Consider the following 55,903-nt stretch of genomic DNA (forward strand, 5'->3'; position numbering starts at 1 on the left):
CGGCTCTCCCCACTCAACCTGTAAATTTCAATCTGTTATAACAAATAACGCGACGGAGATTGTTCCGGAGCGTCACCGCAGGAGACACCGATGTCCATGAAAAGGCGCCACTTCCTCCAGTCCACCGCAGCCGTCGGCGTGCTGGGCCTGCCCGCCGTGCGAGCGGCCCGCGCACAAGCCGGCCCGGTTCGCATCGGCGTGATGCTGCCGATGAGCGGCATCGGCGCCGAGGCCGGCGCCGCGTGGCTGGCAGGCACGAAGGTTGCTGCGGAGCAGTGGAACGCGAAGGGCGGCGTGCTCAAGCGCCCCGTCGAACTGGTCGTTCGCGACGACAAGTTCACCAGCGCAGGGGCCGTTGCGGCGGCGCGCGAGCTGGCCGGCAGCGGGGTCAACCTGCTGATCGGCGGCTCGCAGTCGCCGATGGCGCTGGCCACCGCGCCCATCCTGCCCGAGCTCAAGGCCATGATGGTCGCGCCGTGCCCGACCGTGATGTCGCTCACGCACGAGAACTTCCAGCGCAACTTCTTCCGCCTGTCCTGGAACGCCTACATCGCCTTCGCCGGCATCGGCAACATGCTCACCGACCGCTTCAAGGAAGTGCAGAGCTGGTCGTGCATCGTGCCCGACAGCGAGAACGGGCGCGACATGGCGCGCTTCTTCACCATCGGCGTGCAGCGCGCAGCCGCCAAGGCCGGACGCCAGGTCAAGGTGCTGGATCCGGTGTTCGCCAGCCTCAACAAGGCCGACTACAAGGTCGAGATCAACAGCCTCATGAACGCGCCCTCGCAGGGCCTGTTCGTCGGCCTCACCGCCGCGCCCTGCATCAGCCTGCTGCAGCAGGGCCGCGCCGTGGGCATGGACAAGAAGTTCAAGGTGATCGGCGACGCCGGCACCGAGCTGATGATCGCCAAGGCGATGCAGAAGTCCACGCCCGCCAACCTGTGGAGCATCAGCTACTGGGTGCCGGGCACCGACGCAGGACAGCGCAACCCGCTGAGCACGCCGCTCTACGAAGGCTATGTGAAGCTCACCGGCGACAAGAACCCGCCGAGCATCGTGCAGTCCAGCCACCGCTGCGCGCTCGCGCTCTTCAACGCGATCCAGAAGGCGGGCAACACCGAGACCGACGCCGTCATCGCCGCGCTCGAGGGGCTCACCTTCGACACCGCAGTCGGCAGCTACCACGTGCGCAAGGAAGACCACCAGGGCCTGGGCACCGCGTACATCGCGAAGGTGGGCGCACGCGATGCCGAGCCGGGCTACGGCATTCTCGATGCCATTGCCTACAACGAAGCCGACGTGGCCGAACCGCCTTCGCCGGGCAAGGCGATCTCGCTGTGAGTGCGAAGGACATCACCATGACACTCAAGCGCAGAACCCTCGTGCAAGCCGCCAGCGCGGCGACCCTGCTGGGCGCCGCGGGCACCCGGTTCATCCCCTCGGCACACGCCCAGGGCGCCCCCATCCGGGTCGGCGCCATGCTCCCGATGAGCGGCATCGGCGCCGAAGCCGGCGCAGCCTGGCTCAACGGCATCAAGGCCGCGCAGATGCAATGGAATGCCAATGGCGGCCTGCTCGGCCGCCAGATCGAGATCGTGGTGCGCGACGACAAGTTCACCAGCGCCGGCGCGGTCGGCGCGGTGCGCGAGCTGGCGGGCGAGGGCGTCAACCTGTCGATCGGTGCCGGCCAGTCGCCCATGGCCCTGGCCATCGCGCCCATCCTGGCCGAGCTCAAGAGCGTGGTGGTGGCGCCCGCGCCGAGCGTGATGTCGGTGACGCACGAGAACTTCAGCCGCAACTTCTTCCGCCTGTCTTCCAACGCGCTGATGCTCTACGGCGGCATCGGCAACCTGATGACGAGCAAGTTCAGCGATGTGGAGACCTGGGCCGTGATCGCGCCCGACAGCGAGAACGGCCGTGACGTCGCGCGCTACTTCAGGCACGGCGTGATGGGCGCGGCAGCCAAGGCCGGACGCAAGGTCCAGGTGCTCGAGCCGGTGTTCGCCAGCCTCAACAAGGCCGACTACAAGATCGAGATCAACAACCTGATGAACTCCGGCGCCCAGGGACTGTTCATCGGTCTCACGGCCGCGCCCTGCGTCAGCTTGCTGCAGCAGGGCCGCGCCGTGGGCATGGACAAGAAGTTCAAGGTGATCGGCGAAGCAGGCACTGAGCTGCTGATCGCCAAGGCGATGCAGAAGTCGACGCCGCAGAACCTGTGGGGCGTAACCTTCTGGGCGCCGGAGCTGGAGCCTTTCAAGAGCCAGTTCCCCGTCAGCAAGCAGCTGAGCGAGTACATCCTCAAGGTGGCCGGCACGCCCTATGTGCCGGGTATCGTGCAGGCCTCGCACCGCTCCGCGCTGGCCATCTTCCACGCGGTGAAGAAGGCCAACTCGACGGAGACGGAGCCGGTGATCCAGGCGCTCGAGGGCCTGCAATTCGACACGGCCGCAGGGCCGTACCGCATCCGCAAGGAAGACCACCAGGGCGTCGGGTCGTTCTACTTCGCCAAGATCGGCGCCCGCGACACGCCGCCGGGCTATGGCCTGGAGCAGGTCGTCCGCCTGGACGAGACCGAGATCGTCGAGCCGCCGTCGCCGGGCAAGAAGTACGAGGGCTGAGCGTGATCAATGAACTGATGTTCGCGGTGTTCAATGCCGCGGCGTTCGGCATGGCGATCTTCGTCGTCGCCGCCGGCCTCACGCTCATCTTCGGGCTGATGCGCCTGCTCAACATGGCGCAGGGCGGCTTCTTCATGATCGGCGCCTACACCGCCTACTCGGTGATGGGCCGCGACGTGCAGTCGCTCTGGATGTTCCTGCTCGCCGCGCTGGTGGGCGGGATCGTGGTAGCGCTGCTGGGCCTGGTGACCGACCGGCTCGTGCTGCGCCGGCTGCGCAACGTCGATCCGCACTACGTGCTGATCGCGACCTTCGCGCTCATGATGGTCTGCTCCGGCGTGACCAAGCTGGTGTGGGGCGTCGACTTCTTCTCCGTCAATCCGCCGCCGGGCCTGGACCAGCCGCTCAACCCCTTCGGCATGTTCTTCTCGGCTTACCAGATCTTCGTGATCGCGGCCGGGGTGCTGGTCTACATCGTGCTGGAGGTCGCCATCCACCGCATGTGGTTCGGCAAGCTGATGCAGGCACTCGCGGCCGACCCCTGGATGGCGGGCGTGCTGGGCCTGAACGTCTCCTTCGGCATCGCGCTGAGCGTGATGGCCAGCTTCTTCCTCGCCGGGCTCGCGGGCGGGCTGCTGCTGCCCAACCAGAGCTTGTCGACCGGGCTGGGCGACTCCTACCTGATGTACGCCTTCTTCGCGGTGATCATCGGCGGGCTCGGAAACATCCGCGGCGCCTTCATCGGCTCGCTGGTGCTGGGCCTGGTGCAGAGCCTCAACACCGTGCTCCTGCCCTCGGTACCCGGTCTCGCGATCTACGTGGTGCTGGCCGCCTTCCTGCTCTGGAAGCCCAACGGCCTGTTTCCCTCCGTCGGCGCGCAGGCGGAATCCGGCAGCGAGGCCCACGGCTCGGGCGCGCTGCACCGCCCGCGCATCCCGCGCGGCGTGTGGCAGGTGCTGGGCGTCGCCACGGTCGGCATGCTGGCCACCCTGCCGTTGTGGGTGAATGCGGGGCCGCTGTACGTGGTCGGGACAGTCCTGGTGCAGGTGATCTTCGCGCTCTCCTGGAACATCCTGTTCGGCTACACCGGCCTGGTGTCCTTCGGGCATGCGGGCTTCTTCGCCATCGGCGCCTACCTCGCCGCGCTGGCGCTGCGGCACATCGCGGGGGTGCCCTTCCTCGGCGTGCTGGCGGCGGCGGCCCTGTTCGGCGCTTGCGCGGCCTGGGTCATCGGCGTGCTGGCGCTGCGGCGCATGAGCGGCGTGTTCCTCGCCGTGCTTACGGTGGCGCTGGCGGAGGCGCTGCGCCTCATCATCGGCTTCTCGACCTTCCTGGGCCGCGAGGACGGCATCACCGACATCCCGCGGCCGGTCCTCGACCTCGGCCTGCTGCGAATCGACCTCACCAGCTCCAGCGCGTACTACTGGTTCCTGCTGGTGGCGACGGTGCTGATCACCGCCTTCCTCTGGTGGCTGCTTCACAGCCGCTTCGGCCGCACGCTGCAGACAGTGCGCCAGGACGCGGAGCGCGCGGCCTTCATGGGCACGCACGTCGCGCGCTACCGGCTCGCGGCCTTTGTCATCTCGGGTGCGGTCGCAGCGGTCGCCGGCGCGCTGTACGCGCCCTGGTCGCGCATCGTGACGGTGGAAGAAGTGCACTGGCTGGCGTCGGCCCAGCCGATGCTGAACACGCTGCTGGGCGGTGTCAGCTCCTTCTGGGGGCCGGTGGTGGGTGCCGGACTGTTCGCCGCCATCACCTATGCCACGCGCACGCTGGTGGGGCTGTCGGAGCTGATCGTCGGCACCGGGCTGCTCGCCATCATCCTGCTGGCGCCCAATGGCGCGGTCGGGCTCTGGCGCAGCGTGGAGGAGCGGCTGTGGGGCCGGCGGACGGGCGTGCCCGCGGGCGATGCGGCGGATGAGCCCATGGCGCACGACGCGCGCTTGCCGGCTGTCGGCAAGCTCGAGGCAGGAGGTGCCCGATGAGCGACGAGCTGCTGCGCGTGGACGGCGTGCGCAAGAACTACGGCCCGATCGAGGTACTCCATGGCGTGAGCCTGTCGGCGGCGCGCGGGGAGGTCTTCGCCATCATCGGGCCCAACGGCGCCGGCAAGACCACCATGTTCAAGGTCATGACCGGCGAAGTGCCCTGCGACGGCGGCACCATCCGCTTCGAGGGCAAGGACGTGACCCGGCTGCCGGCGCACGAGCGCGTGCGCCAGGGCTTCGGCCGCACCTTCCAGGTGGCGCGCGTGTTCCACGATTTCACCGTGCTCGACAACGTGATCGCCGCCGTCGAGGCGCGCCGCCAGTACCGGGGCGAGCCGCTCGGTGGGCGCTGGCGCTGCGCGCCCTCGTCGGACGTGCGGGCCGAAGCCATGGCGCTGCTGGAGGACGTCAAGCTCCACACGCTGGCGCAGGAGGCGGCGCGCTTCCTCTCGCACGGCGACAAGAAGCGGCTCGAGTTCGTGATCGCCCTGGCCGGCAGGCCGACCATCCTGATGCTCGACGAGCCCACCGCCGGCATGTCGCCCAGCGACCGGGCGGACATCGCGCAGCTGGTCGCGCGCACGCAGAAGGAACGCGGCATCACCGTGGTCATGACCGAGCACGACATGGACGTGGTGTTCGGGCTGGCCCACCGGATCATGGTCATGAACTACGGCGAGGTGGTGTCGACCGGCACCGCCCGGCAGGTGCGCAGCGATCCGAAAGTGCGCGAGGTCTACCTCGGCAAGGAGATGTTCGGTGCTTGAAGTCCGCGAACTCGATGCCTTCTATGGCGACAGCCACATCCTGCATGGCGCACAGGTGTCGGTGAAAGCCGGCCAGCGCGTCGCGCTGCTCGGGCGCAACGGCGCCGGCAAGTCGACCCTGCTCAAGAGCGTGATGAACGCCGGGCCGCGCGTGCGCGGCATCCTGCGCTTCGACGGCCGCGACCTGCATGGCGTGCCGACGCACCAGCGCACCCGCATGGGCCTGTCGCTGGTGCCGGAGGACCGGCGCATCTTCACGCACCTCACCGTGGCGGAGAACATCGCCATCGCGCGCTACGGCGCCTCGGCCACGCGGCCCGCGGTTCCCGTGGGGGACATCATCGCCCGCTTCCCGATGCTGGCGCCGCTGCAGCAGCGCTACGGCGGCCAGCTCAGCGGCGGCCAGCAGCAGCTGCTCGCCGTGGCGCGCGCCATGGCCGCGAACCCCACGCTGCTGCTGCTCGACGAGCCCACCGAAGGGCTGGCGCCGATCATCGTGGAGGAGATGGCGCGCGATGTCGTGCGCACCTGCACCGAGGGCAACGTGGCGCTGCTGCTGTGCGAGCAGAACATCTGGTTCGCCCGCCGCTGCACCCAGTACGTCTACGTGATCGACACCGGCCGCGTGGTCTTCGAGGGCGACTGGGACCACTTCGACCGCCACCCCGACGTCCAGCAGCGCTACCTCGCGCTCTGAACCCGACCGGACATTCCAAGCAACTTCCAGACTTCCCATGGATCTCCAGTACACCCCCGAACAGAACCAGCTGCGCGAAAGCGTCGAGCGCTTCGTGCGCGAGGAATACGACTTCGCGCACCGCCGCAAGCTGGTCGCGAGCGAGCTCGGCCACGACGAGAACTGCTGGCGCAGCTATGCCGACTTCGGCTGGCTGGCCGTGCCCTTCAGTGAAGAGGACGGCGGCATCGGCGGCGACGCGACCGATACCGGCATCGTGATGGAAGGCATCGGGCGCGGCCTGCTGCTGGAGCCCTACCTGGCCAACGTCGTGCTCGCCGGTGGCGTGCTGGCCGGCCTCGGCAGCACCGATCAGAAGGCCAGTTGGCTCCAGCCGATGATGACCGGCGCGCACAAGCTGGCGCTGGCCCATGCCGAACCCGAGTCGCGCTACGAGACGGCGCACTGCGCGACCACGGCCCGGCGCGAGGGCCAGCGGTATCGCATCGACGGGCGCAAGTCCCTGGTGCACGGCGGCGCTGCCGCGGACCACTATGTCGTGATCGCGCGGAGCTCGGGCCCGGCCTCGGACCGCGCCGGACTGACCGCGCTGGTGGTCGACGCCAAGGCACCGGGGCTCGAGGTGCGCCCCTATGCCACGCACGACGGCAGCCGGGCCGCGGACCTGGTGTTCGAGGGCGTTCGCGTCGATGCATCGCACCGGTTGGGCGAGGAGGGCACCGCCCTGCCCGTGCTCGAGCTCGTGATCGACCAGGCGATCGCCGCCATCGCCTCGGAAGCCGTCGGCGCGATGAGCACCCTGGTAGAGATGACGCTCGACTACCTGAAGACCCGCCAGCAGTTCGGCCGCCCGATCGGCACCAACCAGGCGCTCCAGCACCGCATGGTCGACATGTACATCGCGCTGGACGAGGCACGCTCGATGGCGTTGTACGGCGCGCTGATGCTGGGCGAGGCCGACGCGGGCGCGCGCCGCAAGGCGCTGTCGGCCACCAAGATCGAGATCGACCGCGCGGCGCGACGGGTGGGGCAGGAAGCGGTGCAACTTCACGGCGCGATGGGCGTGACGGAGGAGCTCGCGGTAGGCCACTACTTCAAGCGGCTCTCGATGATCGGCGTCAGCTTCGGCGACAGCAGCTGGCACCTGCAGCGCTATGCGCAGGCCTGAGAAGGTTCGACTGCATGGACCTCCATCTTTCCCCGCAGGAGCGGGCCTTCGAGGCGGAAGTGCGCGAGTTCATCGCGCGCGAGCTGCCGCAGGACATACGCGAGAAGGTGCGTCTGGACCGGCACCTCGGGCGCGACGACTTCATGCGCTGGCAGCAGATCCTCGGGCGCAAGGGCTGGTTCACCGGCGCCTGGCCGCGCGAGTTCGGCGGCCATGCTTGGAGCCCGATGCAGACCATCATCTTCAACCGGGTGGCCGGCGAGATGCACTGCCCCGAGCTGCAGGTCTTCGGGCCGGCCATGGTGGGGCCCGTCATCTACACCTTCGGCACGCCCGAGCAGAAGGCCGAGCACCTGCCGGCCATCCGCGATTCGTCGGTGTGGTGGTGCCAGGGGTACTCCGAGCCCGGTGCCGGCTCCGACCTGGCGGCGCTGCAGACGGCGGCCGAGGACGGCGGCGACCACTACATCGTGAACGGCCAGAAGATCTGGACCTCGTACGCGCACCATGCGGACTGGATGTTCTGCCTGGTCCGCACGGGCCGCCAAGCCAAGCGGCAGCAGGGCATCTCCTTCCTGCTCATCGACATGAAGACTCCGGGCGTCGAGGTGCAGCCGATCCGCATGATGGACGGGCGCCACTATCTCAATGCCGTGTTCTTCAACGACGCGCGGGTGCCCAAGCGCAACCTGATCGGCGATGAGGGCCGCGGCTGGACCTACGCGAAGTTCCTGCTGGAGCACGAGCGCGTGGAGAACGCCAACCTGCGCTTCATCACGCAGGAGCTTCAGAAGCTGCGCCGCGTGGCCTCGGAGGTGCGCAGCGACGGAAAGCGGCTGGCCGACGACCCCACCTTCATGGCCGAGGTCGGCGCCGTGGAGGTGCAGTTCAAGGCGCTCGAGATCGGCCTGTTGCGGATGCTGTCGGACATGGACGCAGGCGCGCCGGCGGGGCCGGGCAAGTCGTCCTTCATCAAGATCCGCGGCACCGAGATTGCGCAGCGCATCACCGAGCTGCTGGTGCAGGCCAGTGGCCCCGATGCCCTGCGCTACCAGCCCGGGCCGCTCTTCGGCCGGGGTGACGACGCGCCGATCGGGCCGGCGCACGCGCTCGGGCCGGTTGCCACCTACCTGTTCTGCCGTGCGATGACCATCTATGGCGGCAGCACGGAGATCCAGAAGAACATCATGGCCAAGCACGCACTGGGTCTGTAGAGAATGAACGACGACGACATCGACTACCTCCAGGGCGAGCAGCCCTTGCACGAGTACCTGCGCGGCCACGCCCGCCGCCAGCCCGACAAGGTGGCACTGCTGTGGTATGGCCGCGCCATCAGCTATGCCGAGCTCGACCGCTGGAGCGACGCCTTCGCCCAGGCGCTGCACGAGCGCGGCGTGGCCAAGGGCGACCGGGTGGCGCTCTTCATGCAGAACTGCCCGCAGTACCTGATCGCGCACTTCGGCATCCAGAAGATCGGGGCGATCGTGAGTCCCTGCAGCCCGATGTTCAAGGCGCACGAGTTCGCCTACCAGGTCGGCGACCTCGGCGCCAAGGCGATCGTGGCGGCCGATCACCTGGTGCCGATCGTCCAGTCGGTCGCCGACCGGGTGCGCGTGCCGCATGTGTTCGGCGTGCGCTACGCCGACCTCCTGCCGGACACGCCGAGCTTGCGCTTGCCCGAAGAGGTGGCGCTGCGTGCGCCGCTGCCCGAAGGCACGCTCGACTTCCACGCGATCGTGACCCGCACCGGCGACGTGAGCGCGCCGGCGGTGCAGCTGTCGATGGACGACGTGTCGCTGATGACCTACACCTCCGGCACCACCGGCATGCCGAAGGGGGCCATGCTGAGCTACCGCAACGCGCTCTACAAGACGGCGGTCGGGCAGGACATGTTCCGCATCCGCGCCGACGACGTGATGCTGGCGGTGGCACCGCTTTATCACATCGCCGGCATGATCTGCGGCGTCACCATGCTGGCCTACACCGGCGCCACGGTGGTGCTGCTCAACCGGATGGACCCGCTGGCCGTGCTCCAGGCGATCGAGCGGCACCGCGTGAGCTGGTGGTACGCGATGGCGCCGATGCTGGTGTCGACCATGAACGAGCCGGGCGCCGAGCGCTTCGACCTGTCGTCGCTGCACACCACCATGGCGACCAGCTTCGGCATCAAGCTCACCGAGGAGCTGGCGCGCCGCTGGAGCGCCTTTGCCAACGATTGCCTGGTCTACGAGGCGGGCTACGGGCTTTCGGAGACCCATACCAACGACGTGCTCATGCCGCGCGATGCCGTGCGCTGGGGCACCAACGGCGTCCCGGGCCGCGGGGTCGAGCTGAAGATCCTCGACCCCGAAGGCCGTGCGCTTCCGCCCGGCGAGAGCGGAGAGATCGCGGTGCGAAGCCGTGGCGTGTTCCACGGGTACTGGAACCGGCCCGACGCGACAGCCGAAGTGCTGCGCGACGGATGGGTCCACACCGGCGACATCGGCAAGATGGACGACCAGGGCTACCTCACCTTCATCGGCCGCGTGAAGGAGATGATCAAGGTGTCGGGCTACAGCGTCTTCCCCGAGGAGGTCGAGTCCATCCTGATCCTGCACCCCGGCGTGCGGCAGGTCGCGGTGATCGGCGTGCCTGATGCCGACAAGGGCGAGGTGATCAAGGCCTTCGTCGTGCCGCAGGCGAAGGGCGTCGACGCCGCGGAACTGCTGCGCTGGGCGCGCGACAACATGTCCCACTACAAGGTGCCGCGCCAGCTGGAGTTCCGCGCATCCCTGCCGGCCAGCGGGACGGGGAAGGTGCTGCGCAGGCTGCTGAAAGAGCCGTAGCCAACGGCGTCGAGAACAGACAAGAGCTCTCGATGACGGCGAAGATGCCTTTGGCAGGCTTCGACCTTGGCCCCCGCTATTTCCCCTTTGCGAACTGATATCCCACCCGCCTCGTGGGCGTCAGTGCGCCGAAGCTGGGCCAGGACAGCAAGACGCCCTGCTGCTCCAGGACGCGCTGGAAGTCGCCCAGCGAATGCGTGTCCGAGCGAACGGCGCGCAGCGGCTGCTTGCGTGCCAGTGCGAAGGCGGCCAGCGTGCCTGAGGCTTCGCCGATGCTCCATTCGGTCGCATGCTCGCGGCAGGCGCCATTGGTGATCCGTGTGGTGCCCAGGTTCTTGCAGGCCGGAAGCAGGTTCTCGACGCGCTCGGGTAACAAGGCGCCCAGGGGAATCTGGAAGGGATAGGAATCGATGTCGACCGTGTCGCGTCCACGTGTGCTCGGGTGCAGGTCGATGCGGTAGGCGCCGATGCCCACGCTGTCCTCGAAACGCTCGGCCGAGTTCGAACCGGGCCGGGCCGCAACGCCGATGTGCTGCTCCAGCACCGTGAACTCGGCCCTGATACGTCGGCCTTCGCGGTAGTAGGCCTGCTTGGCCAGTCCGTCTGCGGTTCCCAGCACGTCGCCGCGCAGCCGCAGCCCGGGATAGCCCTGGCCGCCGTCGTGGCGCGGAGCCTCCGTCTGCATCCAGTAGAAGAAGGCCAAGCTCAGTTCGCGCGCCTTGCGCAATGCCTGCGCCTGCGCTTCGGGCGAGACGCCCACGACGGGCATTTCCCAGTAGTCGATCTGAGGCCAGTTGACTAGGGTGATGTCGCTCGGGTAGCTGCCGGGCACAAAGTTCTGGCGGTAGGCGATGCGCCGCGCGTGCCACAGGTCGTAGAGCGATTCGGTGTCGGTGGGACCCACGAACAATGGCCGCTCGCGCGGCTCGTGGGTCACGAAGTCGCTGAGCGTCCAGCTCAATTGCGGACCTGGCCAGCAAGGCAGTTGCAGCTTGCGCAGCCGCTCGTAGTCGCTCGGCTTGTCGATGGTGTGGTCCTCGCCGGGCAGGTAGTCGGCCGCCAGGCACCAGGTCATGGCCTGCTGGTCGAAAGGGTCGGCTTCCGGCAACGCATGGAGTTCGCCGGTCTCTGCCTGCGCTTCCGCGCCGAACACATGCTCCACGTCCGCCATCTGCAGCAAGTCGCCGATTTCGGTGGCGTCGATGAACACCCTGGCGTTCAGAACCACTTCGGCGCCGGTCTGCAGGTCGAGCACCTGCGCCGCGCGAATGGAGTCGCCGCTGCGATCGACGCTCAAGGTCCGGTGCCGACGCAGCACGGTGACCCGGCCGCCCGCGATGTGAGGTGAGAGCATCTCGTCGATGACTTTCACCGCCACCCAGGGCTCATGACACAGCGAGCTGACGTTGCCCTGGCCCGGATTGAGCCGCACGCGGCGGCGCGCTTCCTCCGTGAGCGGCAGGTGGCGCCGGTAATAGGCGCGGATCGACTCGCGCAGGGTCGCGTAGCTTTGCGAACCTGTCAGGTACTCGATCCACGGATGCTCGTCGGGCGGCACGCCCTGCGCGGTGAGCTGCCCGCCCAGCCATTCCAGCTCCTCGACCAGGATCACCGTGGCACCCAGCCGCGCTGCTGCGAGCGCGGCCGACACGCCGCCCAGCCCACCGCCGATGACGACGATGTCGGCGGTCGCTTCCTTGGCGCTCATACCTCGGTCACTCCGCCTTGATGCCGAGCTTGCGAATCGCATCGCCGTAGCGCCGGGTCTCGCTCGCGATGAGCTTGCCGAAATCGGCAGGCGTTCCAGATGCCGCTTCTACGCCCAGGCCTTGCAGCCTGGCCTTGGTGTCCGCATCGGAGAGGAGCGCGTTGATTTCCTTGTTGAGGCGCCCGACGATCGGCTCGGGCGTACCAGCGGGCGCCAGGACACCGAACCAGCCGGTGACCTCGAAGTCCTTCATGCCTTGCTCTGCCACGGTGGGAACCTGCGGCAGGACGCTGGAACGCGAGCGGGTTGTCACCGCCAAGGGCACGAGCTTGCCGGATTGGATGTGCGGCAGTGCGCTGGAGGGGATGTCGAAGCCCAGGTCCACCTCGCCGGAGAGCAGCGCAGCGAGGGCAGGCCCGGAGCCCTTGTACGGCACCATGACCATGTCGATCTTCGCCTCGTTCTTCAGGAACTCGGCCGCCAGGCTGGTGGTGGTGGCACCGCCGCCGCCGGCGGCATAGTTGAGCTTTCCGGGACTCTTGCGGGCCGTGTCGATCACATCCTTGAGCTGCTTGAACGGTGAACTGGCCGGCGCCACGATGACCACGGGCGAGGCACCGACCTTGGCCACCGGCTCGAAGCTCTTGATGGTGTCGTAGCTCAGTTTCGGATACACGGCAGCGCTGCCGGCATGGCCGCTGGTCACCATCAGCAGCGTGTAGCCATCGGGTTTGGCGGACGCGACGGCTGCTGTCGCAATCGTCGCGCCGGCGCCGGCCCTGTTGTCCACCACCACGGGCTGGCCCAGCGCGTCACCGAGTTTCTGCGCAACCAGTCGAGCCAGGATGTCGGCCGAACCGCCGGGCGCGAAGCCCACCATGAGGGTCACCGGCCTGGCGGGATAGGTCTGGGCCTGGCCCGTACACAGGGTCAGCGCGGCGCCTGCAGCGAGCAGAGCCTTGAAGAGGGGACGGAGTGTCGAAAGCATGGAATGTCTCTTTCTCTTTCTATGGGGGAACCAGGAACGGATTTCAGGCAACCGAGGGCCGGGGAGCGGCGCTGTCGATGTTTGAAATGCTAGGAAGGGCGGCCCGCCCGGTCCAATACCAAGTCGAGTGCCGGCTATAACATCCTGGTCTTGCCTTGGTTTTCCCGAGCAGCATTGTTCTAGGGCCGCTTCAATTGAACCTCCGACAGATCGAGGTGTTCCGCGCCGTGATGACGACCGGCTCCACCACCAACGCTGCCAAGTTGCTCCACGTTTCGCAGCCGGGTGTAAGCCGCCTCATCCGGCATCTGGAGATCCAACTGGGGGTACCGCTTTTCGAACGGCGCAACGGCCGGCTGGTCGCGACGCCCGAGGCGCACACGCTGCAGGAGGAAGTGGACAGGGTCTACCGCGGCGTCGTGCACGTGCAAAACGTGGCCTCGCATCTGCGCTTCGGCAACCACGGAACGCTCCGGGTCCTATCGAGCGCCAACGCCGCCTTGCAACTCGTGCCGCGTGCCACGGCCAGGCTGCTGCAGCACTTCGGACATGCCAAGGTGTTCTTCGAGGCGCTGCCCACGCGCGAGATCGTGCAGTTGCTCGTGGGCGAGGAGGCCGATGTCGCGATTTCGAGCGCTCCCCTGGACCATCCCGTGCTGGATGTCCGTGAAATCGGTCGCTGGGCCCTGCTTTGCGCCGTGCCCAAGGGCCACGACCTGGTGGGCCGGAAGTTCGACCTCGCCCAGGCCCTGAGGCAGCGGCTGATCACCTACAGCCCTGAAGCGCCTCAAAGCGGTCTGATCGACGGCTGGCTGGACGACCTGCAAATTGCTCGGCAGGTGTCGGTGGAGGTCCGCTCCGGCTATGCGGCCTGCGCCATGGCGGCCGCCGGAGCGGGAGTTGCTTTTGTCGACGAACTATCGGCGCGTGCTCATCGCTCGGACGATCTGGAACTGATCAGGATTCCGAACGCGCCCAGGTTTGCGATCTACAGCGTAACCAACGTCAATCGACCGTTGTCGCAACTTGGCAAGACATTTCTGAAGGCCGTGAAACACGAGCTGCACGCGCTTGTATAGCGACCACGGACCCGCGCGCATCCGTGTTGCCGGGCGCATGGCATCAGCGATCCGTGCGGCGCGGCGGGCGGCGGGATCGGGAATTCCCCTCAAAAGTAGGGACACACACATGGGAACCAACGCACTACACTGAGCCGATGTCCACTTGGCTGACCTCGGCTCTTCAGAGCGAGCACTGGGCGGTGGGCGACCAGTCATGGTCGCGCAATCCGGCAACGGGTGTCTTCGAGCTGGCCGACTACAAAGGATGGGGCGCGCCCCCGCCGGCGTGCGACCCCCTCGACCTGGCGCCGCTGGTGGGCGCCCGCGTGAGCGTCGACGGGCCGGATCGGGCAGGCCAGTCCGTCGCGCTCTATCCCGGAGCCTTCAAGTTCTCTCCCGTGACGGGCAAGGCGCTGCCCGCGCCATCCGTCGCCCACCGGGACACCTGGCTGCCGCCCTTCGGCGGCGACAGTTCCGCCGAGGATGCGCCGCAAGGGCTGCGCCTGACGTCCGCGCCTCTCGCGCTGCGCTCGACGCTGACCATCGAGTCCCTGCCGGACCGCCAGCTGGCGGCACCTCCGGCGGGCCACTATCAATTTCTCGTCAGCGCGTGCCAGACCTGCGACGCCCGGTTGCTCGCGCTGGAGTTTTCGCGGGGTCGCATCTACCACTGGCTGCCGCACTCGGAACGCTGGCTGGAGCTCCGTCCGGCCGGCGCGCAGGCACTCGGCAGGAGCTCTCTCGGCGAGCAGGCTTGGGGCATGGCGGTGCATGATCCGCAGGGCGCCAGCAGGATCTTCATGCCGACCGACGATGGACTGGCCATCGTCTCCATCAACCTGATCGCCGGGACCTTCGAGCTGCACATCGTCGGCACACGCTGCCTGGGCGCACCCGTCCTGTGGCAGGGCAAGGTGTACGTGCCGATGCTGCAGGAAGACGGCAAGCTCGGCGTCCATGGCCTGGATCCGTCAGGCACTGCGCTTCGCCGCGTCGAGGGGCCGGTGCTCGATGCCGCGTCGGCCGCATGGGTCCGCCCGCTGGCGGATCGCCGGCAGATCGTCTGGATGTCGGCGGTGGGCCAACTGGTCGTCAAGCCCGGCGGCGGTGGCGCGTTCGAAGCATCCCTGCTGCCCTGGCCGAGCGGCATCGTGCCGAACTTCGAGCTAGGCAGCCCCTACCTGTCCCGCAGCGGCCACCTCTGGCAGCAGTGCGCGCTGCAGGACGAGGGCAACGGGAGCGAAGAGGGGCAGCGGTTCGCCTTCGTTCAACTGGGGCTCGGCGAGCCGGAGATCAGGCCGGCCAGTTCGCCTCGGCTCAGCACCGGCGCCGCGTGCTTCCAGCTCGATGCACGCCTGCGGATCGCGCCATGGTTCGATGCCGACGACTGCATGGATTCCGATGCCGGCGAAGTGATCATTCCCTTGCTGGAATCGACCTCGGCATCGACCGTGCTGTGCGCGCGCGTGGCGAGCACCGCGCCGGTCGACAGCCTCTTCGCCTCGAACGAATCGCACACCGCCACATTCGAGCTGCATGGCGAGCACGACGTGCAGTTCTGGGTCGCCCGCCTGCCGCGGCCGTGGGCGACGCAACCCTTCGTCTACTCGGGCTACCTGTATCTCTATCACCCGGACAAGCGTCGATTGCCCGGCTGGCGGATCGACCCATGAGCGGTCCTTGACCTTTCTCGAACATGGCGCACCTGGCGGAACTGGACCTGGCGTTTTCGCAGCCGTGCAAGCGTTGTGCGCAGCTGCTGTATGGGCGCGTCAAGTTCTGTCCGTACTGCGGCGGCGAGAACGATGCGCCCCGGTGGGGGGACGAGGCAGCGAACACGGCTTTCGGGCCCGGGCACGCGGCCTCTGATTCCGCCGAGCCGGCACCGTCGCCGGCGGAAGAGCTGCTCATCGTGCCGCGCCACGAAGCGCCGGAGACGACCGATCGTCCCATCCTCGAGGTCCGCAACGAAGCCCGGGAGGAGGCGGACCTCGACATCGCCCATATCGTCCCCGCTGCCTTCGAGTGGCCCGAAGAGCTGCCGGTCGCGACCACGACGGTGCAGCCGCGAGCCCTGGCGCCGCGCCGTGGCCCGATGCTGAAGTACGCCGCGATCGGGGTGGCGATGGCCGTCTCCGTGCTCGCCCTGATCCTCGGTTATGTCCGTTCCGGCCAGGAGAGCGTGGCGCAGCGGTCGAAAGCGCCGACGGCGCAGCAGCCCCAGCCGCAGAGTGCGCCGGAGCTCCCCACCCAGGCACCGCGGGGCGCAGAAGTGACGGCCGCCGTTGTCCCCGCCCCGGTCGCTGCCGTCCCGGCGCCGGTCGCGCCGGTCGCTGGCGCCGCCCCTGCACCGGCGGTGCCTGCGCAGGAGCCCGGCAAGGCCGGGTGCAACGAAGCACTCGCGGCATTGGCCCTGTGCCCCGACACCGGGAGCGCGCGTTGAAGGGCGCGAGCCGCGCCTCGCGTGGGCCATGCCCGGCGCCGCGACCCCACCAGGAATCCTCGAAGGAGCCAGCATGCCCATCCGATCACTGTTGACGGGACTGATGTGGATCGCCCTCCTGCCCGCGGCCCTCGCGGCGCCGCCCAGGGCCGAGTACAAGATCGTCACCGCGTCGAAGAGCGGCACCTACATCCAGATCGGCCGCGACCTCGCCAAGTGGGTGGCGGAGCCCGCCGGCATCGATCTCGAGGTGCTGGAATCGAAGGGTTCGGCCGAGAACGTGCATCGCATGCGCTTCGAGCAGGGGGTCAAGCTCGCGCTGGTGCAGTCCGACGTCTACCAGGCCTTCCTGGACGAGGCGAAGGCGGGCAGCGCCGACGCGGGCAACATCATCCGGCCGCTGCGGCTCATCATGCCGCTCTATGACGAGGAGATCTACTTCGTCGCCCGCGCCGACTCGCCGCTGAACTACATCCATGAGATCAGGAACCGGAAGATCAGCGTCGGTGCGCTCGGCAGCGGCACGGCGCTCACCTCGAGAACGCTCTACCAGCTGATGTTCGGGGAGCCGCTCCCGCCGGCCAACACGGAGTACCTGAGCAACGAGGAGGCGCTCGCCCGGCTCACCGTCGACAAGTCGATCGACGTCGCCATCATCGTGGCCGGACAGCCCGCCAAGCTGTTCACCGACATGAAGCCCGAGGCGCGCAACTTCATCAAGATCCTGAAGCTGGACGAGAAGGCGCCGGAGACCACGCGCGCGAAGAAGACCTACTTTCCCGCGACCATCCGCGCGGCGAGCTACGCCAACTGGCTCGCGGCCGATATTCCCACCCTGACCGTCAAGGCCTACCTGGTCACCTATGACTATGGCCTGCAGTCCACGGTCGGCAACCTGGTGCGCTTCGCGGATTCGCTCTGCACCAATTTCGACATGCTCCAGGCCAACGGACACCCCAAGTGGAAGCAGGTGAAGCTGGAACTGCCTGCACTGGGCCAGGGCTGGCGCTACTACCCGCCGATGGAAAAGCGGTTGCGCGCCTGCATTTCATCCCAGGCAGCGTCGAGGGTAGGGGCCTTTGGCAAGGCAGCCGCACCATCCCAGCCCCGACGCCCCTGCACGGAGCAGGAACTGGTGCTGGGCATCTGCAACAGGTGAGGCAACAGGGCGCGACGAGTCACCAGCCCGCTGCCTCGCCCAGCAACGCGCGCCGTGCCAGCAGAAAGGTCGCCGCATTCCAGCTCTGGCCCGCCATCCCCCTCGGCGCCAGCGTCCGCCCGTGGAACCACTCGGTAAAGCGCCAGTCGTCGAGCGCGTTCACCCATGCCAGCCGCGCGAGCTCGGACCAGGCCGGCTGGTGCAGCCCCAGGCGCGCCAGCATCATTGCCCAGAAGCCGCCGACGAATGGCCAGATGCCGCCGTTGTGGTACTGGTGCACGAGGTTCTGTTGGTGGCGTCCCATGTAGAGCCGCCACAGCGGGTGCTGCGGTGTCAGCGGATGCAGCACCACTCGCACCGGATAAGGCACGCTGGCATTCGCCGCGGTGAGGGTCTCGACGATGCGGTAGGCCAACCGGGTATCCGCCAGTCCGCTCTGGATCGCCAGGATGTTGCCGAACACGTCCCCTTCGTGGCCGACCACCGAGAGATTGACGAAGCTCAAATACAGGCCGGGGTCGCGCCGGCCGCGGCGCGCATAGTGCCGCAGCAGCCGCGCCCGGTGGTACTTGGGCAGCTCGTCCTGGAAGGGATTGAACAGGTGATTGAAGTGGTAGTGCGTCGCCTCGGTGTGGTCCAGCTCGTAGCGGCGCTTCACCTCGTACCAGAGCGCGTTGGTGTAGAGCACGTAGCCTGAGCGCGGCATGATGTCGGCCCAGTCGCTGGCCTCGTTCTGCTGCAGCAGCCGGAAGTGCTGGTGCTCCTGCGCCAGCAGCCAGCCGATCGCGCGGCCCACCTCGCCGCTCCAGTGCGAGGGGCCGACGCGGCCATGGCGGCGCACGTGGTCCACCGCGATCAGCCACCACAAGGTGGCGTCGATGCAGCCCAGGTACCAGAAGTCGGCATCGCGACCTTCGGGGTCCACGTACTTGGGGATCTGCCCGTTGGGCGCCTGCTGCGCCGCCAGCGCGTCGAGGCTGTTCACCGCGCCCTGCTCCAGCGCGGGCACGCCGCTGCCGCACATCGCCATCACGCAGATGGCGGCGTCGCGCCCGAAGATCCGCGTGTAGCGCCGCGCCTCGGCCGCTTCGGTGCGGCTGGCGGCGAGGATGCCGTGCGGGGTCAGGTTGCGCTCGAGGAGGTCGAGTGAAGCCTGGGCGCAGGTGTCGATCAATGCACGGGCGGGAGGGTCGAGATGATGGGCCATGGGTCTTGTGGTCGCAGGGGAGTCTGCCAGCGGCAATTCTCGCGGCTCGCACGACTGCGCGAGGCTGCGTGGCTAAGATGTCCGCCGACCGGGTCCAGACCCGAAGGCGAAAGGACGCCCCTGAACATGAGTGCCGACGACCCCATTCGACCGAGCCGCAGGCGTTCCGCCTGGGAACGCGCCCGCTCCCCCTCCCGCGCTCGGGCACGCGCGCGGGCGCGGAGGAGGGGATTGATGGTGTTCTCCGCCGCCGTGGCGGTCGTCATGGTGGTCATCGGCGCGACGCTGTACCACCTCGCGAGCTCAGAGCGCGAACTGTCTGCCGCCGTGGCCGCGGCGCCGCCGCAGGCAGGCCGCAAGCCGGTGGAGCGAACGGCCGCGCTCCCGCCCCTCACCCTGCCGGCCGACGATGCGCCCCATGGGTCCGCGATGGAGTGGTGGTACTACAGCGGCATCCTCGGTGCCGAGGCGGGCCAGCGCTACGCCGTCCACATGGTCGTCTTCGTGGCCAACGGGCTGGTCAAGCACACCGTCATGCATGCGGCGCTGACCGACCTCCAGACCGGCAAGCGCTATGCCAGCCAGAGCCGTACCGGCGGCACACCCGCGAGGAGCGTCGCCTACGGCTTCGACTTCCGGCAGGAGGGATGGCAGGTCACCGCGTCGCCATCGTTCCATGTGCTGCAGGCCGGCTTCGACGGCGCCTCGATCGCCGTCGACCTGGGTGTTTCCGGCCCGGTCGTCGCGCATCGCGCGCCGGGTTCCGAGACGCCCGGCCTGCTCGACTTCGGCCAGAGCGGGATCAGCTACTACTATTCGCGCCCCCGAATGCCGGCGCGCGGCAGCATCGCCATTGCAGGGAAATCCGTCCCGGTGAGTGGCGAGCTCTGGTTCGATCACCAGTGGGGCGAGTTCGATGTCCTGTCGCTGGGCTGGAACTGGTTCGCCCTGCACCTGGACGATGGATCGGACCTGATGGTCTACGAACTCTTCGACATGGAGGGCCGGAAGGTCATGACCGCGGGCACCCTGTCGAACGCCCAGGGCTCGCAACCCCTCGAACCCGGCCAGGTCGAACTGGTGCCCGGCCGGACATGGACGAGCCCGAAGACCGGCATCGGCTACGTCGTCGAATGGGGCATCAAGCTGCCATCGGGCTTCCTGAACATCAAGCCCTTCTTCGCCGACAGCGAATTCGATTCGGGCGGGACGACCGCGAACATCTATTGGGAAGGGCCCGTCAAGGTGGGCGGCAGCCGCGAAGGGCAGGGCTTTCTCGAGTTGAGCGGCTACGACCGCCTGGGCGCCAGCCAGCCGAAGCGCAGGTGATCCGGCAGGCCGGGGCTGGGCTTGCGGACTTGCACTCATCCGCTGCAGCGCCGAGTTGGATGTAATGAACGTCCGCCGGTCCTGGGTTTGTCCATCATCATCCCGTCCAGGACCGCACCGGAGAGGGAACGCTCATGCCAATGCCCGCACTGTTCGACACCGCAGTTGCCGCCTTGTATTCGGCCTTGGCCACGCCATCCGGCATCGTGGCGCTGTGCTCGGCAGGGGTCGCCGGCTTGCTGATCATCGTGAGCTCCTTCGTCAAGACCATGATCCCCCTGCGCTGCCTGGCGATCGGCGGCAACCTGGGCTTCCTCATCTACGGCGCGCTGCATCCGTCGCTGATCCTGGTGCTGCTGCACGGCGCGCTGCTGCCGATCAACGTCTTCCGCGCGGCCCAGATGGTCCGCCTCACCCGCCGCGTGCAGATCGCGGCTGCGTCGAACGACCTGTCCGGTGTCTGGCTGCGTCCCTACATGCGCCGGCGGCGTTTGAGGAAAGACGCCATCCTGTTCCGCAAGGGTGATCCCGCAAAGCGCTTGTATTTCCTCGCGGAAGGGCGGATCGAGTTCGTCGAGATCGGGCAGACCATGGAGCCCGGCCGGCTGTTCGGCGAGATCGGGTTCTTCGCGCCCGACAAGCGCCGCACGCTGACCGCCCGCTGCGCCACCCCCTGCACCGTGCTGCAGATGGACGAGATGACTTTCAAGTCGCTCTATTTCCAGAACCCCGCCTTCGGGTTCGAGGTGGTGACGCTGGTGGCCGGGCGCCTTCTGGCGGACCGGCAGCGCCTCGAGGATCGGCTGGCGACCGTCTCGCCCCCGCTCTGAGCGTGCGGCGGCCCGAGGCGAACAACCTATTGCAAATGGAAGGCTAGCCAGACCCACGACGCGGGCTGACAATGCGCAACATCATGAAACGCGCGACGACACTTCGCCGCCTGGCGCTGTGGGTCTGGTTCCTGATCCTGCCGGTCATCGCCCAGGCGCAGACACAGCTAGGGAGTGCCGCTGCCCTGCGGGCCAAATACGACGCCGTGCAGACGCAGTTGGCAAAGAACGTCTTCGGGCGGCCGCTGGTGCTCGAATCGACGGAAGCTTCCGGGCAGTTGAGCGGCGACATCTTCGCGGTGCTGAGCCACCCGTTCGACCAGGTGAGCGGTTCCTTGAGCCAGCCCGGCGTCTGGTGCGATGTGCTGATGCTGCACCTCAACACCAAGCACTGCGCAGTGCGCGGAACAGCCCCTGCCAGGATGCTCGCCGTCTCGGTCGGCCGCAAGTTCGACCAGCCGCTCTCGGAGGCCCAGCGCGTCGAGTTCATCTGGCAGCCGCCGAACGTCGCCGACGACTACCTGAGCGTGCGGCTGAGCGCCGACAAGGGGCCGCTGTCGACCCGCGACTACCGCATCGAGCTCGAGGCGACGCCGCTGGGCAACGGCAAAACCTTCATTCATCTCGGCTACGCCTACGCCTACGGCGTTGCCGCGCGCATCGCGATGCAGGGCTACCTCGCGACCCTCGGCGCGGACAAGGTGGGATTCACCGCGACGGGCAAGGACTCGGCGGGGGAGCCGGCGTACGTGGGCGGCGTGCGCGGCGTGGTGGAGCGCAACACCATGCGCTACTACCTTGCCATCGATGCCTACATGGACTCACCCAGGCAACTGGCGCCGCGCCTCGCGGCCTGGTTCGACAGCACGGAGCGCTACGCGCGGCAACTGCACGAAGTGGAGCGGGAAGACTATCTCGCCATGAAGCGCAACGAATACAAGCGTCTTGCGAGCGGCGTGGCCGAGTGAGCGCAGCCTGGCGGTGCCGATCACGCTGACGGGCACGAAATCCTTGAGAGGGCCGGATCAGTACACGCCCAGCGCCAGCCCCGCCGCCAGCGCGGCGCCGAGCTCGCGGCATTGCGCAAGGTCGTCCGCACCGATCTGCTTGGGGCGCGCGATCGCCTCGGGGGTCTGGGCGTGGGTGCAGACGATCAGTGCCGGCGCGACGCAGCGCAGCCGCCAGCCGGTGGCGATGCGGTCGATCTGCCGCGCGGCGTTCTGGCCGTCGCTGCCGGCGCAGATCAGCGTGGCGTAGGGCCGGCCGTTCACCTGGTCGAGCGCGGCGTAGTAGCAGCGGTCGAAGAAGTCCTTCATCAGCCCGGCCATCGCGGCGAGGTTCTCGGGCGTGGCGAACACATAGCCCGCCGCGCCCAGTACGTCGTCCGGCTGTGCCTCGGGCGCGCGCAGCAGCCGCACCTGCACCCCGGCTTCGTCGCGTGCGCCCTCGGCCGCCGCCTGCGCCATCTGCGCGGTGCCGCCGGTCATCGTGTGATAGACCACGAGCAGCGTCTTTGGATTCATGCCGCCCAGCATAGCGGCACGATACGGCGAGCGCGGTTCAGTCGTCGTGGTCCTTGTCCTTGTCCCTGCGCTGGTCGGTAAGGAAATCGAGCGTGGCCTGCCAGGTCTGCGGCGAGTTCAGGATGCCGAGGTGGCCGGTGCGCAGGATCGGGTCGTAGGCGCCTTGCCCGGTGAGCACGAGCTCGCGCGCACCACGCAGGCTGGCGCTTCTGGAAAAGTCGGTGGGCTTGCCGAAAGAGTCCACGGCGGGCACCGGCGCCACCGCGCCGTCCTGCACCGGAAAGTAGACGAAGCTGGCGTCGCCGTTGCGGATGACCAGCACGCGGGTGGGCCCGTCGTTCTCGCGGCCGCCGTTGCGGCCGTTGAGCAGGCGCAGGAAAAACGTGTCGGGCGAGCCCAGCTCCCGGCACACGTCGCTGGTCGGGGTGAAGCCGCCCGCCGCCGGCGCCTGGAAGTAGTTGGCGGGGTCGGGGGAGCAATTGATGATGCCGTGGTTGGGGCCATCGATCGCCACGAAGCGGCGCACGAGGTGCTGCGCCTCGTCCTGCCGCATCCATTCGCGCGCCAGCGTCACGCCGAGGCTGTGGCCGACGATGTCCACGCGCTTCGCTCCGGTGAAGTCCATCACTGCCCGCACGAAGCGGCGCAGGTCCGGCACATTGGCCGCGTTGGTGTGGGCGATGCTCGAGCGGCGCGTCTGGTCCGAAGCGAGGTCGCACTGGTCGCCCTGGTAGCCGACGCCCCAGAGCTCGCTGGTGGAGTAGCCGTTGTCGGCGAGGAATTGCGCAAGCGCCTGGATGCGCCCGTAGGGGCTGCAGGCGGTGGCGAACGGCGTGTCGTTGTTGCCGTGGATGAGGATCACCGGCGTTCGTGTCACCGCGCCGGCGGCACCGAAGCCGATGAGCGGCCTGGCGAGCGAGGTGTCTTCGATCGAAGGAAAGCCGGGCGGCAGCGTGTTGCCCACGATCCCCGCCGCATGCGCGGCGACCGTGGCGACGAAGGCTGCAAGGGCGGCGGCATGGCGAATCCACGTTTTCATCAGCGGTCTCCTTCCTCTGCGGCGGCGATGATGCCGGTGAAAGGCGGGGCTGGCAAGGCCGCGTGCGCCGGACGATCTGCGACCCAGCCGAAGCCGTCACGCATGGCACGGGGCCGCGCATAGAGCTTCGCATAGTGGCGGCGCGAGGCTTCATCGAACTTCTTCGGTTCCTGCGGCACCGGGCGCAGCCAGCGAACTGCTGCGCCGGCGAGTTCGGCGAGCTGCTCAAGGGCCAGGGCATGGTGGCTTCGGACATCGCGCCCGCACAGATCCGTGCCCGCGTGGACAAGGAAACCGAGTTCTGGAGAAAAACGGTCCGGCAGCTCGACATCAAGATGGAATAGGGTGCGGCCCTGCGGAATACCTCACGGTCGAGGGCCCGTGCGAGAGGCAGAATGCGGGAGACCGCACCCCGTCTCCCCCAAGGTTAAAAGAACGTATGGATCCCGTCGTCGGCCAGCCGCTGTCTCCTCACTACGAAGCCGGACCCATCGCCCTGTCTTATGTGATCTCCTTCTTCGGGTCGCTGGTGGCCCTGCTGTGCACCGACAAGATGGTGCGCAGGGACGGCACGCTCGACCTGTCCATGCTGGCCTGCGGCGCGGTGGCGCTGGGCGGCATCGGCATATGGTCCATGCATTTCATCGGCATGGTGGCTTACAGGCTGCCCGTGGCGGTCGCCTACGACGTGCCGCTGACGGCCCTCTCGCTGGTCGCCGCGATCGTCATCTCGGGGATTGCCCTGTACCTGGCCGGTGGCAAGCGCTTCACGCGCCGCGGCTGGCTGGCCGGCAGCCTGGTGGCGGGCATCGGCGTGTGCGTGATGCACTACATCGGCATGTTCGCCATGAACATGCGTGCCAGCATGGATTTCGACCTGGTCATCGTCGCCGCCTCGGTGGCGATTGCCATCGGTGCGGCGGCGGCAGCCCTGTGGCTGGCCTTCAACCTCACGGAGCTGGCGCACCAGTTCATCGCGGCCGCGGTGATGGGAGGGGCCGTGTGTGCCATGCACTACACCGGCATGACGGCGGCCACCATGGTTTGCACCAGCGCCCCGGGGGCGTCCTCTTACCTGGTGGGCGACAGCAACCTCGGGCTTGCGGTCTTCAACACGGCGTCGGTGGCGCTGATCTTCATCTTCAGCAGGATCGAGATCGACGACTGGCTCGACAATGTTCGAGCCAGGGCGCGGAGGGATGCGCTGCCGCCGGCGTCGGCCCATCCGACCCCGACCGGCCGTCCCGGGCCGTGAGCTGATCGGGCGTGCCTGCTTCGGCCGCGCGTCAAACGCGATTTCCGCCGGTCGAGGCATTGGATGCCGATCGCTTTAATCCGTATCTCGTTGGTGGTGAAGCTCAGGGGATTGCTGCACGCTCATGAACGGCACTGCCGCGCTTCCAGCAATCGCCGATAGACAGCGACATAGTTCGCCATCATCTGCGCAGCCGAGTACTGCCCCGCGTTCTGCAAGCCAGAGGCCCGCATCTCGTCGAACTCCCCAGCTGCATCCTCGATCGCCGTGGCAATGGCCTCGGGGTTGTGAGGATCAACGTAACGAGCCGCGCGGCCGCCGATCTCGTTCATAGGCGGCAGGTTGGACGTGAAGACCGGGCAGCCGCAGGCCTGGGCTTCGATCAACGGCCAGCCGAATCCCTCCTGGAGGGACGGGAACACCAAGGCGGTGGCCCTGGCGTAGAGCGCACGCAGTTCCTCGTGGGAGACTTCCTGCAGAGTTCTCACTTGATCGGCTACGCCATGCCTGGACGCCAGCTCCATCAGGTTCTGCTCGAGCTCCGGCCCGACAAAGACCAGGGACTGCACCAGAGGTGGGGTGCCACGCGCGGCGGCACGGTTCTTCAGGGCGATGAACGTCTCGAGGACCGCTTGACGATTCTTGCGCGGCAGGTCCGATCCGACATGGATCAGGTAGCTGTCGCGCGCCCCCAGCCCAAAACGATGAACAAGCGAGTCTGCTTCCTCTGATCGGACCGGCGAGAAGTTCTCGTTCAAGCCATTGAGCACCGTCGTCACCTTGTTCTCTTGCGCCAGCTGCAGGGCGAGCAGTGCACGCTGCGTCGTCGGCGAGACGCAAGCGATCAGGTCAGCCTTGGCAAGTCCGGAAGCAATGAGCCGCTGGAACACTCGCCCGCTCCAACCGACGCGCCAGCCCTCGACCATGCCCTTTGCCGCTTGCACGGCGATGACGTCATGGCAGGTGACAAGCGCCGGCCTGCCCTTGATCCAGCGCACATACATGCTGTTGGAATGATCACAGATGTGAACGACGTCAGCCCAACGTGCCTGCGCAGCAAGTGTGGGAACGAACAGGACGAACTTGTCGAAGTAGCCAAGCCACTTCCACAGCCGCGACGACGGTGGCACGAGCTGAAGCCATCGCCTGGGCGCGATCACGCGCACCTCGCAATCGCTGTTCGGCAGCTCGCGCTCGAGAACTCGAACGAACGCCCGCATGCTGGCCTGGTTGTCCGGCTCATAGTTGCCGATCAGCAGGATCTTCATTCGTGCCTGGGCGACCACGGCGTCCTCCGACGATGCCTCTTCGGCGACCTCTCGGACAAGCAAGCCCCGGCGATCTGTGGTCGTCATGTCTATGCTCCTCCTGGCACACAAGTACAAGTCACCTAGCGCGCGGCTTCGAGCTTTGTCACGGTGAACTTGCCGTCGATCTTCTCGGCCTGAAAGCGAACCTTGTCGCCGGCCTGGACCTTGTCGAGCATGGCTTCCTCCTTGACCCGGAAGACCATGGTCATGCCGGGCATGTCGAGGTTCTTCAGCGGGCCATGCTTGAGGGTGAGCTTCCTGCCCTCCTTGTCGACCTTGCGGACCTCGCCATCGGCGAGTTCGTCGGCAGCCGACGATGGCGTCGCGCTCGCGCTCGGTGCGGCAGCACTGCTGCCGGGCTGTGCGGACGCCGAGTTTGCGAACGCCAGTGCCGCGATCATGACGGCGAGAGAGAGACGAATGTCGATCATGTGAGTTCCTGGTTGTCTAGGTTGATGAAGCAGGCAGCGATCAATGCCGCCCCTGCTTGCGCGCAGCTCTGGTGACGTTCACGGCGCCCTTCATTCCTGCGTCGTAGTGACCTGGTTGCAAGCACGCGAAGTCCACTTTCCCCGCCTCGGTGAACTGCCAGACCATCTCGCCGGTCTTGCCGCCGGCGAGGGTCACCATGTTCGGATCGGCGTGTTCCATCTCCGGGTTCTTCTTCATGACTTCGTAGTGCTCCCTCAGCCCCTTCTCGGTGCCGAGCACCAGCTCGTGCTTGAGCTTTCCGGAGTTGGTGACGACGAAGCGCACGGTCTCTCCTTGCTTCACGTCGATGCTGGAGGGGTTGAAGCGCATGCCGTCCGACATATCGACGTTGACGGTGCGCGTCGCCTTCGAAGCGATACCGGGCTTGCCGACCGCGTCACCGTGGCCATGGTCGCCGGCATGCTTGCCAGTGGCGAAGGCAGCCGTCGAGGCGAGGGCGATCGCCGCTGCGAGCGTGGCGATACGAATGGATCTGTTCATGGGGTTGTCTTCTGCTGAGATGAGTGAAGAGGGCCGGCCATCAATGGCCCGAGTGGCCGTTGGCAGGCTTGCGGACTTGAACCTCGATGTTCCTGGCCGGCATGTTCCGCGCGGGCATTGCGGCTGCGCCTGCGCTGCGGGACCGAGACGGATCGGGCAGTTGCCCGTCGAACTCGTAGGCCACCGTGCCCTTGGGATGCTTGAACCACCCCGGGTTCGAGTAGTCGCCCGGCTTCTGTCCGCGACGCACCTTGACGACGCTGAACATGCCGCCCATCTCGACCGAGCCGAAGGGGCCTTCGCCGCCCATCATCGCGACGGTGTTGTCGGGCAGGGGCATCTCCATCTCGGTCATGTCGGCCATGCCGCGCTCGCCCATCACCATGTAGTCGGGCACGAGCTTGGTGATCTTCCTGACCATGTCCTTGTGATCGACGCCGATCATGGTGGGCACGTCGTGGCCCATCGCGTTCATCGTGTGGTGGCTCTTGTGGCAGTGGAAGGCCCAGTCGCCTTCCTCGTTGGCGAGGAACTCGATCTGGCGCATCTGGCCGACTGCCACGTCGGTCGTCACTTCATGCCAGCGTGTGCTCCTTGGCGTCGGGCCGCCGTCGGTCCCCGTGACGACGAACTCGTGCCCGTGAAGATGCATCGGGTGGTTGGTCATCGTCAGGTTGCCGAAGCGTATGCGCACCTTGTCGTTCAGCCTGACGTTGAGCGAGTCGATGCCTGGAAAGACCCGGCTGTTCCACGACCACAGGTTGAAGTCCAGCATGGTCATGATCTTCGGCGTCGCGCTGCCGGGCTCGATGTCGTAGGCGTTGAGCAGGAACACGAAGTCGCGGTCGACCTCCTCGATCAGCGGATGCCTGCCCTTCGGGTGCGTGACCCAGAAGCCCATCATCCCCATCGCCATCTGCGTCATCTCGTCCGCATGCGGGTGGTACATGAAGGTGCCCGGCCGGCGCGCGACGAACTCGTAGACGAAGGTCTTGCCGGGCTGGATGGCCGGTTGGGTCAGGCCGGTCACGCCGTCCATGCCGTTGGGCAGGCGCTGGCCGTGCCAGTGGATGCTGGTGTGCTCGGGCAGCTTGTTGGTCACGAAGATGCGGACCCGGTCGCCTTCGACCACCTCGATGGTGGGGCCGGGCGACTGGCCGTTGTAGCCCCACAGGTGAGCCTTGAAGCCAGGCGCCATCTCGCGAACGACGGGCTCGGCGACCAGGTGGAACTCCTTGACGCCGTTGTTCATGCGCCAGGGCAGCGTCCACCCATTGAGGGTGACGACCGGGTTGTAGGGCCGCCCCGTCGATGGCGAGAGCGGTGGCATGGTGTCGGGCTTGTCCTGGAGCACAGGTTCGGGCAGGGCGGCCATCGCCACCTGGCTGACCGAAGCGGCGGCAAAGGCACCCGTGATGGCACCGGCCCCGCTGAGAAAGTTGCGTCTGTTCGTCATGTTGGTCGTGGGTCGAGGCGCCATTCAGTGGGCGGCGCCGGAGGTGTCCTGCGGGCCCGAGCTGGTCATCGGGGCGGGTGCGGCGACGGGCTTGCCGATCACCGATGCCGCCAGAGCGGCATCGGCCAGCCAGAACTGCTGCTGGGCGTTGATGGCACTGTTCACGCTCGTGATCTGGTCTCGCGCCTCCGCGAGCAGCTCGAAGACGCCGATCAGCATCCCGTTGTACCGGAGCACGTTCTCGTCCTGCATGGCCTGGCGCAGCGGCACGATCTCGTCGCGGTAGTGGCGCGCGATGTCGTAGGCCGTGCGATAGGCGGAATAGCCCTCGCGCAGCTGGGAGGTCGCGCCGCGAACTGTCGCGTCGTACCGATTCGCCGCCGCGAGCGCCTGTGCATTCAGCACATCGCGCTGGGCGCCTCCCCAGTCTAAGAGGGGCAGCCGGATGTCGAGCTCGAAGCCGCGGCGCGTGTCACGGCTGCCGCCGTCGAAGACGGTGTCCCGGCGCACGCCGGCCTCGACATCGATGAAGGTCGACAAGAGGTTGATGCCCTGCGACCTGCCGGCGATGTCGAGCTGCGCGCGGGCCTGCTGCACGTCCAGGCGCTGCTCGCTGGCGGTCCCCGCCACCTCGCGTGCTTCGCGGGGCACCTTGGGGAGGTCCGGCAGCCGCTCGGGCAGCTTCAGCCTGGCCGCTTGCCCGGCGTCGAGACCCAAGGCCCGGACAAGTTCCTCGCGCGCCGAGGTCGCGCTGTGGCGCGCCGATGCGAGCTGCGTGGTGGCATCGGCATAGAACACCTGCTGGCGCGCGCGCTGCAGTTTGCTGAAGTTGCCGGCCAGCTGCATGCGCCGCGCGAGTTCGGCGCTCGCCTCGGCCGAATCCTTGACCTGCTCGGCATACTGCGAGGACTGCTGAGCCGCGACGGCCCGAACCCATGCCTGTCGGACCTGGGTCACCTGGTCCACCACCGTGCCGGTCAACTGCACCTGTGCCCAGGCCACCTGGCCATGGGAAATCGAAAGTCGCTGCGGCAGAAGAAGAAGGTCCACCAACCCGAACGACAACAGGCGCCCGATCTCGAGCTCGTCGCCCAGGCGCATGCGCTCGAAGGTAAAGACCGGGTTGGGCAGCCGGCTCGCCTGATTGGCCGATGCGATATCGGCCCAGCTCTGCGCGATCAGCGCCTGGACTGCGGCGCTGTTGGCAAGAGCCAGGTGCACGGCCTCATCCTGGGAAAGGGGCTTGCCGAGCAGCTCTTCCGAGAGGGCGGCTCGAGCCTCTCGCTGTTCCGCGGTGCGGCTGAGTTCGAGCTTTCCGCCGGTGAACTGCGATGCCGAGGAATTCGTCTCCCTCAGGGCGTCGTCGATCCCGACGGAGGCGCAGCCCGCCAGGAGTGCGGCGGCCAGCACGACACATGTCAGCTGCAGCCGCCGCCTCACTGGAGCGCGTTCGCCTTCGGCTACGGTGCTGTTCGTCTTCGGAGCGAACCTGCGCCTCATGGCTGTGCCTCCTTCGGCGCCGCCGCCGGCTTCGGCATCGCATGACCCGCGTGCGGATCGGGTGCACCGGACGGCTGGCTCTCGGCTGCTGCTGCACCCTCCTTGGCATAGGCCTGCCAGCCGCCTCGCTGACGGACAGTTTCGTTGGCCTCCTTCCAGGCGACAGGCTTCTCGTCGACGAACGGCTTGTAGCCCTCCATGGCGGAGCGGTAGGCAAGGGGTGGCGCGGCCTCGGTTGCGCCCGTGGTATCGGCCGCAGGGCCGGTCTGGGCGCCCGCCGCGCAGGCTGCCAGGGCCGGCAGGACAGCCAGCCAACGGGCCGGCAGGAAATTGAACATGGGATCCTCGCGATGTTCATGAACGGCATGCCGCCAGCGAGCCCGCGAAGGGCGTGACGGTACGAACGGTGCATGCGCGTCCCGTCGCCGGCAGCAGAGCTGCCGGGCGCTGGACGCAGTTACGCGCGAGGTGGTTTGTGGGGGACGCTGGGCGACACGGTCGCCATGGCTCGCAGAGGCTCAGCGAGATCGGCCTGGGGCAGACCGTGGAAGATGGGCGTGTCGAGCGTCGGCATCATTCCGACCGCATGACAGGCGGCGCAATTGCCGCATTTGTGAGACGCGTCCGACAGCTCATCATGCGCGCTTGTTGCGTCATGGCGGTCCGCGCTGTCATCGCTGCTTACACTTGAATGATGGTGCTGCGCGTCTGGCGTGCCGTGATCGTGCCGACTGTGGTCGTGGGCTTCGCCCGAGCTCGAGTGCGCTGGCGCAGGTGCGCAAAACGCAATGGACGATGCCGCGTAGCCCTGAAAGGGCACTGCAAGCATCATGAGCCACAGCAGGATCGCGCGGAGATTCACCATCGCCGGAATTGTAGGGGTTGCCGGGCCCTGTCTATCGCATGCCTACTCCACCTTCACGGTGCGAAGGCGCAACGCATTCCCGATGACGCTCACCGACGACAAGGCCATCGCCGCGGCTGCAACGACCGGCGACAGCAGCAATCCGAAAAATGGGTAGAGCACGCCGGCCGCCAACGGAATTCCGGCGACGTTGTACGCGAATGAAAGAAACAGGTTCTGGCGGATATTCCGCATGGTCGCATGCGACAGCGCTCGGGCCCGCACGATACCCATCAGGTCGCCCTTGAGCAGGGTGACGCCAGCGCTCTCCATGGCGACGTCGGTGCCCGTTCCCATCGCGATGCCGACCTCGGCCGCGGCCAGGGCAGGGGCATCGTTGACCCCATCGCCTGCCATGGCGACCACGCGGCCTTCGGACTTCAGTCGCTGAACCACCGACGCCTTGTCTTCCGGAAACACTTCCGCGACCACCTCGTCGATGCCGAGCTGGCGCCCGACAGCCTCGGCTGTGGTCTTGCCGTCGCCGGTGAGCATCACGATCCGGACGCCGGCAGCCTTCAGCGCCTGCAGGGCGGACGGGGTCGTCGCCTTGATGGGGTCGGCGATCGCGACGAAGCCGGCCAGCTTGCCGCCCGCGCCCACGAAAATCACCGTGGCTGCGTTCTGGCGCTGGCCTTCCGCTGGCGTTTCGAGTCTGCCCACGTCGATGGCATGCTCGGCCAGGAACTTGGCGCTGCCCGAGACAATGACCTCCCCGTCGACCGTGCCGATGACCCCCTTGCCGACCGGCGAGTCGAAGTCGGTGACCGGCGACAAGGGCAGCTTGCGCTCGTGGGCGTCCATCACGATGGCCATGGCCAAGGGGTGTTCGCTGGCACGCTCGACGCTGGCGAGCTTCTGGAGCACGTCATCCGCGGTGAATCCGGGCGCCGGCTCGATGTGGACCACCTTCGGGTGGCCTTCGGTGAGCGTGCCGGTCTTGTCGACCACCAGCGTGTCGACCTTCTCCATGCGTTCCAGGGCCTCGGCGTCCCGGATGAGCACGCCGTGCTGGGCGCCCCGGCCGACCCCGACCATGATGGACATCGGCGTGGCCAGGCCGAGCGCACAGGGGCAGGCGATGATGAGCACGGCCACCGCGGTGATGAGTGCGTAGCTGAAGGCCGGCGAGGGCCCCCAGACCAGCCACACCGCAAAGGTCAGCAGCGCCACCAGAATGACCACCGGCACGAACCAGCCGGCGACCTGGTCGGCCATCCTCTGGATCGGGGCGCGGCTGCGCTGCGCGGCGGCCACCATGTGGACGATCTGCGAGAGCAGGGTGTCGGCGCCGACCTTCTCGGCACGCATCACGAAGCCGCCGGTCTGGTTCAGCGTGCCTGCGGTGACCTTGGAACCCACGGCCTTCGAAACGGGAATGGGTTCACCCGTGATCATCGATTCGTCGACGTTGCCTTTGCCCTCTGTGAGCTCGCCGTCCACCGGCACCTTCTCGCCCGGGCGCACACGCAGCAGGTCTGCGACCTGAATGGCATCGACCTGGACCGTCTCGTCCGTCCCGTCATGGCGAACCCTGAGCGCGGTCTTGGGAGCGAGCCCCAGCAGCGCCTTGATGGCGCCCGATGTCTTCTCGCGCGCTCGCAGTTCGAGCACCTGGCCGAGCAGCACCAGCACGGTGATGACCGCGGCCGCCTCGAAGTAGATCTGCACGGCACCGTCGGCCAGGCGCAGTTCCTCGGGAAACAGGTGCGGCGCCACCGTGCCCACCACGCTGTAGAGCCAAGCCGCCCCCGTACCCAGTGCGATGAGCGAGAACATGTTCAGGCTGCGGTTCTTCACAGACGCTGCTGCGCGTACGAAGAAGGGCCAGCCGGCCCACAGCACCACGGGCGTGCCCAGGAGCAATTGAATCCAGTTCGACAGCTGTGGAGCGATCAGGTGATCCAGGTGGATCAGATGACCACCCATCTCCAACGCGAACACCGGGGCTGCGAGCGCGGTACCGATCCAGAAGCGTCGGGTCATGTCGCGCAACTCGGGGTTCGCGCCAGCCGCCTCGGTCGCCACGACCGGCTCCAGCGCCATGCCGCAGATCGGGCAACTGCCGGGCCCCATCTGCCGGATCTGCGGATGCATCGGGCAGGTGTACTCGACCTGCTTGCCGGATGGCATCGCCGGCGTCGGCATGGCCTGCGAAGGTGCGTGATGCGAGGCGTGTCCTGAATGACTGTGCCCGGGGGGGTGTTGTTCCGTGCTGGATGGCCGCATGGTGTTCTCCTGGTCTTGCTTGCCAGTATCAACCTTGCCAGGCTGGTAAGGTCAAGGGCGCACCGATGCACGCGCTTGCCGATGGCGCGCACCATCTGCCGCATGCCAGTGCGAGCAACTGCTTGCGGCTGGCCCAATAGCGGACGTTCGCGGCGAGTCATCACAGGAGACCATGAGTCATGACCGATGCAGTTTCTTCAGCCCTGCAGGCCCATGAATCGTCTGCGCAGTATGAAGCGCTGAAGCTGGCGTTTGCCTGCGAATGCGTTGAACGAGTCCGTCACCTGCTTGAGGATGGGCGAGTTGCGTCCTGCCTCGACATCCTGGTGACCTACGTCAAGGGCGGGGCGGATTGGAGTGCGCTCGATCAAGCTGCGGCAGAGGCCGCGGCGCTGGCCAATCAGCATCAAGGTTCCCGATCATTGGACGGCGTGGGGCATGCAGCCGTATCGGCAAGCTATGCCGTGGCGAATGCGCTGGCCGGCCGGGCTGTTCAGGCAGCAGACTACGCCGCGTACGCTGCGGTCTACGGCAGCGGCGGCTATGGCGCAGTCTGCGATCCCGAGTCGTTCGTCGTCGAGCGGAGTTGGCAGCTCGCAACGCTGGAGCGACTTGCGAACGCTCTCCAGGCTACTCGGCCTTGATGCCTCCCTTGGCGACGATCGCGCCGAACTTGCTCTCTTCGTTCTTCAGAAAAGCAGCGAACTGCTTCGGCCCCGCGCCGATCGGGGTGATCCCGCCGTCCTCGAAATTCTTCCGTACGCCGGGGTTTGCAAGCACATGGACCAGCGCGGCATTCAACTGCTCGACGATCTGCGGCGGGGTTCCCTTGGGCACGAAGACGCCCTGCCACACGGAGACGTCCGCGCCGCGCCAGGCCGGCACGCTGGCCAGCGGCAGCGCCTCGGGCATGGCCCCGGACGGCTTGTCGGCCATCACGCCGTACACGCGCAGCTTTCCCGCGCGCGCCTGCTGCATCACCATGGACAAGGGCAACACGGCCAGGTCCAGCTGATTGCCGCTGAGGTCGCTCACAATCTGCACGCCGGTGCGATAGGGCACGTGGACGAGATCGACGCCGCCCTGCTGCTTGAGCAGTTCGCCGCCCAGATGCAGCGAGGTGCCGACGCCGGAGCTCGCGTAGCTGTACTTGCCGGGTGCCGCTTTCAGCTCGGAATACAGCGCTTCGCTGGTCTTGGGCTCCAGGGCCGGCTTGCCCACCAGCGCCAGGGGTTGCGATCCCAGCAGCGTCACGGGCATCAGGTCGGTCAGCCCGTCGTAGCGAACGGTGGAAGGCGTGACCATCTTCGCGATGACGACGGTGCTTTCGACCGACAGGAGCAAGGTGTAGCCGTCGGGCCAGGCGCGCACCCCCTTCTCGGTGCCGATGACGCCACCGGCACCCGAGACGTTCTCGATGACCACCGGCTGGCCGAGGCGGGCCGACAGTTCCGGCGCGATCCAGCGTGCCATCACGTCCACGTTGCCGCCGGCCCCGTAGGGCACGATGAGTGTGATCGCGCGCGCGGGCCACGCACCTTCGGCCATGCCGGGCGGCGCCGAGCCCGCGAGGGCGGCGATTGCGAGTGCCGCGATCAGTTTGCGGCGGTGGGTTCGTGCAGCAGTTGCGAGTCGCATCACATATCCTTGCTTTGGCATCGGTTGGTTTCGTTGAAGGTCATTGGGTTGCGGTCTGCGTGCTTTCGAGGTGGGCGATCTCCCGCTCGAACTCGGCGCGCAACGCCCGCTTGGCCGGCTCGTCGAGCCAGCACGCATCCACGCCCGCCAGGCTGAAGGCGCGCGCGTGCGCCCATCCCCAGCCGCAGCCTTCGACAACCGCGGCATAGGAATGCGCGAGGTCGGTGTGGAACATCGCAGGGTCGTCGGTGTTGAGGGTGACAGGCAGGCCCGCATCCACCATGCGCTTGACGCTCTCGATGCGTTGCCGCTGGCGCCGCACCACGCTCGTGACGCCACACACGCAGAAGTACACGCCGCGCTCGCGCGCCCGGCGCAGCACGTCGTCGCTGGCGAGCACGTTGTAGCCGTGATCCAGCCGGTCGCAGCCCAACAAGTCGAGGCAAGCATCCACGTTCGAAGGCGGTGCCTCCTCGAGCGTCTGGTTGTCCTCGCACACGTGGGCCGTGCGGCGCAGGCCCGCCTGGCCGGCGCGCTGGAAGAGCCCGGCGAACCTGGCCGGCGGACCTTCGCGCTCCGGGCCATCCAGGCCCACGCCGACCACCAGGTCCGACCGGTGGCCGACGATGTCGTCCAGTGCGCGCTCCGCGCTGTCGAGCGGCAGGCCGCGGTCGAACGAGGCAATCAGCAGGCCCGAGCAACCGAAGTCGCGCTGCGCTGCACGCAGGCCGGACACCAGGCCCTCGACCTGCACGTGGTAGGGAACCGCCGTGGGCATGAAGTACTGCGGGTTGAACGACATCTCCACATGGCGCGCATTGCTGCTGCGTGCCGCATCTTCCACAGCCTCGTAAGCCACGCATTCGAAGTCCGCGCTGGTGCGCACCGCCTGCGCAACGAGGCGCAGCACGTCGATGAAGTCATAGAAGTCACGGTACGTGTACAGCGTCTCGACCGACCTCGGCAAGGGCAAATCGTACTTTCGCGCGAGCCGCGCGAGCGTCGGCGGGCGCAGCGTGCCGGCCATGTGGAAGTGCAGGTCGACCTTGGGAATCCGGGCGATGCGGGCGGGCAACTCGCGCGAAGCCGCCGTGGAGGAAACGGGGTGGAGTACGGCGGCGTTGGAAAGGGGTTCGGACATGGGGCAGCGTCGGTAGGAATGAGTGCCGCCACCTTATCCACGCCCGCCGGCGGCGCCCAGCGCCGGGGTGTGCAGCGGGTTATGACGCCGCTGTCATGACCTTGGCCGATGCGCGAGCTCGCGCGCCGCGGCGGTCAGCTCGCCGCGCATCCAGCTCATGGCCTGGTTCTTGTGCGTGCGTTCGTGCCAGACCAGTCGGTAGCGATGCGGCTTGATCCTGGCGGGGAACGGCACGAGCGCGAGTGGGTATTGCTCGGCGAAGTCTTCCGCCAGCAGCCGGCCCGTCGAGAAGATCAGATCCGAGCGCGCGAGGATGGCGGGCGCCATGCCCAGAAACTGGGTGCGCACGGCCGTGTGCACCGACACGCCAAGCTCCGCGAGTTGCGCATCGAGAATGGTGCCCTGCCCCGGCACATGCTCCAGCGAGGTCAGATGCCGTGCGCGGCGATAGTCCTCGAGCGTCAATGGACTTCCCGCCAGCGGATGGCCCTTGCGCATCAGGCACACCATCGGCTCGGTCAGCAGGCTTGCCGCGCGCAGGTGGCCCGGTACCTCGGGCCAGATGGTGATGACCATGTCGACCTCGCCGTCCGCGAGCTGGCGGTAGTGCTCGAACCGCGAACCCAGGCCGCGGACGACCACGTCGCACTCGGGCGCCTGCCGGGCCACCCGCTCGACGAGGTCTGCGAAGAAGCGGCGCGGCAGGAAGTCGTAGGTCGCAATGCGAAAGCTCTGTCGCAGTTCGCCGGGCTCGACGGGCTTGGCTTCCGACGTGAGCAGCGACATGTCGGCCAGGATGCGGCGCGTGGGCGCGGCCAGGGCTTGCGCCCTCTCGGTGAGCACCATGCGGTTGCCAACGCGTATCAGCAATTCGTCGCCGGTGAGCTGGCGCAGCACCTTGAGGTGGCGGCTCAGCGCAGACTGCGCAACGCCCAGCTTCGCCGCCGCCTGCGAGACGCTGGCTTCGGCCAGCAGGGCATGGAGCGAACGCAACAGCGATTCGTCCAGCCGGCGTTCATGGTCGCCGTTTTCGAGGGACACGGTGTTCACGCGAAAGAAGTGTGTAGGCCTGCGCGAGGCAGGGGGCGCCTTATTCTGCCCGTCGGCCGCTAGCGCATCGCCTCGAGCAAATGCCTGGCCGCCCGCAGGTCATGCGTGTCGAATCCCTCCGAAAAGCCTTCATACACGGGCCGCAACAAGCCGCGCGCATCCTCCACCCGGCCATCCTTCATCCACAAGGCCGCCAGGCTCGTCGCGCATCGAAGCCGCCAGGCCAGGGCCTCGTGCTGCCGGGATGTCTCCACCGCCTGGACCAGAAGGGCCTCGGCCAGGTGGCTTGTCTCGGGCCTGCGGGCCATCAGGTCCGCCTTCGCGCGCAGCAGCTCCGACAACGAGCATCGATCCTCGAAGCGGCGGGCGCGCTCGATGCCCGCCGTGGCCAGCTCGATCCCCTCGTCTTCGCGGCCGAGCCGGCCCAGCGCCTCGCACACGGCCGAAACGAAGCCTGTGTAGTGCAGCACGTAGAGCGCTTCTCCGATCTCGTCGAATGCCGGACGCAGGTCGCGTTCATAGGCCCGGCCATCGCCCGCGCCAAGCGCAAACAGGCCTTTCCACATGCGACCGCGAGCCTTCCAGGTCGAGATGCCGTGGCGGCGGGTGGCCGCGACGGCCGCTGCGGCCGGCTCCCCCAGCATGGACACGCCGCCGGTCAGGACGGCTATCGCGCACAGTCCTTCCGTGAGGGCGTAGCAGATCGAGGGCGCGTGGTCGAGCGCGCGTGCGCCTTCCACTGCTTGCCGCGCCGCGCGCATGGCCTGGTCGGCAAAGCCTTGAAGCCACAGCGTGTGCGCCAGCGAGCTCAGGGCAATCATCTTCTGCTCGTAGATGAAGCGTGTCTGGTGCGACCGGTACACCGGCGCCTCGTAGCTCTCGGCCACGCGTTGCAGCCCGCCGCGGGCCTCGTCCAGGCGTCCCAGGCAGAGCAGCGACATGCCTGTCATCCGGATGCCGATGTGCCGGTCGGCCTGGTGCGGCCGTGCGCCGGCCAGTGTCGAGAAGCGACGCGCCAAGGCCAGGGCGGCGCTGTAGTTGCCGTTGAGGTAGGTGACGCTCCACATTCCCCAAGTCGCTCGCAACCGGTACTCATCGTCGTCCAGCCTCTGCGCGTACTCGAGTGCGTGCCTGAAGGCGGCGCCGGTCTCGGAGCCAACGCCCTGGTAGAGAAGGGAGGCGCCCTTCGCGGCATACAGCTTCATTCGGGAACGACTGTCCACCACCTCCTCATCGTCGAGATGGGCCAGGGCCTGGTTCACGCGTGCAAGGCATTCCTCGAGCAACCCGAAGTGCATCCACAGCGACACGGCACTCGTGGTCAGCTCGACACCGAGTGAGGGGTCGCCTTCCGGCGAGAAGCTCCAGTTGAGCGCCGTCCGCAGCCCCTCGAGATAACCGGCGTACCGGGCGACCCACTCGGGCGTGGACAGGGTTTCCCACTCCATCTCGGCGCGCACGAAGAGGTCGCGGTGATGTTGCGCGTGGCGCAGCAAATACTCTCGCAGGACGCCGCGAGACTGCATCTTCTCGCGGGCATAGACCTGGGTGGTCTCCAGGAGGCGATACTTCGCGCGGGCCGCACCGTCCACCGTGATGAGGGACTTCTCCACCAATTGGGAGAGGCACTCGACCACCGCGGCCGACGGAATGTCCGCGGACGCAGCGACGGCCGAGGCCGACTCCACGGAGAACGACCCGACAAAGACCCCCAGCCTGCCGAGCACCTCGCGCTCCTGCGCAGACAACAGCCCGTAGCTCCAGTCCAGGGTGGCGCGCAGCGTCTTCTGCCGCGGCAGGGCAGTGCGGGCTCCGCCGGTGAGCAAGTTGAACCGGTCTTCGATCCGGTCGGCAACGCCCTCCAGCCCGAAGACCCGCACACGCGCGGCGGCCAGTTCGATGGCCAGTGGAATGCCGTCGAGCTGGCGGCAGATGCGAGCCTTGAGCTCGGCAGCCTGCGTCTTGCCGGCCAAGTCCTCGCTGCCGGCGGAAGGGGCGCGGGCATCGAAGAGCTGCAGGGCGCCGAAGGCCAGCATCTCGTCGACATCACGGACCTCCTCGCCGGGGACGTCGAGGGATGCGACCCGGTAGACATATTCGCCCTCCACCTTGAGCGCCTCGCGGCTCGTGGCGATGACGCCGGCGAATGGCCCGGCTCGCAGCAGCTTCTCGGTGATCTGCGCCGCAGCGTCGACCAGGTGCTCGCAGTTGTCCAGCACCAGCAGGATGCGTCGATGGCTGATCGCCGAGGCGATTCGATCCAGCGAAGGGGTGCCTGCGCCCTGCGGAAAGCCGAGTGCCTCCGCCACGGTGGCGGGAAGAAACTCCGCGGTCCCCACAGGCCCCAGTTCTGCGATCGAAACGCCATCCGGAAAGCTCCCCGCCAGGCTCCGGGCGGCCTCGATAGCCAAGCGCGTCTTGCCGACCCCGCCGGCGCCCACGAGGGTGATCAGCCGGTTGGTCGCGGCGAGATCGACGATCTCCCGCAATGCGGTGTCGCGACCGACCAGGGGCGTCAGGCTCACCGGCAGCGCACGCATCGCCGAGGCGGCGCGCGGCGCGGCCTGCTCGCCCTCGAGATCAGCAGCGTCGAGCCCGTCGGCGATGTCGCCGACAAACTGGTAACCGCGGCCGGGGACCGTTCGGATCACCGTCCGGTCATCGCCCAGCGCGCGGCGCAGCGCTGAGATCTGGGCCTCCAGCGTGTTCTCCTCGACGATCCGGCCTGGCCAGGCCCGCAGGATGAGATCGTCCTTGGTGACCACGGCGCCCCTTCCCTCGACCAGGGCGACCAGGATGTCGAAAGCCCGGCCGCCCAGGCCGACGGGCCGGCCTTCACGCAGCAGTTCGCGCCGCGGGACAGACACCTGGCAGCGGCCGAATGCGAACGACGGGCTCGGGGAAGCGGCGAGTTTCATCCTGAGAAGGGGCCTGCGCAGCCGGGGTGCGCGGAGTTTAAGGGGCCTCGGTGCGCGGGGTGAATACGCCGAAAGCGCAGTTTTCAGGTGTTTTCAGATCTCGCCAGCGTGCGTCCGGGACGCCCAGGAGTTGTCCCGGTACCTTTGCGCCATCGCCCGACCATCTTCTCGTTGATTCAGGAGAACCCCATGAGCTACGTCAGGTCGCAGGACGGAACCAGGATCTTCTACAAGGACTGGGGCACGGGTCGGCCCGTCGTTTTCTCCCATGGCTGGCCGCTCGACGCGGACGCCTGGGACGCGCAGATGCTGTTCCTGCTGCACAACGGATACCGTGTGATCGCGCACGACCGCCGCGGGCACGGGCGCTCGGACCAGCCGGCGACCGGCAACGACATGGACACCTTCGCGGACGATCTTGCGGTCCTGATCGAAGCGCTCGACCTGAAGTCCGCCGCCCTCGTCGGCCACTCGACCGGAGGAGGCGAGGTGGCCCGCTACGTCGGCCGCCACGGCACCCGGCGGATCGGGCGCATCGTGCTGATCGGTGCGGTGCCTCCGCTCATGCTGAAGACGGCCACGAATCCGCAAGGGCTGCCGATGTGCGTGTTCGACGGCCTCCGGGCCGGCGTCGCCGCAAACCGGCCCCAGTTCTTCCAGGATCTCGCCATGGCGTTTCACGGGTACGACCGGCCTGGCGCGAAGCGCTCGCAAGCGGTGATCGATTCCTTCTGCCTCCGCGGCATCCGTGGCGGCATCCGCCCCGAATACGACTGCATCGAAGCCTTCTCCGAGACGGACTTCAACGAGGACCTGAAGAAGTTCAACGTGCCGACGTTGTTCATCCACGGCGGCGACGACCAGTTCGTGCCCTTCGTCGCCTCCGCCTCGGCGGCATCGAAACGCGTCCGGAACTCGACGCTCAAGGTGTACGCGGGCGGCTCGCACGGAATTTGCTCGACGCACGCAGACCGGGTCAATGCCGACCTGCTCGCCTTTCTGGAAGACTGAAACCGAAGGAGAACACCATGCTTGGACTGACACCCCTGGGCGCGATCCACACCGCCATCAGCCTCGTGGCGCTGGCTTCGGGCGTACTTGCGCTCGCGCGCCACCTGGAGATCTCGCCCGCCACGTTACTCGGGCGCGTCTACGTCTGGACCACGGTGCTGACTTGCCTCACCGGCTTCGGCATCTTCCAGCACGGTGGCTTCGGCAAGCCGCATGCGCTGGGCGTCGTCACGCTGCTGGTGCTGGGGCTGGCAGGGTTGGCCACAAGGGCGCGCGTCTTCGGCAGCGCCTCGCCCTACGTGGCGACCGTCGGCTACAGCGCCACCTTGTTCTTCCACATGATCCCGGGACTGACCGAGACTTTCACCCGCCTGCCGCTCGGTGCCCCCCTGTTCTCCGGCCCCGAGGATCCGGCCCTGCAGAAGGCGGTCGGGGCCTGCTTCGTCCTGTTCGTCGCCGGGGCCGCCCTGCAGGTTCGCCGCCTCTTCAGGCTGCGTTCGCAAAAGTCGATGCCGGCCGTCGGGGGTGCACGGCCATGAACGCGCTCAGGTGCATTCTTGCGTCAGCGTTCGTACTGCTCGGCTTTTCCGGTGCGGCGCAGGCGGCCGGCCAGGGCCCGATCCGCATCAGCGTGGAGCCCTTCATCCGCCTTCCTGACAACGTCCGCCATCCGGAAGGACTGGCCTCCAACCCGGCAAACCAGGAGATCTACGTTGCGACCTTCGATGCGCGCATGCCCGAGGCGGCGCGCAACAACCAACTGCTGCGCTATTCGCGGGAGGGGCGGCTGCTGGCGCAGAAGAGCTTCGGTGCAACTCCCCTGACCGGCATCGAATACGCCGACGGCAAGCTCTACATCCTGAACTTCGGTGCATCGAAGCTGCAGCGCATCGACGCCGAATTCACCGCCTCGACGTCGGTCGAGGATCTGGTCGAGTTCAAGCCGCTCACGCCTCCTGCGCCGCCACCGAGATCGATTGCGAACCCCGACGGGAGCAAGGACATCATCAGCTTCGGATCGAGCGGCTTCGCGGCACCCAACGGCATGGTCTTCGACAAGGCGCGCAACCTCTACATCTCCGACTCGTTCCAGGGCGCAATCTATCGCATCGAGCGGGCGACAAGTTGCGCACCGTGCGTGTTGCAGGTGCTGTCGCGCGATCCGCTGCTGGCCACTGCGGGGGTCTTGCCCTTCGGCGCCAACGGGCTGGCCTTCAATGCCGACGAGAGCGCCCTCTTCGTCAACAATGCAGGGGACGGCCGGCTGCTGCGCATGGCACCGACTACTGGTGCGGTCGAGATCGTCGCGGAGAGCGTGTTCGGCGCCGACGGCTTGCTGTTCTACAAGGGCCTCCTGTGGATCGCTTCCAACCAGGCGGACGTCGTGCTCGGACTGGACGAAAAGGGCCGCACCTTGGTCCGGGCGGGCGAGTTCGAAGGCATCGCCGATGATGGCGCCCCGCGAGGCCTGCTGTTTCCGGCGACCACCGCCGTGCAAGGCGACTGGATGGTGGTCACGAACCTGGCCTTGCCGCTGACGGCGGCCGAGGGCGACGAGTGGGAGGAGCAGGTGACCCGGTGGAACCTGGTCCGCTTCAGGATCCCCGGCGTCATCCGCTGACGGGTCGCAGCTGGCAGGCAAACCGTTTTTCCCGCCTCGGCCGCCGAATCCGCGCCGGCGTCCAAAGAGGCTTCCGCGCGGCGACACACCACTGGATAGGAACATCATGAGCACGATCACGACCAAGGACGGCACAGAGATCTTCTACAAGGACTGGGGCAAGGGCCAGCCGATCGTCTTCTCCCACGGCTGGCCTCTGTCGGCCGACGACTGGGACAACCAGATGCTGTTCTTCCTGGCGCAAGGGTACCGTGTGATTGCGCATGACCGCCGCGGGCACGGGCGGTCCACCCAGACCTGGACTGGCAACGAGATGGACACCTACGCCGACGACCTGGCCGCGCTCACCGCCGCGCTGGACCTGAAGGACGCGATTCACGTCGGGCACTCCACCGGCGGCGGCGAAGTGGCACGCTATCTCGGGCGCCACGGCACGAAGCGCGTCGCCAAGGCCGTGCTGATCGGTGCGGTACCGCCGCTGATGCTCAAGACAGCGGGCAACCCCGGCGGCCTGCCGATCGATGTGTTCGACGGCATCCGCGCAGGCGTCGCCGGAAACCGCGCGGAGTTCTACCGAGACATCACCCTGCCTTTCTACGGCTACAACCGAGCGGGCGCGAAGATCTCCGAAGGCATCCGCCAGCACTGGTGGCTCCAGGGCATGATGGGCGGCATCAAGGCCCACTACGACTGCATCAAGGCCTTCTCGGAAACCGACTTCACCGAAGACCTGAAGAAAATCGACGTGCCTACCCTGGTGATGCATGGCGACGACGACCAGATCGTGCCCATCGGCGCCTCGGGCCTCATGTCGGCCGAGCTGGTGAAGAACGCGCAGCTCAAGGTCTATCCTGGCCTGCCGCACGGCATGTGCGCGACGCACCCCGACGTGATCAATGCCGACCTGCTCGCTTTCGTGAAGGGCTGATCTGCGCACATGAAGCGCTGCCTCCTGATCCTGGCCATGGTCTTTGCCGGCGCCTGCGCGGCCGAGGTCGAACGCAACAGCCTCGGCATGGCTTTCGTGAAACTGCCGGCCGGCGAGTTCCTGATGGGCAGCGACGAAGCGCCCGAATCGCTGGCTCGCGCCTATCCGCAATTGCCGACGACGCGATTCGCGCAACTGGACGACGAAGGGCCGGTTCACCGCGTGCGCATCACGCGCGCCTTCTGGATGGGCCAGCACGAGGTCACGGTCGGCCAGTTCCGCCGCTTCGTCGAAGCCTCGGGCTACGTGCCCGAGTCGGTGGCCGACGGAACCGGCGGCTACGGCTGGCGCGCCGACTACGACCCGGCAACCACGAGGCGCGGCGACGCCTTCGAAGGCCGTGATCCCCGCTATTCGTGGCGCAACCCGGGCTTCAAGCAAGGCGAGGACCATCCGGTCGTCAACGTGACCTGGAACGACGCCCAGGCGCTGGCCGCCTGGTTGAGCAAGACCGAAGGGCGCCGCTACCGCCTGCCGACCGAAGCCGAGTGGGAGTACGCCTGCCGCGCCGGCACCCGCAGCCGCTACAGCTCGGGCGAGGAACCCCGCTCGCTGCTGGGCGCGGCGAACGTGTTCGACGCGAGCAGCGCCCGGTACTGGCCGCGCTGGCAATCGATGGCGGTGGACGGCGACGACGGCTACGCCTTCACTGCGCCGGTCGGCAGCTTTGCGCCGAACCCCTGGGGCCTTTACGACATGCACGGCAATGCCTGGGAGTGGGTGGCCGACTGGCATGGCGATCACTACTACGCGCAGTCGCCGCTCGACGACCCCCAGGGGCCCGTCGAGGGCGCAGTGCGGGTGCGCCGCGGCGGCTCCTGGCACACCTGGCCGTTCTACGCCCGTGCGGCCTATCGCAACTGGAATGCGCCGGACACACGCTACACGCTGGTGGGCATCCGGCTGGTGCGGGAGGTCGACCGGCACTAGTTCTCTCCCTGCAGCGGCTATACGATCGAGCTCACAGTCCCATCCGGGCACCGTGCTTGCCTCTCTCTTGCTTTCTTCCTTCCGCGGAGACGACCATGGCTCTACCACACGCCCAACCGCTCGACGTCATAGGCATCGGCCCGCTCGGCCCGACCGTGCACGAAGCCGTCAGCACCAGCCTGCTGAAGACGCAGCGTCTGCAATTGCTGCACCTCATCCTGCCCGCCCGCCGGGACCAGCCGGAGCATCACGTCGACGACGAGTGCACCATTCAATGCATCGAAGGCGATGTGGAGATAAGAATGCCGGGCGGCGTCCGCCGGCTTGCCCCTGGACAACTGGTGGTTCTTCCGGCGCGGCAGCGCCATTCCCTCAGTGCCCGAGTCGACTCGGCCGTGTTGGTGACGCTGCTGCTGCGGGACGGGGACGCAGGCGATGGTGGCGGCGCCGGCAACCGCGTGCCCCCGGTCTGACGGCGAGCGCGCAAACGGCCGGTGCGCCGCTCGACGAGCATCACTGTAGATAGGCGCGCAACATCTCCACGCGCAAGTCGCGCGGCCCGGCGCGCCACATCAAAGCGACGGAATTGGGAGCTATTGCCGGTGTCACCGACAGACGACTCACTCGCTGCTGCGCCAGCGCCGCTCTCACCGCCGTCGACGGCACCACGCCAAGGCCCAAGCCCTGTGCGACCAACTCGATGTTGGTGATGGGGCTGGTCGATTCCACCAAGGGCTGCGGCTGCGACACGCCTGCGCGAAGGAAACACTCTTCGAGTACGCGCCGCATCATGGAACTGCGGGCCGGCATCACCCAAGGTGCCTGGGCCAGCGCGGCCCAGCCGACCCGGCGCTTGCCGGCCAGCGGGTGGCCGGGCGGGGCGATCACGCTGAACTGTGCCTCGAACAGCTTCTCGTAGGCCAGCGTCGCACCCAGGTCTTCGGGCATCTGCGCTGGATAGCTGGTGACGAGCGCATCGACTTCGCCCGCCGCGAGCGCCCTCAGGAGGCTAGGTACGCGCTCTTCCAGCAGCGTGATCCGCAGCGGGGGGGCGCCGCCGGCGAGCCGCGCCAACACGGGGGGCAAGTAGCCTTGCGCCACGAAAGGCGGTGCTCCGATGCGCAACGTTTGCGCCGGCTTCGCCGCCACGACGTCCTGGTGGATGTGGCCCAACTGCGCCAGCAGCAGCGCGGCGCCGTTGAGGGCGACCTGGCCGCGCGCCGTGGGTGCGATGCCGCGTGCACTGCGCTCGAACAACTGAACCCCGAACGCGGCTTCGATCTCGCCCAAAGCCTTGCTCAGCGCCGGTTGGGTCAGGTGCATGGCATGCGCGGCGGCGCGCAGGCTGCCGCCCTCCTCCAGCGCCAGCAGCAGTTGCAGGTGGCGAAAGCGCAGACGGGCAGCGAGGCGGTCAGGATTGATGGCCATCAGGGCGATTACCAAAAGCTGTCGAAGACTGAAAACATAACACTTCCGGATATCGCGGCGCGCACCTATCCTTGCCTTCGACCTTTCAAGGAGACACTCCATGCAGCGACGCCACATCCTGGCTGCCTCCCTGCCCTTTGCCTTGGCCGCAGCGGGCGTGCGGGGGGCCGAGGCTTTCCCCAGCCGTCCGGTACGGATCGTCGTGCCGTACGCCGCCGGTGGCGGACCGGATGTGCTGGTGCGCCAGATAGGGCCTCGCCTGGGCGAGATCCTGGGACAACCCATCGTGCTGGAGAACAAGGTCGGTGCGGCCGGCGTGCTGGCGGCACAGTTCGTAGCGCAGCAATCGCCGGACGGCTACAACCTCCTGATGGGGTCCAACACGCACCTCATCCAGAAGCTCCTGCAGCCCCAGTTGAAGTTCGGCCCGATCGCCGAGTTCGTTGCGGTCAGCAACATGGCCGTCTCGCCCACCGTCATGGTGGTTCGCGCCGACGGCCCGTTCAGGAAGGTGGAGGACGTGATTGCCGAAGCCAAGGCGGCCCCCGGCATGCTCAATTACAGCTCCGGAGGCATCGGCACGTCGGCTCACCTGGCGGGGGCGACGCTGGTGTCCCTCGCCGGTGTGACGGCGACGCACATCCCGCTCAAGGGGTCTGTAGAGATCACCGCCTCGCTGCTGCGCGGCGACACCGATTTCGCATTTCCGGTGGCGGGCACCGGCATCCCGCAGGTGAAGGGCGGGAAGCTTCGGATGCTCGCCACCACGGGCGCGCAGCGGCTGAAAGACTTCCCTGATGTGCCGACGCTGCACGAAGTGCTGAAGAGCGAACTCGCCGTGCAGGAATCCTGGTTCGGCTTCTGGGCGCCGGCACGGACCACGGACGCCGTGGTGGCGCGGTTGCATGCTGCCTCGCAGAAGGTGCTGGCAGATCCCGCGGTCAGGAAGCGGTTCGAGGCAACCGGCAACTCGCCGGCCCTCACCGAATCGGCGCAGGCGTTCGCGAGCTTCGTCCAAGACGAAAACCGCAAGTGGGCCGATGTGATCAGGGTCACCGGCATTACCGGAAGCTGAGGAGCAGGCATGCTGCAGGCATTGAAGGGCGTGCGCGTCGTCGACATGTCCCACGTGATCGCGGGGCCGCTGGCCTCGTTCTACCTGGCACAGATGGGCGCAGAGGTCGTCAAGGTGGAATCGCCTCACGGCGGCGACGTCATGCGCCACGGTCGCGTCGGCGAAGGCGACACGCCGGACGGCTTCGTGGCGCTGAATGCAGGCAAGTCGTCGGCGGCCATCGACATCAAGACCCCGGAGGGCGCTGCGGCAGTTCGCGAATTGGCCCGTACGGCCGACGTCTTCATCGAAAACTTCCGCCCCGGCGTGGTGGCGCGCTACGGGCTCGATGAAGCGTCGATCCGCGAGTTGAACCCGTCGGTCATCTACTGCTCCATCTCCGGCCATGGGCAGCAGGGTTCCTGGAGTCAGCGCGGAGCCTACGACCACGTCGTGCAGGCGCTCACCGGAATGATGATGATGTCCGGCGATGACCCGCAGGGCGCACCCATCAAGGTGGGGTTCCCGGTGATCGACGTGGCCGTCGGCATGCTGGCCGCCATGGCCATCTCCGCCGCGCTGTACCAGCGCGCGCGCGACAGCAAGGGGCAGACCATCGATGCGTCCATGGTGCAGGCGGCATTGATGCTGATGTATCCCAATGCCAGTGCTTTCCTCAGCAGCGGCGCGGAGCCACAGCGGGTGGGCAACCGCGGTTACACCGGCAGCCCGACCGCCGATACTTATCGCTGCGCCGACGGGTGGCTCGCCACCGCGGCAAACACCCCGGCGCAGTTCCGCAAGCTCACCGCGGTGCTGGGCCTGCAGGAACTGTGCACCGACGCCCGGGCACTGGACCTCGGAGCCTTCAACAGCGACGGTGGCTTCGTCGTTGCGCGCGACCTGCCGTATCTGCGAGAGCGCTTCTGCGCGTCATTCGCGACGCGCAGCGCGACCGACATGGAGCAGCGGTTGAACGCGGTCGGCGTGCCCGCCGCCCGCGTTCGCAGATTGGGCGAGTTCCTGCGCGAGGTGGAGGAGGGCGACAAGCTGCCGCTGCCGATGCTGCGCTTCCAGCAGGGCGAGCGCATCGTGCGCACACCCGGACTGGGTTTCCGCAGCAGCGACATGGAAGGTGACGCAATGTCCCGCCGCGCAGCGGAGTCACTGGGCGAGAGCACTGGCCGGCTGGTTCGGCCGGGCACAGCGACCTAGGAGCCTTCGGGCATGAAACGTGGCACTCCAGATGCAGCGCGATCCTTGCCGTGGGCCTCGCCGTCCAAAAAGGTCGAGGAGATCGCGCAGATGTGGAAGTTGACGCGTTCCAGATCGCTGATCAGATCGAGATGCTGTGAACTGGTCTCAATGCTCTCTGGCGTTCCATCCGTCAAGCGCGCCAGATGTGCATGGCTGCATTCCTTCACGCGCTCCCCGTACCGCCGTCGCGCGGAGGCGAGGTTGCGCGCGTCTTGCGGGCTGCGATGGATGAACACTGCCATCGCAAGGTTCAGATTTGCCAGCGTCAGAGCGTACAACTCCCCGATTTCGCGAAGCCCCGCAGCGGAAAACTGCTTTCCCGCGGCGATGTTGCGTTTCTCGATGCGTTCCAGCAAGCGCTCGATGATGTCAGCCACTTGCTCGAGGTTGATGGCGAAAGCAGTGATTTCCGTCCAACGTTGATCGTCTTCGGCGCTCAAGGCTTTTCGCGCGAGGCGGGTCAGGTAGTGCTTGATACCAGAACACAGCGCGTCGACCTCATCGTCCATCGCCCTCATCTGGCGGGCGAGCGCTGAATCGTTCTCCTGAATTGCGCGAAGGCTGCCGCGAATCATTGTTTCAACGAGATCCGCTTCATGGATTGCTTCGCGAGCAGCGCACGAAATGGCCAAGCTTGGCAAGGACAGGGAATCGGCATGAAGGCGCAACGGTCGACCCCCGGTCGCGACATCGGATCGCTCGCGCAGCACGATCTGAATGACCGCGGAAAACCTCTCCGTCAAGCACAAGCAGAGCAAGGCGACAGCGAAGTTGAACGCCAGATGAAAGCCGACTACGACAGTGCCGTGCGAGAGGCTCGACGCTTCGGCGACGTCCAGCCAGAGCATGATGAACGGCGCGAACAACGCGACGCCGCAAACCTTGAAGAGCAGGTTTCCCAATGGGAGCCTTCGTTCCTCGACGCTGCAGCGCGAAGCGTTCATGACCGCCAACAGCCCGCTGCCGAGATTGGCGCCGAGCACGAGGCCGATGCCGGTCGACGTCGATATGGCGCCGGTCGCAGCGAGCGTGCCTGTGAGAATCACGATCGCAAGGCTCGAATAGGCGGCTACGGTGAGTGTTGCACCCAAGGTAATCAGGAGCAGCAGATCATCACTGACCGACGCCAGCAGGGAACGCGTCACGGCCGAACCGGTCAGCGCCGATGTCGATGCGCCTATGAGATGCAGCGACCACAGCATGAGCCCGACGCCGATCAGGCATTTGCCGACGTGGGCCGCGGTGCTCGCTCCTCGAGCCTTGCAAAGGGGAACACCAACCAAGAGGAAGAGCGGCGACATCCACGATAAGTCGAACGAGAAGATCAGTGCCATCACGCTCGTTCCCACATCGGCACCCAACATGAGAGCCAAGGCCAGGGGGAGACTCAAGATTCGTTGACCCACGAAGCCTGACACGATCAGCGCAGTCGCCGTGCTGGACTGAAGCACGGCGGTAATGGCGAACCCGGAACCCGCCGCGGTTACCCGGTTGCCCGCGGCGCGCGCGAGCATATGCCGCAGACGGGTACCGAAGGCCTTCAGGAGCGACGAGCGCATCACGCCGCTGGCCCAAATCAGCAGAGCGATCGCAGCGAGCAGGTTCAGGAGCTGCGTCATCGTCGCCGATCAATCCATCTTGACGCCGGCAGCACGCACCACGTCGCCCCAGGCGCGCGTTTCGCCCGCCATGAAGCGCGCGAAGTCCGTCGAACTGCCGCCGCCGGGTTCCGCCCCGTCGTCAGCGAGTGCTTTGCGCACCGCAGGTCGCTGCAGTGCGGCGAGGGTCGCCTCGGTCAGCCTGTCGACCACGGCCTTCGGTGTCTTGGCCGGTGCAAGAAGCCCCGCCCAGGAGGTAACGGAAAAGGATCTGAGACCTGCTTCCTTCATCGTCGGAAGGTCTGGTGCCGCGGCAGAGCGCTCGTCGGAGGTCACGGCCAAGCCCTTCAGTTTGCCGCCCTTCACCTGTCCTATGGCGCTGGGGATGGTTTCGAAGGCGAATTGCACCTCGTTCGACATCACGGCCAGCATTGCCGGGCCGCCGCCCTTGTAGGGTACATGGGTGGCTTCCACGCCAGAGATCGACTTGTAGATCTCACCCGCAAGATGGCCGGGCGAGCCGGTGCCGGCGGAGGAGAAATGCAGCTTGTCCGAGTTTGCCTTGGTGTAGGTGATGAAGTCCTGCACATTGTTGACAGGCAGCTGGGGCGCCGCCATGAGCAGCAGAGGGTACTTGGCCACCAGCATGATCGGCTCGAAACTCTTGACCGGGTCGAACTTGAGGTTCGAATAGAGGTGCGGGTTGATCGACTGGCTGCTGAGCGTCGCCATGAAGATGACGTACCCGTCGGGTGCGGCCGTCGCCGCCAGTTCAGCCGCAAGATTGCCCGCTGCACCGGGCCGGTTGTCGACGATGACCGATTGTCCGAGCGTCTCGGTCATGGCCTGTGCGAGCACGCGAGCCAGCTTGTCGGTCGAGCCCCCGGGTGCGAAGCCGACGACCATGCGCACTGGTTTCGACGGAAAGGCCTGGGCCATGGCGGGCTGAATGGCTGCGCTCGCCAACGCCATCGCCAATGCCGCGTGCATTCTCAGACGTGGGTATCTCATCGTGTGTCTCCGTTTGTGGTTTACCGTGGAAATCCGAAATCCGGCGCGCCGCGCCGGCTGCGCTAGCCGAGGTCGTTCAATGCGAGCGAGAGCACGTCGAAGTTGCGCAGCCCCCGCGTCGAAACTTGGCGCAACCTTCGGTTGAAGAGCAGTGGCACGCGCTGCTCCGATAGACCGCCGTGCGAGCGCAGCGGTACCGTGAGACCGGAAAGGTCGTGCTTATCCGACGAGGTACCCAGAACCGTGAGGCGATGCGAGAGCACAACGAGATCGCCGATGCGATCGGGCGGAAGCTCGAATCGCGCTGCGGCCTGCTCCCGCGTCAGCACTTCTTCAACCCCGTCGGTGGCCGCGATCAATTCGGCCATGGCGGGGATGCGCGCGGCGTCGGAGACATACACGGTGGCGTAGGAGCCGAGCGCGCCGTGGTGGACGACGTAGGGGTCGGTGATCGGCAGGAGCACGCGCCCCTCCTTGCCGTCTTCGCCGGCGTCGTCCAGCACGTCCTGCAGGAAGACAATGTTGGGACGGCCGAGCGCATCGGTCTTGGCGTTCATGCCGTGGTCGGCCGTGATGGCGATCACCGCACCCATCTCGTCGAGCTGGGCGAGGTAGCCGTCCATCATGGCGTAGAAGGCGTTGGCGGCCGGCGTGCCGGGGGCGGCCTTGTGCTGCACGTAGTCGGTCGTGGACAGATACATCAGATCCGGCCTTTCGGTACGCATGAGCATCACGCCCGCCGCAAAAACAAACTCGGAGAGGTCCGCGCTGTAGACCGAGGGCACTGGCCTCCCGGTCTTCGCGACAAGCGAGTCGATGCCGTTCTGATCCACGGTCGCCTGGTCTGCCTTCTCCGCAGAGAAGCAGATGCCCTTCAGCCCGTGCCCGAGCAGCGACCGCAGCTTGTCCTTGGCCGTGACGACCGCGACCTTCTTGCCGGCGACCGCCATCTCAGCCAATACCGTGGGCGCGCGAAGGTATTTGGCGTCGTTCATCAGCACTTCCTTCTGCTGCTCCTGGTCGAAGAAGTAGTTGCCGCAGATGCCGTGCACGCTTGGTGGCGCGCCAGTCACGATTGACAGGTTGTTGGGGTTCGTGAAGGAGGGCATGACGCAGTTGCCCGACAGCACCGTCCCTCGCCGCGCGAGTGATTCGAGAAACGGGACGGCCTTCGCCTGGATGGCCTGGTTGATGTAGTCCTGCTCGCAACCATCCACGCAGACCACGACGGTGGGCGTGAGAGGCAGGCGATAGGAGCGGTTGTTGACGGTAATGGATGTGGGGTTCATGGCCAGGACTCTAGGCCGTCAGCTTTACTGACACCATCGACTAATATTGCGGTTTGCGTGAGAAAAACTGACAGATAGCCCCGCCATGCCGCATTCCATGCCCCCGCTCAACGCCTTGCGCGTCTTCGAAGTCGCCGCGCGCGCCGGCAGTTTCACGGAGGCTGCACGCGAGCTCCATCTCACCCATGGCGCAGTCAGCCGCCAGATTCAGCTCCTGGAAGCAGCGCTGGGCCAGGCGCTCTTTCGAAAGGAAGGCCAGCGCATGGTGGCCACCGAGCACGCGAAGGCCTTTGCACGCGAGATCAGCGCCGCTTTTGACCACATCACCGACGCGTCGACGCGCTACGGAAAATTGCTCACCAGCAAGGTCGTGCGCGTCAATGCGCCCGCAACCTTCGCGATGCGATGGCTCATTCCCAAGCTCGACGAATTCCGGGCGCGCCATCCGAAGACGGAGGTGCGCGTCTCCACCGCCTTCAGCAGTGACCCGATGTTCAAGGGCAGCTTCGACCTCGCGATACGGCGCTCGCCTGGCGATCTGAGCCAGTTCGAGGTGACGCCACTGTTCCAGGAATGGAGCACGCCGATCGCGAGCCCCGCCTTGGTCAAGAAGCGAGCGCTGCGCAGCCCCGTCGATCTGCGATCGCGAACCCTGCTATTCACGGAAACGAGGCCGGGCGATTGGGAGGAATGGCTCGGTGCCGTGGGTTGCCGGGACCTGCGCTCGACACAGCAACTGCGCTTTGATCATTTCTTTGTCACCCTGCAGGCGATCGTCGACGGAATGGGGTTCGGCATGGGCACGTTTCCCACACTTTCAGCGGACCGCGAAGCCGGCAGAATCTGCACCCCTTTTGCCGGCGAGCTCGTGCCAGGCAGCACCTATTTCTCGATCGTTCCACTGGACTCGGACAAGCCGAAGCACCTGCGCGAGTTTCAGGCTTGGCTCGAGCAATGCTCCGCTACATCATCCAAGGCGTTCGAAAATGACTTTGGTGCACAGCGCCTTCGCGGCTCGCCGCTCCCGACTGGCTAGACCGACGCCAGCAGCCTCGTGACGTCGACGCCCAATGCCTTGGCCAGCCGCTCGATGTTGTCCAGCGACACATTGCGTTCCGCGCGCTCGACAGATCCGACGTAGGTGCGGTGCAAGCCTGCAAGATCGGCAAGCTGTTCTTGCGAAATCTCGCGCGCGGCACGTTCTGCACGCAGGCGAGCTGCGAGCCTGGTGCGCGCAGATTGTTGAGCCTTCCCTCGTCGTTCCATGTCGAGGAGAGTGCAAGCTATGCCTACTTTGAGTCTACAGACTTTGAGTAGCATCTTGAGTACACTTCAGATGCTGCTCGTCCGGGCGGCGCTTATCTCAACCTGACCTGAGGCGTCGTGCCAATCGCGTTGCCACGTCGGATCGCACATGAAGTTCTCCCACATGTCCTGACTCAACACGAAGACATGGAGGCCGCGGCTTTGCTGGTGCGGGCCGGTCACGTGGAAGCGAGGATGCAACTCGCCCCGTGTCTCTCGGGCGGCCTTCCTTGCCCGGCTATCGTGGTCAGCAGCATCACTCTCTCCGGTCGAGCCGTTCTCAATTCATCGGGCTCCGATCGCCCACGGCAGTTGCGCTGACGCCTCGCCGTAAACCTCTCCGCGTCCGACAACTCCCGTCAAAACAGCGGGATACAAAAAGGGCCCCTTTGCAAGGAGCCCCACATGCCTCGACACGCGTTTGCCCTCCATTTCTCGCTCGGCGCATTGGCCTGCGCGGCAAGCCTCATCGGCCCCGCCGCTTGGGCGCAGGCGAAGGGTGCCGCTTCGCAGTCAGAACGCGACCGCGCGACCTGCGACGGCGTGCAGCAGGACCGCGAAGCCTGTCGCCGCGAGGCCGGTGCGGCGAAGCAGGAAGCGCAGCGCGGCGGCCTGGCGCCGGCCGGCCAGGCCGAGCAGAATGCGCTGGCGCGCTGCCAATTGCTGCAGCCGGCGGCGGATCGCGCCGATTGCGAGGCGCGCGTCAGGGGCGCGGCCACCAGCAGCAGCGGCAGCGTGATGGGCGGCGGCGTGATCCGCGAGAGCGTCACGCCGGTCCCGGCCGCGCCGCCGTCGCCGGCTCGCTGAAGTTGCGCTCCCATCGCCGACGAACTTCTTCAAGAAGGCTCAGCATGAAAATCGAAACCCTGCACACCCATCCTGCCCCGCAACAGGCCGATGCTGACGTGGAGATCTTGCCCATGCCCGTGGCGGGCAACGATATCGGGCCCGCCCCCGCGCTGGATGATGGCGCGATGCGCGCGGAGACACCATCGAAGCTGCACCGCACCTGGGACAAGGTGCGCGCAACGGTGACGTCCCTGCCCGGTCGTGCCCGTCAGGCCAAGGCGCAGGGCGCGCGCTACGTGGCGGAGGAGCCGGTCAAGGCCACGATGATGGCGGCGGCCGGCGGTGCTGCGCTGGCCATGATCCTGCGAGCCGCGGCCCGCCGCGGCAAGCACTGATCCGCGATACCCCGAGCCTCGAGACCGCCTCGGCATCTGAACCTACGCCAACAAGCGCCGGGCGCAACTGGCCGCGCCGGTGCCGCGCGGGAACCATGCGCGCATGCCCGACAGCGATGCAATGCCCTTTCCCGACGCGCGAACCAGCCCCGCGGGCGGGGGCACCCTCTGGCCCCGCGTCCGCCGCCTGGCCTTGCCCGTGCTGGGCGTCGTGGTGCTCGGGCTGTTGCTGTCCCATGCGCATAAGGTCGACTGGGCCGGCGCCTGGCAGGCGCTCAGGCGCTATTCGCCCGCGGTGCTGCTGGCCGCGCTGGCACTGTGCACGGCGAGTCATGTGCTGTATGGCTGCTATGACCTGATCGGGCGGCACCACACGCGGCACGGCCTGCCTCGCTGGCGCAGCTGGGCAATTGCGGTCACCAGCTACGCCTTCAACCTCAATTTGGGCTCGTTGGTGGGCGGCGTGGCGATGCGCGCACGGCTCTACGCGCGGGCCGGCATCGACGAGACCACGGTGGCTCAGATCGTGGGACTCAGTCTCGCGACCAACTGGCTGGGCTACGGGCTGGTGGCGGGTTGCGTGTTCGCCGCCGGCGTGGTCGAGCCGCCGGAGCAGTCCCAGCTGGGGGAGGGCGCCTTTCGCGCGCTGGGCGTGCTGATGCTGCTGCTGGCCGCGGCCTATGTGCTGGCCTGCGCAAAGGCACAGGGCAGGCAGTGGCAGGTGCGCGGGCGCCGGGTCCAGCTGCCCTCGGCGCGGCTGGCCCTGGTCCAGCTCGGCACGTCGGCGGCGAACTGGGCCTTGATGGGCTCGGCCATGTACCTGCTGCTGGGCGGCAAGGTCTCGTATCCGGTCACGCTGGGGGTGATGCTGGCAGCCTCGATCGCCGGTGTGGTGACGCCGATCCCGGCCGGCCTCGGTGTGCTGGAAGCGGTGTACCTGGCGCTGCTCTCGGGCTCGGTGCGCCAGGGCGCGTTGATGGGCGCGTTGCTGGCCTATCGCGCGCTGTACTACCTGGTGCCGCTGGGCGGCGGGCTGGTGCTCTATCTGCTGCTGGAGCGGTACGCCTGCGCGCATCCACCCGCGCAGGCCGAAGGCACCGCGATGCTCAGCCCACCACCACCTCGCTGATCTGCATCACCGGCTTGAGGTCCGTGTAGTTCGCAACGTCGGCCATGATCGCCTTCACGTGCGGGCCGAAGGCCGCCTGGAAGCTCTCCACGGAATCGCAGTAGATGTGGCACATGCCGATGTAGGGGGCCGGCGCGCCGGGCGCGCCTCCCGCCAGGCCTTTGTCGATCGTGTAGGACTTGCAGGCGTCGCCCATCTTCTCCTTGAGCATGGGCATGTGCTTGTCGCGGTAGTAGTCGTGGTCGAACCGGGCGCCTGCGGTGTTGGGGTACATCACGCTGACCTTGATCATTTGCTTATCTCCGTGTTGCAAGGCCCGTGAGCATAGGAGATGGCGCGGCGCCGAACAAGCGCGGCGGCGTGGAGCCTCAG

General features: G+C 67.1%; 53 protein-coding genes (1 of these 53 cut by a window edge). 30 read left to right on the forward strand and 23 right to left on the reverse strand.

Annotated elements, in window-relative coordinates:
* Window positions 1–90 precede the first annotated feature (90 nt).
* The 8 genes from E5P3_RS09325 to E5P3_RS09360 are packed head-to-tail and all read left to right on the forward strand — an operon-like array spanning window position 91 to window position 10,066.
* Entirely contained in the window at window positions 91–1,341 is a 1,251-nt protein-coding gene (locus tag E5P3_RS09325; RefSeq protein ID WP_162585711.1) for an ABC transporter substrate-binding protein, read from the forward strand.
* 17 nt (window positions 1,342–1,358) lie between these two features.
* Window positions 1,359–2,621 carry an ABC transporter substrate-binding protein gene (locus tag E5P3_RS09330; RefSeq protein ID WP_162585712.1) on the forward strand — a complete coding sequence of 421 codons (1,263 nt, stop codon included), beginning with the start codon at window positions 1,359–1,361 and terminating at the stop codon, window positions 2,619–2,621.
* 2 nt (window positions 2,622–2,623) lie between these two features.
* Window positions 2,624–4,606 carry an ABC transporter permease gene (locus E5P3_RS09335; RefSeq protein WP_197893950.1) on the forward strand — a complete coding sequence of 661 codons (1,983 nt, stop codon included), beginning with the start codon at window positions 2,624–2,626 and terminating at the stop codon, window positions 4,604–4,606.
* Window positions 4,603–5,376: an ABC transporter ATP-binding protein gene (locus E5P3_RS09340; RefSeq protein ID WP_162589610.1), complete on the forward strand. Its 774-nt coding sequence runs from the start codon at window positions 4,603–4,605 to the stop codon at window positions 5,374–5,376. Before E5P3_RS09335 ends, E5P3_RS09340 begins: the two co-directional genes overlap by 4 nt.
* On the forward strand, window positions 5,369–6,073 hold the full coding sequence (locus tag E5P3_RS09345; protein WP_162585713.1) for an ABC transporter ATP-binding protein: 705 nt from the start codon (window positions 5,369–5,371) through the stop codon (window positions 6,071–6,073). The genes E5P3_RS09340 and E5P3_RS09345 overlap by 8 nt, the downstream gene beginning before the upstream one ends.
* Window positions 6,074–6,110: 37 nt before the next feature.
* Entirely contained in the window at window positions 6,111–7,241 is a 1,131-nt protein-coding gene (locus E5P3_RS09350; protein ID WP_162585714.1) for an acyl-CoA dehydrogenase family protein, read from the forward strand.
* A 14-nt stretch (window positions 7,242–7,255) separates the two neighbouring features.
* Complete coding sequence (locus E5P3_RS09355) at window positions 7,256–8,455, forward strand: acyl-CoA dehydrogenase family protein (protein ID WP_162585715.1); 1,200 nt, start codon at window positions 7,256–7,258, stop codon at window positions 8,453–8,455.
* 3 nt (window positions 8,456–8,458) lie between these two features.
* Entirely contained in the window at window positions 8,459–10,066 is a 1,608-nt protein-coding gene (locus tag E5P3_RS09360) for an AMP-binding protein (RefSeq protein WP_162585716.1), read from the forward strand.
* A gap of 76 nt (window positions 10,067–10,142) precedes the next feature.
* On the opposite strand, the gene E5P3_RS09365 is transcribed toward E5P3_RS09360, so the two are convergent.
* Entirely contained in the window at window positions 10,143–11,774 is a 1,632-nt protein-coding gene (locus E5P3_RS09365; RefSeq protein ID WP_162585717.1) for an FAD-dependent oxidoreductase, read from the reverse strand.
* A 7-nt stretch (window positions 11,775–11,781) separates the two neighbouring features.
* Window positions 11,782–12,762 carry a Bug family tripartite tricarboxylate transporter substrate binding protein gene (locus E5P3_RS09370; RefSeq protein WP_162585718.1) on the reverse strand — a complete coding sequence of 327 codons (981 nt, stop codon included), beginning with the start codon at window positions 12,760–12,762 and terminating at the stop codon, window positions 11,782–11,784.
* 194 nt (window positions 12,763–12,956) lie between these two features.
* On the opposite strand from E5P3_RS09370, the gene E5P3_RS09375 reads away from it, so the two are divergent.
* The 4 genes from E5P3_RS09375 to E5P3_RS09390 all read left to right on the forward strand — a co-directional run bounded on the left by E5P3_RS09375 (window position 12,957) and on the right by E5P3_RS09390 (window position 17,425).
* Window positions 12,957–13,841 carry a LysR family transcriptional regulator gene (locus E5P3_RS09375; RefSeq protein ID WP_162585719.1) on the forward strand — a complete coding sequence of 295 codons (885 nt, stop codon included), beginning with the start codon at window positions 12,957–12,959 and terminating at the stop codon, window positions 13,839–13,841.
* A 137-nt stretch (window positions 13,842–13,978) separates the two neighbouring features.
* A complete protein-coding gene (locus tag E5P3_RS09380) occupies window positions 13,979–15,496 on the forward strand; it encodes a hypothetical protein (protein ID WP_162585720.1) in 1,518 nt (505 codons plus the stop codon).
* A gap of 23 nt (window positions 15,497–15,519) precedes the next feature.
* Complete coding sequence (locus E5P3_RS09385) at window positions 15,520–16,266, forward strand: hypothetical protein (RefSeq protein ID WP_197893951.1); 747 nt, start codon at window positions 15,520–15,522, stop codon at window positions 16,264–16,266.
* A gap of 73 nt (window positions 16,267–16,339) precedes the next feature.
* On the forward strand, window positions 16,340–17,425 hold the full coding sequence (locus E5P3_RS09390; RefSeq protein ID WP_162585721.1) for a TAXI family TRAP transporter solute-binding subunit: 1,086 nt from the start codon (window positions 16,340–16,342) through the stop codon (window positions 17,423–17,425).
* Window positions 17,426–17,444: 19 nt separating this feature from the next.
* On the opposite strand, the gene E5P3_RS09395 is transcribed toward E5P3_RS09390, so the two are convergent.
* Window positions 17,445–18,632 (reverse strand): amylo-alpha-1,6-glucosidase, encoded by a 1,188-nt coding sequence (locus E5P3_RS09395; protein ID WP_162585722.1) that lies wholly within the window; start codon window positions 18,630–18,632, stop codon window positions 17,445–17,447.
* A 234-nt stretch (window positions 18,633–18,866) separates the two neighbouring features.
* Here E5P3_RS09395 and E5P3_RS09400 point away from each other — a divergent pair, with 234 nt between their 5' ends.
* The 3 genes from E5P3_RS09400 to E5P3_RS09410 all read left to right on the forward strand — a co-directional run bounded on the left by E5P3_RS09400 (window position 18,867) and on the right by E5P3_RS09410 (window position 21,759).
* Window positions 18,867–19,961 (forward strand): lipocalin family protein, encoded by a 1,095-nt coding sequence (locus tag E5P3_RS09400; protein ID WP_162585723.1) that lies wholly within the window; start codon window positions 18,867–18,869, stop codon window positions 19,959–19,961.
* Window positions 19,962–20,095: 134 nt separating this feature from the next.
* Window positions 20,096–20,791, forward strand: a complete 696-nt coding sequence (locus E5P3_RS09405; RefSeq protein ID WP_162585724.1) for a Crp/Fnr family transcriptional regulator — start codon at window positions 20,096–20,098, stop codon at window positions 20,789–20,791.
* Between the two features lie 83 nt (window positions 20,792–20,874).
* Window positions 20,875–21,759: a hypothetical protein gene (locus E5P3_RS09410; protein ID WP_162585725.1), complete on the forward strand. Its 885-nt coding sequence runs from the start codon at window positions 20,875–20,877 to the stop codon at window positions 21,757–21,759.
* Between the two features lie 57 nt (window positions 21,760–21,816).
* Here E5P3_RS09410 and E5P3_RS09415 read toward each other — a convergent pair whose 3' ends face one another.
* Both E5P3_RS09415 and E5P3_RS09420 read right to left on the reverse strand, forming a co-directional pair.
* Window positions 21,817–22,314: a flavodoxin family protein gene (locus E5P3_RS09415; protein WP_162585726.1), complete on the reverse strand. Its 498-nt coding sequence runs from the start codon at window positions 22,312–22,314 to the stop codon at window positions 21,817–21,819.
* Window positions 22,315–22,351: 37 nt separating this feature from the next.
* Window positions 22,352–23,353: an alpha/beta fold hydrolase gene (locus tag E5P3_RS09420; RefSeq protein ID WP_162585727.1), complete on the reverse strand. Its 1,002-nt coding sequence runs from the start codon at window positions 23,351–23,353 to the stop codon at window positions 22,352–22,354.
* A 62-nt stretch (window positions 23,354–23,415) separates the two neighbouring features.
* On the opposite strand from E5P3_RS09420, the gene E5P3_RS09425 reads away from it, so the two are divergent.
* Together E5P3_RS09425 and E5P3_RS09430 are read left to right on the forward strand one after the other, a co-directional pair.
* Window positions 23,416–23,697, forward strand: coding sequence for a hypothetical protein (locus E5P3_RS09425; protein WP_232073063.1), 282 nt, complete (start codon window positions 23,416–23,418; stop codon window positions 23,695–23,697).
* 95 nt (window positions 23,698–23,792) lie between these two features.
* Window positions 23,793–24,608 (forward strand): MHYT domain-containing protein, encoded by an 816-nt coding sequence (locus E5P3_RS09430; protein ID WP_162585729.1) that lies wholly within the window; start codon window positions 23,793–23,795, stop codon window positions 24,606–24,608.
* A 122-nt stretch (window positions 24,609–24,730) separates the two neighbouring features.
* On the opposite strand, the gene E5P3_RS09435 is transcribed toward E5P3_RS09430, so the two are convergent.
* The 7 genes from E5P3_RS09435 to E5P3_RS09465 all read right to left on the reverse strand — a co-directional run bounded on the left by E5P3_RS09435 (window position 24,731) and on the right by E5P3_RS09465 (window position 32,883).
* A complete protein-coding gene (locus E5P3_RS09435) occupies window positions 24,731–25,963 on the reverse strand; it encodes a glycosyltransferase family 4 protein (protein ID WP_162585730.1) in 1,233 nt (410 codons plus the stop codon).
* Window positions 25,964–25,998: 35 nt separating this feature from the next.
* On the reverse strand, window positions 25,999–26,349 hold the full coding sequence (locus tag E5P3_RS09440; protein WP_162585731.1) for a copper-binding protein: 351 nt from the start codon (window positions 26,347–26,349) through the stop codon (window positions 25,999–26,001).
* Between the two features lie 40 nt (window positions 26,350–26,389).
* A complete protein-coding gene (locus E5P3_RS09445; RefSeq protein ID WP_162585732.1) occupies window positions 26,390–26,890 on the reverse strand; it encodes a cupredoxin domain-containing protein in 501 nt (166 codons plus the stop codon).
* Window positions 26,891–26,930: 40 nt separating this feature from the next.
* Window positions 26,931–28,346: a multicopper oxidase family protein gene (locus E5P3_RS09450; protein WP_162585733.1), complete on the reverse strand. Its 1,416-nt coding sequence runs from the start codon at window positions 28,344–28,346 to the stop codon at window positions 26,931–26,933.
* Between the two features lie 24 nt (window positions 28,347–28,370).
* The gene (locus tag E5P3_RS09455) at window positions 28,371–29,786 is read right to left on the reverse strand and encodes a TolC family protein (protein WP_162589611.1); all 1,416 of its coding nucleotides are present in this window, start codon (window positions 29,784–29,786) and stop codon (window positions 28,371–28,373) included.
* 56 nt (window positions 29,787–29,842) lie between these two features.
* Window positions 29,843–30,184 carry a hypothetical protein gene (locus E5P3_RS09460; RefSeq protein WP_162585734.1) on the reverse strand — a complete coding sequence of 114 codons (342 nt, stop codon included), beginning with the start codon at window positions 30,182–30,184 and terminating at the stop codon, window positions 29,843–29,845.
* A gap of 569 nt (window positions 30,185–30,753) precedes the next feature.
* Entirely contained in the window at window positions 30,754–32,883 is a 2,130-nt protein-coding gene (locus tag E5P3_RS09465; protein WP_269473974.1) for a copper-transporting P-type ATPase, read from the reverse strand.
* Between the two features lie 275 nt (window positions 32,884–33,158).
* On the opposite strand from E5P3_RS09465, the gene E5P3_RS09470 reads away from it, so the two are divergent.
* Window positions 33,159–33,623 carry a hypothetical protein gene (locus E5P3_RS09470; protein ID WP_162585736.1) on the forward strand — a complete coding sequence of 155 codons (465 nt, stop codon included), beginning with the start codon at window positions 33,159–33,161 and terminating at the stop codon, window positions 33,621–33,623.
* Here the strand turns inward: E5P3_RS09470 and E5P3_RS09475 are convergent.
* From E5P3_RS09475 to E5P3_RS09490, 4 genes are all read right to left on the reverse strand, one after another.
* Window positions 33,610–34,617 carry a Bug family tripartite tricarboxylate transporter substrate binding protein gene (locus tag E5P3_RS09475; RefSeq protein WP_162585737.1) on the reverse strand — a complete coding sequence of 336 codons (1,008 nt, stop codon included), beginning with the start codon at window positions 34,615–34,617 and terminating at the stop codon, window positions 33,610–33,612. The genes E5P3_RS09470 and E5P3_RS09475 overlap by 14 nt on opposite strands.
* A gap of 40 nt (window positions 34,618–34,657) precedes the next feature.
* Window positions 34,658–35,758 carry an adenosine deaminase gene (gene add, locus E5P3_RS09480; RefSeq protein ID WP_162585738.1) on the reverse strand — a complete coding sequence of 367 codons (1,101 nt, stop codon included), beginning with the start codon at window positions 35,756–35,758 and terminating at the stop codon, window positions 34,658–34,660.
* Window positions 35,759–35,851: 93 nt separating this feature from the next.
* Window positions 35,852–36,808, reverse strand: coding sequence for a LysR family transcriptional regulator (locus tag E5P3_RS09485; RefSeq protein ID WP_162585739.1), 957 nt, complete (start codon window positions 36,806–36,808; stop codon window positions 35,852–35,854).
* Between the two features lie 59 nt (window positions 36,809–36,867).
* The gene (locus E5P3_RS09490; protein ID WP_162585740.1) at window positions 36,868–39,726 is read right to left on the reverse strand and encodes an ATP-binding protein; all 2,859 of its coding nucleotides are present in this window, start codon (window positions 39,724–39,726) and stop codon (window positions 36,868–36,870) included.
* A gap of 189 nt (window positions 39,727–39,915) precedes the next feature.
* Between E5P3_RS09490 and E5P3_RS09495 the strand changes: the two genes are divergently transcribed.
* From E5P3_RS09495 to E5P3_RS09520, 6 genes are all read left to right on the forward strand, one after another.
* A complete protein-coding gene (locus E5P3_RS09495) occupies window positions 39,916–40,737 on the forward strand; it encodes an alpha/beta fold hydrolase (RefSeq protein ID WP_162589612.1) in 822 nt (273 codons plus the stop codon).
* 17 nt (window positions 40,738–40,754) lie between these two features.
* Window positions 40,755–41,276, forward strand: a complete 522-nt coding sequence (locus E5P3_RS09500) for a hypothetical protein (protein WP_162585741.1) — start codon at window positions 40,755–40,757, stop codon at window positions 41,274–41,276.
* The gene (locus E5P3_RS09505) at window positions 41,273–42,358 is read left to right on the forward strand and encodes a hypothetical protein (protein WP_162585742.1); all 1,086 of its coding nucleotides are present in this window, start codon (window positions 41,273–41,275) and stop codon (window positions 42,356–42,358) included. The genes E5P3_RS09500 and E5P3_RS09505 overlap by 4 nt, the downstream gene beginning before the upstream one ends.
* 106 nt (window positions 42,359–42,464) lie before the next feature.
* A complete protein-coding gene (locus tag E5P3_RS09510; protein WP_162585743.1) occupies window positions 42,465–43,286 on the forward strand; it encodes an alpha/beta fold hydrolase in 822 nt (273 codons plus the stop codon).
* Window positions 43,287–43,295: 9 nt separating this feature from the next.
* Window positions 43,296–44,276 carry a formylglycine-generating enzyme family protein gene (locus E5P3_RS09515; RefSeq protein WP_162585744.1) on the forward strand — a complete coding sequence of 327 codons (981 nt, stop codon included), beginning with the start codon at window positions 43,296–43,298 and terminating at the stop codon, window positions 44,274–44,276.
* Between the two features lie 95 nt (window positions 44,277–44,371).
* Window positions 44,372–44,749, forward strand: coding sequence for a cupin domain-containing protein (locus tag E5P3_RS09520; RefSeq protein WP_162585745.1), 378 nt, complete (start codon window positions 44,372–44,374; stop codon window positions 44,747–44,749).
* A 40-nt stretch (window positions 44,750–44,789) separates the two neighbouring features.
* Here the strand turns inward: E5P3_RS09520 and E5P3_RS09525 are convergent, their stop codons facing one another.
* Window positions 44,790–45,704 carry a LysR family transcriptional regulator gene (locus E5P3_RS09525; protein ID WP_174263054.1) on the reverse strand — a complete coding sequence of 305 codons (915 nt, stop codon included), beginning with the start codon at window positions 45,702–45,704 and terminating at the stop codon, window positions 44,790–44,792.
* Window positions 45,705–45,804: 100 nt separating this feature from the next.
* On the opposite strand from E5P3_RS09525, the gene E5P3_RS09530 reads away from it, so the two are divergent.
* Window positions 45,805–46,779, forward strand: coding sequence for a Bug family tripartite tricarboxylate transporter substrate binding protein (locus E5P3_RS09530; RefSeq protein ID WP_162585746.1), 975 nt, complete (start codon window positions 45,805–45,807; stop codon window positions 46,777–46,779).
* Window positions 46,780–46,788: 9 nt separating this feature from the next.
* Window positions 46,789–47,973 carry a CaiB/BaiF CoA transferase family protein gene (locus E5P3_RS09535; RefSeq protein WP_162585747.1) on the forward strand — a complete coding sequence of 395 codons (1,185 nt, stop codon included), beginning with the start codon at window positions 46,789–46,791 and terminating at the stop codon, window positions 47,971–47,973.
* Here E5P3_RS09535 and E5P3_RS09540 read toward each other — a convergent pair.
* The 3 genes from E5P3_RS09540 to phnA all read right to left on the reverse strand — a co-directional run bounded on the left by E5P3_RS09540 (window position 47,970) and on the right by phnA (window position 51,913).
* Window positions 47,970–49,634, reverse strand: a complete 1,665-nt coding sequence (locus tag E5P3_RS09540; protein ID WP_162585748.1) for a Na/Pi cotransporter family protein — start codon at window positions 49,632–49,634, stop codon at window positions 47,970–47,972. The genes E5P3_RS09535 and E5P3_RS09540 overlap by 4 nt on opposite strands.
* A gap of 9 nt (window positions 49,635–49,643) precedes the next feature.
* Complete coding sequence (locus tag E5P3_RS09545; RefSeq protein WP_162585749.1) at window positions 49,644–50,624, reverse strand: Bug family tripartite tricarboxylate transporter substrate binding protein; 981 nt, start codon at window positions 50,622–50,624, stop codon at window positions 49,644–49,646.
* A gap of 62 nt (window positions 50,625–50,686) precedes the next feature.
* Window positions 50,687–51,913 carry a phosphonoacetate hydrolase gene (gene phnA / locus E5P3_RS09550; RefSeq protein WP_162585750.1) on the reverse strand — a complete coding sequence of 409 codons (1,227 nt, stop codon included), beginning with the start codon at window positions 51,911–51,913 and terminating at the stop codon, window positions 50,687–50,689.
* Window positions 51,914–52,010: 97 nt separating this feature from the next.
* Between phnA and E5P3_RS09555 the strand changes: the two genes are divergently transcribed.
* Complete coding sequence (locus E5P3_RS09555; RefSeq protein ID WP_443083241.1) at window positions 52,011–52,949, forward strand: LysR substrate-binding domain-containing protein; 939 nt, start codon at window positions 52,011–52,013, stop codon at window positions 52,947–52,949.
* Here the strand turns inward: E5P3_RS09555 and E5P3_RS09560 are convergent.
* A complete protein-coding gene (locus E5P3_RS09560) occupies window positions 52,946–53,233 on the reverse strand; it encodes a helix-turn-helix domain-containing protein (RefSeq protein ID WP_332107375.1) in 288 nt (95 codons plus the stop codon). The genes E5P3_RS09555 and E5P3_RS09560 overlap by 4 nt on opposite strands.
* Before the next feature lie 390 nt (window positions 53,234–53,623).
* Between E5P3_RS09560 and E5P3_RS09565 the strand changes: the two genes are divergently transcribed.
* The 3 genes from E5P3_RS09565 to E5P3_RS09575 all read left to right on the forward strand — a co-directional run bounded on the left by E5P3_RS09565 (window position 53,624) and on the right by E5P3_RS09575 (window position 55,531).
* A complete protein-coding gene (locus tag E5P3_RS09565) occupies window positions 53,624–54,025 on the forward strand; it encodes a hypothetical protein (protein ID WP_162585752.1) in 402 nt (133 codons plus the stop codon).
* A gap of 44 nt (window positions 54,026–54,069) precedes the next feature.
* Entirely contained in the window at window positions 54,070–54,402 is a 333-nt protein-coding gene (locus tag E5P3_RS09570; RefSeq protein ID WP_162585753.1) for a hypothetical protein, read from the forward strand.
* A gap of 103 nt (window positions 54,403–54,505) precedes the next feature.
* The gene (locus E5P3_RS09575) at window positions 54,506–55,531 is read left to right on the forward strand and encodes a lysylphosphatidylglycerol synthase transmembrane domain-containing protein (protein WP_232073065.1); all 1,026 of its coding nucleotides are present in this window, start codon (window positions 54,506–54,508) and stop codon (window positions 55,529–55,531) included.
* Here the strand turns inward: E5P3_RS09575 and E5P3_RS09580 are convergent.
* A complete protein-coding gene (locus tag E5P3_RS09580; protein WP_068684944.1) occupies window positions 55,509–55,823 on the reverse strand; it encodes an EthD family reductase in 315 nt (104 codons plus the stop codon). The two genes, E5P3_RS09575 and E5P3_RS09580, sit on opposite strands and share 23 nt — an antisense overlap.
* 76 nt (window positions 55,824–55,899) lie before the next feature.
* A protein-coding gene (locus E5P3_RS09585) for a hemerythrin domain-containing protein (protein WP_162585754.1) crosses the window boundary here: on the reverse strand, window positions 55,900–55,903 show its 3' end. It continues 500 nt past the right edge of the window; 4 of the gene's 504 nt are visible here — the last part of the coding sequence; its start codon lies off the right edge, out of view; the stop codon is at window positions 55,900–55,902.

This window comes from Variovorax sp. RA8 (genome assembly GCF_901827175.1).
Classification (GTDB): Bacteria; Pseudomonadota; Gammaproteobacteria; order Burkholderiales; family Burkholderiaceae_C; genus Variovorax.

Bases quoted from the DNA above. Each gene is read 5' to 3' on its own strand.
- E5P3_RS09325 (WP_162585711.1), top strand. From the start codon at position 91: ATGTCCATGAAAAGGCGCCACTTCCTCCAGTCCACCGCAGCCGTCGGC.
- E5P3_RS09330 (WP_162585712.1), top strand. From the start codon at position 1,359: ATGACACTCAAGCGCAGAACCCTCGTGCAAGCCGCCAGCGCGGCGACC.
- E5P3_RS09340 (WP_162589610.1), top strand. From the start codon at position 4,603: ATGAGCGACGAGCTGCTGCGCGTGGACGGCGTGCGCAAGAACTACGGC.
- E5P3_RS09350 (WP_162585714.1), top strand. From the start codon at position 6,111: ATGGATCTCCAGTACACCCCCGAACAGAACCAGCTGCGCGAAAGCGTC.
- E5P3_RS09355 (WP_162585715.1), top strand. From the start codon at position 7,256: ATGGACCTCCATCTTTCCCCGCAGGAGCGGGCCTTCGAGGCGGAAGTG.
- E5P3_RS09360 (WP_162585716.1), top strand. From the start codon at position 8,459: ATGAACGACGACGACATCGACTACCTCCAGGGCGAGCAGCCCTTGCAC.
- E5P3_RS09365 (WP_162585717.1), bottom strand. From the start codon at position 11,774: ATGAGCGCCAAGGAAGCGACCGCCGACATCGTCGTCATCGGCGGTGGG.
- E5P3_RS09370 (WP_162585718.1), bottom strand. From the start codon at position 12,762: ATGCTTTCGACACTCCGTCCCCTCTTCAAGGCTCTGCTCGCTGCAGGC.
- E5P3_RS09380 (WP_162585720.1), top strand. From the start codon at position 13,979: ATGTCCACTTGGCTGACCTCGGCTCTTCAGAGCGAGCACTGGGCGGTG.
- E5P3_RS09385 (WP_197893951.1), top strand. From the start codon at position 15,520: ATGGCGCACCTGGCGGAACTGGACCTGGCGTTTTCGCAGCCGTGCAAG.
- E5P3_RS09390 (WP_162585721.1), top strand. From the start codon at position 16,340: ATGCCCATCCGATCACTGTTGACGGGACTGATGTGGATCGCCCTCCTG.
- E5P3_RS09395 (WP_162585722.1), bottom strand. From the start codon at position 18,632: ATGGCCCATCATCTCGACCCTCCCGCCCGTGCATTGATCGACACCTGC.
- E5P3_RS09400 (WP_162585723.1), top strand. From the start codon at position 18,867: ATGGTGTTCTCCGCCGCCGTGGCGGTCGTCATGGTGGTCATCGGCGCG.
- E5P3_RS09405 (WP_162585724.1), top strand. From the start codon at position 20,096: ATGCCAATGCCCGCACTGTTCGACACCGCAGTTGCCGCCTTGTATTCG.
- E5P3_RS09410 (WP_162585725.1), top strand. From the start codon at position 20,875: ATGAAACGCGCGACGACACTTCGCCGCCTGGCGCTGTGGGTCTGGTTC.
- E5P3_RS09415 (WP_162585726.1), bottom strand. From the start codon at position 22,314: ATGAATCCAAAGACGCTGCTCGTGGTCTATCACACGATGACCGGCGGC.
- E5P3_RS09420 (WP_162585727.1), bottom strand. From the start codon at position 23,353: ATGAAAACGTGGATTCGCCATGCCGCCGCCCTTGCAGCCTTCGTCGCC.
- E5P3_RS09430 (WP_162585729.1), top strand. From the start codon at position 23,793: ATGGATCCCGTCGTCGGCCAGCCGCTGTCTCCTCACTACGAAGCCGGA.
- E5P3_RS09435 (WP_162585730.1), bottom strand. From the start codon at position 25,963: ATGACGACCACAGATCGCCGGGGCTTGCTTGTCCGAGAGGTCGCCGAA.
- E5P3_RS09440 (WP_162585731.1), bottom strand. From the start codon at position 26,349: ATGATCGACATTCGTCTCTCTCTCGCCGTCATGATCGCGGCACTGGCG.
- E5P3_RS09445 (WP_162585732.1), bottom strand. From the start codon at position 26,890: ATGAACAGATCCATTCGTATCGCCACGCTCGCAGCGGCGATCGCCCTC.
- E5P3_RS09450 (WP_162585733.1), bottom strand. From the start codon at position 28,346: ATGACGAACAGACGCAACTTTCTCAGCGGGGCCGGTGCCATCACGGGT.
- E5P3_RS09460 (WP_162585734.1), bottom strand. From the start codon at position 30,184: ATGTTCAATTTCCTGCCGGCCCGTTGGCTGGCTGTCCTGCCGGCCCTG.
- E5P3_RS09465 (WP_269473974.1), bottom strand. From the start codon at position 32,883: ATGCCATCCGGCAAGCAGGTCGAGTACACCTGCCCGATGCATCCGCAG.
- E5P3_RS09470 (WP_162585736.1), top strand. From the start codon at position 33,159: ATGACCGATGCAGTTTCTTCAGCCCTGCAGGCCCATGAATCGTCTGCG.
- E5P3_RS09475 (WP_162585737.1), bottom strand. From the start codon at position 34,617: ATGCGACTCGCAACTGCTGCACGAACCCACCGCCGCAAACTGATCGCG.
- add (WP_162585738.1), bottom strand. From the start codon at position 35,758: ATGTCCGAACCCCTTTCCAACGCCGCCGTACTCCACCCCGTTTCCTCC.
- E5P3_RS09490 (WP_162585740.1), bottom strand. From the start codon at position 39,726: ATGAAACTCGCCGCTTCCCCGAGCCCGTCGTTCGCATTCGGCCGCTGC.
- E5P3_RS09495 (WP_162589612.1), top strand. From the start codon at position 39,916: ATGAGCTACGTCAGGTCGCAGGACGGAACCAGGATCTTCTACAAGGAC.
- E5P3_RS09500 (WP_162585741.1), top strand. From the start codon at position 40,755: ATGCTTGGACTGACACCCCTGGGCGCGATCCACACCGCCATCAGCCTC.
- E5P3_RS09505 (WP_162585742.1), top strand. From the start codon at position 41,273: ATGAACGCGCTCAGGTGCATTCTTGCGTCAGCGTTCGTACTGCTCGGC.
- E5P3_RS09510 (WP_162585743.1), top strand. From the start codon at position 42,465: ATGAGCACGATCACGACCAAGGACGGCACAGAGATCTTCTACAAGGAC.
- E5P3_RS09515 (WP_162585744.1), top strand. From the start codon at position 43,296: ATGAAGCGCTGCCTCCTGATCCTGGCCATGGTCTTTGCCGGCGCCTGC.
- E5P3_RS09520 (WP_162585745.1), top strand. From the start codon at position 44,372: ATGGCTCTACCACACGCCCAACCGCTCGACGTCATAGGCATCGGCCCG.
- E5P3_RS09525 (WP_174263054.1), bottom strand. From the start codon at position 45,704: ATGGCCATCAATCCTGACCGCCTCGCTGCCCGTCTGCGCTTTCGCCAC.
- E5P3_RS09530 (WP_162585746.1), top strand. From the start codon at position 45,805: ATGCAGCGACGCCACATCCTGGCTGCCTCCCTGCCCTTTGCCTTGGCC.
- E5P3_RS09535 (WP_162585747.1), top strand. From the start codon at position 46,789: ATGCTGCAGGCATTGAAGGGCGTGCGCGTCGTCGACATGTCCCACGTG.
- E5P3_RS09540 (WP_162585748.1), bottom strand. From the start codon at position 49,634: ATGACGCAGCTCCTGAACCTGCTCGCTGCGATCGCTCTGCTGATTTGG.
- E5P3_RS09545 (WP_162585749.1), bottom strand. From the start codon at position 50,624: ATGAGATACCCACGTCTGAGAATGCACGCGGCATTGGCGATGGCGTTG.
- phnA (WP_162585750.1), bottom strand. From the start codon at position 51,913: ATGAACCCCACATCCATTACCGTCAACAACCGCTCCTATCGCCTGCCT.
- E5P3_RS09555 (WP_443083241.1), top strand. From the start codon at position 52,011: ATGCCCCCGCTCAACGCCTTGCGCGTCTTCGAAGTCGCCGCGCGCGCC.
- E5P3_RS09560 (WP_332107375.1), bottom strand. From the start codon at position 53,233: ATGCTACTCAAAGTCTGTAGACTCAAAGTAGGCATAGCTTGCACTCTC.
- E5P3_RS09565 (WP_162585752.1), top strand. From the start codon at position 53,624: ATGCCTCGACACGCGTTTGCCCTCCATTTCTCGCTCGGCGCATTGGCC.
- E5P3_RS09570 (WP_162585753.1), top strand. From the start codon at position 54,070: ATGAAAATCGAAACCCTGCACACCCATCCTGCCCCGCAACAGGCCGAT.
- E5P3_RS09575 (WP_232073065.1), top strand. From the start codon at position 54,506: ATGCCCGACAGCGATGCAATGCCCTTTCCCGACGCGCGAACCAGCCCC.
- E5P3_RS09580 (WP_068684944.1), bottom strand. From the start codon at position 55,823: ATGATCAAGGTCAGCGTGATGTACCCCAACACCGCAGGCGCCCGGTTC.